The following is a 54,469-nucleotide window of genomic DNA, read 5'->3' as shown; positions in this document are numbered from 1 at the left end:
GCAGGGTGCGGGGGGCCGCGCCGGGGCCGGTGAGGTCCCGGCCGACGGGCAGGAAGTACAGGACGTCCGCGAAGGAGTCGGTGAACCAGGCGCCGCCGCAGCCGACGACGGCGTCGTTGACGAAGGCGGTGCCGGTCGCGGCCTGGTGGGTGGCCAGAACCCGCCCGTCCCCGGCGTCGATCACCCGGATCTGCCCGCTGGCGCCGCCCGCGACCAGCAGCCGGCCGTACGGGTCGAGCTTGAGGCCCACCGCCATCGGACCCTCGCCCCGGGTGACGATCCGCCCCGCGCCGGTGGTGAGGTCGAAGCGGTAGACCGAGCCGTCGAGCAGTGAGCCCGTGTAGGCCGTGCCGCGCGCGGAGACGGCGATCCCCTCGGGCTGGAAGCCCGCCGGGATCGCCACCGTGTCGGGCCACGGTGGCCGGGCCGCCTCCTGCGCGCGGGCGAGCGGCGCCCCGGCTCCGATGACCGCGGCGCCTCCCAGCGCCGCGGCCGCACCGATGAACCCTCGCCGTCCCCATCTTCCCGTCATGACTGACCCCTCTCAACTGCCGTGCGCAATAGGTGGGTTGACGCCCACACCCCACCACATCGATTGCGCTCCCCGGCAGTCCCCGGCGGCCCCGGTCAGGATCCTTCACAAGGGGACGGCGAAGCTCAGCCTGCCGAAACCGGGGCCTTGGCGCGCAGGACGGTCAGGAACTCCCGCATCCAGGCGGAGTGGTCGGGCCAGGCGCGGGCCGACACCAGCGTGCCGTCGACCACGGCCTCGGAGTCCTCGAACGTGGCGCCGGCCGCCTTCACGTCCAGCTCCAGCGCCGGATAGGCCGTGACCCGGCGGCCGTCGAGCGCACCCGCCGCGGCGGTGATCAGGGGGCCGTGGCAGATCTGCGCGATCGGCTTGTCGTCGCCGGCGAAGGCCGACAGGATCCGCCGCACCTCGGGGTCGTTGCGCAGGTACTCCGGGGCACGTCCGCCGGGCACGACCAGCGCCGCGTACTCGCCCGGGTCCACGTCGGCGAAGGCGATGTCGGCGGGCCAGGTGTAGCCGGGCTTCTCGGTGTAGGTGTCGAAGCCGTCCTCGAAGTCGTGTACGACGAACCGCAGCTTCTTCACCGCCGGCGCTGCGATGTGGACGTCGTACCCCTCCTCGATCAAGCGCTGGTAGGGGTAGAGGACTTCCAGAGATTCCGCCGCGTCGCCGGTCACGATGAGGATCTTCGGTGCCATGGGCTGCTCCTGGTAGGGCTGTTCACGGTGTGGCCCCCGCCACCGTGCCCGTACCGCCCGGTCCTGCATAGGGATTCTTGCGCCATTCACCCGCACGAATCCCCCGCATGACGCGCGTAGAAAATCCTGCCTCCGGACACGTGCTTTTTACCTGTAGGGCACATGACAATGTGAATCTCGCTCTGCCACCTGATGCCCCGCCAATTCCCCGGGCGGGGGCGGTGCGTGTGGAGAGGTACCCCCACGTGATGAGAATCTCGCGCCTTGCTCCCTGGGCAGCCGGCCTCGCGGCCGCGTCCCTCGTACTACTGCCGGCCTCTGCCTCGGCGGGCCAGCAGAACGAGGCCGCCCCCACGGCGGCTTCGGCCTCCGTCGCCGTCGACACCTACTACGCCGCCGCCGAGGGCAAGACCGGCGCCGCGCTGAAGACGGCGCTGCACAACATCATCAAGACCCAGTCCAAGGTGACGTACGACGGCGTGTGGAGCGCCCTGAAGGTCACCGACCAGGACCCCGCGAACTCCAACAACGTCATCCTGGTCTACTCGGGCCGCTCGCAGTCGAAGTCCACCAACGGCGGCGGCGTCAACGACTGGAACCGCGAGCACGTCTGGGCCAAGAGCCACGGCGACTTCGGCACCGCCACCGGCCCCGGGACCGACCTGCACCACCTCAGGCCCGAGGACGTCACCGTCAACAGCACCCGCGGGAACAAGGACTTCGACCTGGGCGGCGGCCCGGTCTCCGAGGCCCCCGGCAGCCTGACCGACTCCGACTCCTTCGAGCCGCGGAACGCGGTCAAGGGCGATGTCGCGCGCATGCTGCTCTACATGGCCGTGCGCTACGACGGCGGTGACGGTTTCGCCGACCTGGAGATGAACGACAAGGTCAACAACGGCAGCGCGCCCCTCTTCGGCAAGATCAGCGTCCTGAAGCAGTGGAACCTGCAGGACCCGCCGGACGCCTTCGAGCAGCGCCGCAACCAGGTCATATACGACACCTACCAGCACAACCGCAACCCGTTCATCGACCACCCGGAGTGGGTCAACTCCATCTGGTAGGCGCGCGCCGGGCCCCTCGGCGCCCTACTGCACGCCGAGGGCCATCCACTTCTCCGGTGCCGCGAGCGGCTCGAAGCCGACCTTCGCGTACACCTCGTGGGCGTCCGCGGTCGCCAGCAGGATCCTGCGCAGCCCGTACGGGGCGAGGTGGTCCCGTACCGCCCCCGCCAGGGCGGTGCCCAGCCCCTTGCCCCGTACGCCCCGGTCCACGTACACGTCGCAGAGCCAGGCGAAGGTGGCGCGGTCGGTGATGACGCGCGCGTAGGCCACCTGGAGGCCGGACACGACGTCGTAGACCCCGAAGTTGAGCGACCCCTCGATGGCGGCGTCCTGCTTCTCCCGGCTCCGGCCGAGTGCCCAGTAGGCGTCCTCGGACAGCCACCGGTGGATCAGCTCCCGGTCGAGGCGGCCGGGGTCGGTGGACATCTCGTATCCGGTGGCAATCCCACGGCCGGTGGAAACCTCATGACCCTCCGGCGAGGGCAGCGCGCTGTCGTCCATGCCCGCATCCAAGCAAAGCGGACGGGACCCGGCCAGCGGGTTTCGACAGCCGAGACGCCGAAACGCCGAGATGCCGCCGCACTACAGCCGGCCGGCCAGGGCCTTGAAGGTCGGCCAGTCAAGGGCCGGGGGGCGGGAGTCCCAGACCTTCTGGGACAGGGCGGCGAGTGGCAGCCGGATGCCGGCCGCGACCTGGGCCTGGGTCTGGGATCCGGCGAGATCGCACCAGACGGCGAAGCGCGCGCCCAGGATCTGCCCGGCGTACCGCGCGGGCACGGCCGTGGTGCCGCGCAGGACGAGCGGGGTCCACTGCTCGTAGATGCGCCGGCCGTCGGGGTACGTGAACTGGTTCGGCTCCCCCAGCACGTAGTAGAGGTACTCGTCGTTGAGGTTGACCACCTTGCGGCCCTCGCGCAGGTACTCCAGCGGCGGCCGGGCCCCGTTCTCCTTGCCCGTCCAGTACTCGACCTGGATGTCCCGGGCCGGTTGGGCGAGCCCGCCGGTGAAGAAGCCGTCGTTCCAGGCCGCCGGCGCCCGGCCCGCCGAACGGACCACCGCCGCGCGGTCGTTCAGCCAGCCCGTCGCCAGGTCCTGGACCCGCGCGGTGGGCCCGTACCGCTGCCGCGCGGCGGCCGTGAGCTTCGGGAAGGAGGTCTGCGGATCGCGGTAGACCAGGGCCTGGTACTCGTCGGCGCCCACGTTCCAGATCGCTCCGGGGAACAACGGCAGGTACTCGCGCAGGAGTTCGTCGACGAGTTTCGCCGCCGCCGGGTTCGCGATGTCGACCGCACCCTTGACCGCCCGGCCCTGGACGTCGCGCAGTTGCAGCCCGGGGTACGCGCGCAGCACCGCTCCGAGGTGCCCGGGCGAGTCGATCTCGGGGACGACCGCTATGTGCAGGCGGGCGGCGAGCCCCGTGATGCCGCGCACCTGCGCCTTGGTGAGGTGGGGGGTGGAGACGATCTCGGGGTGGGTGTCGGACTCGATCCGGAAGGCCTGGTCGTCGGAGAAGTGCAGGCCGAGCTGGTTCAGCTTCAGGTCGGCCATCTCGCGCAGCCGGTCCTCGATCCAGTCCGGGGTGAAGTGCTTGCGGGCTATGTCGAGGTTGAGCCCGCGCTGTGGCTTGGCCGGGGCGTCGCGCACGGTGCCTTCCGGGGCCGAACCGCCGCCGCTCACCTCCTGTTTGAGGGTGCGGGTGCCGTAGAACACCCCGGCCTGGTCGGGTCCGGTGATGCGGACCTGCCCGTTGCTCACGGTCAGGGTGTACGACTCGGGAGTGCCGGAGCCCTTCGACCCGAGGGCGAGTTCCACGTCCCCCTTGCGCGGGGTGGCCGATTCGGCGAATCCGATGCCCAGTTCCCCGGCGAGCAGCTTGCCCTCGTCCGCCAGGGCCGCGCTGTCGGCCGGCGGTACGACGACCCGCGCCTCGGGGGCGGGCCGCCAGCCGGGGCCGCGGGCGGGCACGTGTTCTCGTACGGCGGGGACGGTGCGCGGGGCCTTGGACAGCGGAAAGGCGGGCGTCGGCGAGGGCGCCGGGGCTTGCGGGGTGGCCGGGGTCGCGGCGGGTGTCGTCGCGCTCGGCTCGGTGCTCGGCGGGGTGCTCGGCGGGGTGCTCGCCGCTGCCGGGGCCCGGGCCTCCCCCGGGCCGGGCGCCCCGGACGCACAGCCGGGCACGGCGGCAAGGGTGACCAGCGCGGCGACGGTTGCCGTCGCGATGACGTGGCTCCGCCCGTACTGCTTCGTCTGCCGCATCACGCACCTTCCCCGTACCAACCTGGCACGGGGGACGGCGGTGCGCGACCGGAGGCAGAGGTCGGGCCGGGACGCAGGGGTCAGGCCAGGGCGCCGAGCGCGGACTCGGCGAATCCGTGGTCCTGGGCCGGGGCTCCGCCGCCGACGCCGATGGCTCCGACGAGCCGGCCGTCGCGGTGGACCGGCAGCCCGCCCGCGATGAACAGCAGCGGCCGGTCCAGGGCGGTGGGCAGCGTGTGGAAGGGGCCGCCGGGCTGGACGGCGTCGACGAGATCGGCGGTCGGGGCGTCGAGCTGCAGCGCCGTGAAGGCCTTGCGGGTACTGGTCTCGCCCGAGATCAGGACGGCCCGGTCGTCGCGCCGGAAGGCGAGCGGGTGGCCGCCCGCGTCGAGCACGGTGACGCTGACCGCGACCCCGGCGGCGCCGGCGGCGGCCGTGGCGGCGACGACGAGCGCCTCGGCGTCCGCGGTGGTCAGGGGGGCGACGGCGGTGCGGGTGGAGGTGGGGGTGGACATGCGGGTCTCCTATGACGTGGGGGGATGCGGGGCGGTACGAGGGGCGGTGGATCAGTGGTGGGCCGGGGCGGCGGCGGCCGCCGGGGCTCCGGCCGCAATGACCCGGCTGCCGCCTTCGCCGCCCGCGCGGGTCCCCGTACGGCGCTCCAGCGCGCCGGATACCAGGGCGAGGGCGAGCGCGGAGGCGGCCAGGGCCGCGCCGACCCAGTTCGGGGCGGTCCAGCCGAGTCCGGCGGCGATGACGAGCCCGCCGAGCCAGGCGGCGAGGGCGTTGCCGAGGTTGAAGGCGCCGATGTTGACGGCGGAGGCCAGGGTGGGGGCGCCGGCGGCCTGGTCGAGGACCCGCTTCTGCAGCGGCGGCACGGTGGCGAAGCCGAGGGCCCCGATGAGGAAGAGGGTGACGGCGGCGCCGGTCCGGGTGTGGGCGGTGAGGGTGAAGGCGGCCAGGACCACGGCGAGCGCGCCCAGGGAGGTGTACAGCATCGGCATCAGCGCGCGGTCGGCGAAGCGGCCGCCGACGAGGTTGCCCGCGACCATGCCGAGGCCGAGGAGGACGAGCAGCCAGGTGACGGAGGTGTCGGCGAAGCCGGCGACGTTGGTCATCATCGGGGTGATGTAGGTGATGGCGGCGAAGACCCCGCCGAAGCCGAGGACGGTCATCCCCATGGCCAGGAGCACCTGCACGTTGCGGAACGCGGCCAGCTCGTGGCGGATCCGTACCCCCTCGGGGCGGGGCAGGTCGGGGACGAGCCGCGCGATGCCGAGCAGTCCGAGGAGGCCGAGCGAGGCGACGATCAGGAAGGTGACGCGCCACCCGAGGTGCTGGCCGACCAGGGTGCCGAGCGGGACGCCGACGACGTTCGCGACGGTGAGGCCGGTGAACATCATGGCGATGGCTCCGGCCTTCTTCTCGGGGGCGACGAGCTCGGCGGCGACGACCGCACCGATGCCGAAGAAGGCGCCGTGGGCGAGGGATGCCACCACGCGCCCGGCGAGCATGACGCCGAAGGCGGGGGCCAGCGCGGAGACCACGTTGCCCACGATGAACAGGCCCATGAGCAGCATCAGCATGCGCTTGCGCGGGATGCGGGTGCCGAGCACGGTCATCAGCGGGGCACCGAGGACCACGCCGAGTGCGTAGCCGGTGACCAGGAAGCCGGCGGTGGGGATCGAGACGCCGTACGTGCCGGCGACCTCGGGGAGCAGGCCCATGATCACGAATTCGGTGGTGCCGATCCCGAAAGCGCCGATGGCGAGTGCGAGGAGTGCGAGAGGCATGAGGGGTGCCTTTCAGGAGCTACAGGAGCTAGCAGGGGCTTCAGGGGGGAGGAGGGAGGCACCGAGCCTGGCGATTGCCGCAGCGGGTTGCCTGCGTCCACATTAATTGCAGACGCGGGATATTTGCAAGCGCGGGCAATTGCAGACGTGCCCTATCCTGGAGCCACACGCCTTCGAGGAGGACGCCCATGACGGCCACGGACAGCGCACTCACCGCCCTCTCCCAGGGCTGGTGCGCCCTCTCCCTCCTGCACGGGCGCATCGAGACGCACATCGAGCGCGCTCTCCAGGCGGGACACGAACTGAGCGTGCGCGAGTACTCCCTGCTCGACGTCCTCAGCCGCCAGCACAGCGGCCCCGGCGGCCACCTGCGCATGCACCAGGTCGCGGACGCGGTGGTGCTCAGCCAGAGCGCGACGACCCGGCTGGTCAGCCGGCTGGAGGACCGCGGGCTACTGAGCCGCTACCTGTGCGACACGGACCGTCGGGGCATCTACACCGACGTCAGCCCGGCCGGCCTGGCGCTCCTGGCCGAGGCCCGCCCCACCAACGACACCGCCCTGCGCGAGGCCCTGGACGAGGCGGAGCGCACTCCGGAGCTCGCCCTGCTGGTTGCCGCGGTACGGAACACCCCGGCGTCCTGAACCCGCCCTCGGCAACTGCGGTTCCGACACCGCCTACTAGCCTGCCCCCATGGTCTTCAAACGTCTGTTGGGCAGGGGCGGGATACCGCTCGAAGTGGATACGGTGGTCGAATCCGGACCGGTACGACCGGGTTCGGTTCTTCGCGGGGAAGTGGTGGTCCGCGCCCCCGACCGATCTGTGGAAGTGGAATCCGTACGCCTCGAGCTCGTCGTCGGACGGAAGTCGGGCAACACGGAGTACGACGACCGGCCCAGCTTCGGTCATCCGAGCGTGTCCGGCTGGTTCACCCTGGAGAAGGGCGAGGAGAAGCGGCTGCCCTTCCGGCACCGGCTCCGGTGGGAATCCCCGGTGTCCGAGGTCAACGGGCAGGCCCTCGGCGTGTTCCTCGGCCTGAGCACCGAGGTGGAGATCAAGAACGGGTCCAAGGGACAGACCGACCACGACCTCGTGCACGTCGCCGCCCTGCCCCTGCACGAGGCCGTCATCGACGCCTTCGCCGTCGAGGGCTACCTGTGCGACACGGCCCGGATCGACGACTCCTCCATTCCCCGAACCGAGTCGCACCTCTACCTCCGACAGAGCTTCCTGCTCGTCGACCGCCTCGGCCGGGACGGCCGTCCGCGCGAGCTGGAACTCACCTTCTTCACCAACTCCGTCGGCTGCGAGATCTACCTCCGCAAGGCGGCCCTGGACACGGAGGACTGGCGGGACAAGCCTCCGGCACTGCGGTACGTGGCCGCCCACCACGACATCAGCCGGGTCGACTTCGCCGGCGAGGCCCGGCAGTGGATCGCCGATGTGTCCGTGTTGCGCAGCCACCACTCCGGCGAGGCCGACGAGGACGACTACTGACCGGCTCCCACGGGTTCTAGACCCGCTGGGCCAGTACCTGGCCCGGCCAGGTGCCGGAGAGGAACGGGTCGGTGCGGATGAAGCCGTTGCGCTCGTAGTACGCAACCAGTTCGCCCGTACCGCCCGCCCAGCAGTCGACCCGCAGCAGTTCCACGCCGGCCCGCCTGGTCTCCTCCACGGCCCGGGCCAGCAGTCCGGCACCGATGCCCTGGCCGGCGTACCGCCGGTCGGAGACCAGCAGCCGGACGTACCGCTCGGGTTCGCCGGCCGGTGCGATCATCGGCATCTTCGGGCTGGGCCCGGAGTCCAGCACCAGGGCGCCGACGGGCACCCCGCCCGACTCCGCGATGTACGGGGAGTTCTCGGTCATGTAGCCCTCGACCCGCTCCACCCCGCCGGGAATGCGCGAGTACGGGGTCGTGCCCCATTGCTCGGTGTTCCCACGGGCGTTCATCCAGGCCACTGCCCCGTCGAGCATGTCCAGTACGGCCTTCACGTCGGCCGGGCCGCCCGGCCTGATGCGTATGTCGTGTGTCGTGTCGTTCACGGCGGAAGCTTAGGACGTGCCCCCCGGTCGGACGCTAGGCGATTTCGCGGTGCGGACCTCCGAGTGCTCGATGAAGGTGTGGATCCGCCGCAGGAGGACCTCCGCCCGGGCTTCGGAGGGGATCCGGTCCTCGGCGTCCAGGTGCTGGGCCAGGCAGGCCGTGGCGAGGTCGACGGCGACCGCGCCGAGCCGGGCCCCGACGACACCACTGACCACATCCCGCGCCCCCCGTTCGCATGCTGCGGCAGGATCCAAGGATGCGGCCAACGGACCACCACCGGCGCATGGTTGCGGCCCGCGTGCCGCACCGAACGGACCGCTTCCCGCCCCGCTCCCTCAGCGGCGGCCCGGCGAAGCCGTCGGCGGCGGGGACGAAGCCGAGGCCGAGGGCTGCACTGCGGAAGCCGACGGGCCCGACCGAGCGGAGGGGACGGAACTCGGCTGTGGCGCAGCCGTACCGGTCTCCGGAGCCCGCGACGGGCTCACCGTGGGCACGTACGAGGTCGAGGGCGAAGGCGAAAGCGGCGACGGCGACGGCGACACGGAGGGGGAAACGGACGGGGACGGACCGCCCGGAACCGGCCCCGGAGCCGAGCCGGTCGGCGAGGCCGAAGGCGGCGCGGCGGGCGGCACGGGGACAGGGCCCGGGCGGACCGGAGCGTCCGGCGCCAGTACGGCGTACCCCACCACCACCGCGGCGGCCGCCGCCAGCCCCGCCAGGGGCAGCGTGAAAGCGCGCGGCCAGGCCCACGGCAGGCGCAGCACGCCCGGCCCGGGCGGCTGCGCCGGGCGCAGTTCGCGCACGGTGATCCCGCCCGCGCGGGCGTCGAGGGCCTGTCGCAGCCGGTACTCCACCGGCCGCTCGGCCGGCGTCCCGGAGGGCCGGTGCGCTCCGACGGGCCCGTACGCATCCGACGGCTCCCGGCCCGGCCCCGTGGGCGGCTCCTGTTCGCGCGTCATATCCGACCCTCCAGAATCCGTTCCAGCGCGTCCAGCCCACGGCTCGCGTTCGATTTGACGGCCCCTCGGCTGATCCCCAGCGTCTCGGCTATCTCCGCCTCGCTGAGGTCGGCCCAATAGCGCAGCACCAGGACCTGCCGCCGCCGCGGCGTCAGCCGCCCCAGCGCGGCGAGGACCTCGCGGTGCGCCTCGTCGAGGACCACGGACGCCTCGGCGGAGGGTACGTCGGCGGGTGCCTGCGGGGTCCACGCGCGGGCGGTCCGGCGGCGACGCAGCACGGAACGGGCCGTGTTGACGACGGCCGTGCGCAGGTAGCCCAGCGCGTTGTCCACCTCCGTGATCCGCTCGCCGTGGCGCCGGTACAACGCCGTGAAGGCGTCCTGCACCACGTCCTCGGCGGTCCCCAGATCGTCCACCAGCAGCACCGCCAGCCGGACCATCCGCAGCCGGTGGGCGTGGTAGAGCTCGGTCACGGTGGGCGGCGGGCCGCCCGCCTCGGATGGGTGGCCGTACGTGTACCCGTGCCGGTACGGCTCCGACGGCGCGGGCGGGGCCTGCGCGGAGGAGGAGCGCTCACGGCGCAACAGGAACGACCACAAGCCCCGCCGCGGCCGGTCGAAACCGGACGCGACGGGGCCCGCGGGGAATGCGAGGTGGAGCACGGGGGTCCTCAGCCGTTGGCGCGGCGCCGCACGGTGTACAGGGTCGCGGCCCCGGCGGTGATCAGCACGGCGGCCCCGGCGCCGAGTGCGGCCGTGGTGGCGGAGGAGCCAGTATGCGCGAGCTCGGGCTCGCCGGGCGAGGAGGGGGCGGCGCTCGGAGCCGCGCTGGGTACGGCGGTCGGGGTCCCGTTCGGTGCGGCGGTCGGCGACACGCTCGGGACGGCGCTGGGGGCCGCGGACGGCTTGGTGCCCGGGGGCAGGCTCACCGAAGGCGCGGGGGCGGAGGGGACCACGCTCGGTGCGGTGCTCGGCGTGGCCGTCGCCGGGGCGGGGGCGGGTGCGGTCGGCGAGGCGGACGCCCCCTGTGCGGCGGAGGCCGGCCCGGCCAGCGCGACGGCCACGCCGGCGGCGGCTACGGCGAGGCCCGCCGCCCTGCGGACGGACAGCGGGGCGCGCTTCAGGTTCTTCACGGTGGTTCTCCACGGTCGGCTGCGGGGGCGCGGGATCACGCCCTTCACCCCCGCACGACGCGCGAGTCCCCGGGAGGTTGCCGCCGTTCCCGAAAAACTTTTCGCAACACCGGCCGCCGCCCGCTCGGGCCCGGCGCGGACCAGGCCTGTGCGGCGCGGACCCGGCTACCCCCGTAGCCCTCGCAGAGCCGTGCCGATGACGGCCACGCCCTCCTCGATCTCCCCGACCGAGCCCGCGGCGTAGCCGAGGACCAGGCCCGCGGGGCCCGGGGTGACCCGGTGCCAGGACAGGGGGTGCGCCTTGACCCCGAGGTCGAGGGCTGCGGCGGCGAGGGCCGCGTCGTCCAAGCCGGCGCCCTGGCCGTCGGTGCCTTCACCGGCCCCCTCGAAGGTGACCATCAGGTGCAGCCCGGCCGCCGCCCCGTGCACCCGGGCGCCGGGCAGTTCGGCGGCGATCGCGCGGAGCATCGCGTCCCGGCGGGCCCGGTGGCGCCGGCGTACGAAGCGCAGGTGGCGCTCCAGCTCCCCCGATGCCATCAGCCGGGCCAGCACCAGTTGGGCGAGTACGGGATTGCCGAGGTCGGCGTAGCGCTTGGCCTCGATCACGGCGTCGAGCCGCCGCGGCGGGACCAGCAGCCAGCCCAGTCGCAGGGCGGGGGCGAGGAGTTTGGAGACGCTTCCGGTGTAGCAGACGGCCTCCGGGAGCAGGGCCCGCAGGGCGGGGACGGGGGCGCGGTCGTAGCGGTGTTCGGCGTCGTAGTCGTCCTCGATGACGACTCCCCCGGCCGCCGCCCAGCCGAGCAGCTCGCGACGGCGTTCCCCGTCGAGGACGACCCCGGTCGGGAACTGGTGCGCCGGTGTCAGCACCACCGCCTGGGCCGGGCCGGCCGCCAGGGCCGCGGTGTCGATGCCGCCCCCGTCCACCGGTACGGGCAGGATGCGCATGCCCCCGTGTTCCAGTTGCCGGCGCGTGCCGAGCGAGCCGGGGTCCTCGACCGCCACGCGCCGTACGCCTTCGGCGCGCAGCACCTGTGCCAGCAGTCCGAGCGCCTGCGCCACGCCCGCCACGACGACCACCTCGTCGGGGTCGGCACGGATCCCCCGGTTCAGGGCGAGCCAGCCGACGATCGCCTCGCGCAGCGCGGGGGTGCCCTGCGGGTTCCCGTAGCCGAAGTCGGCGGGGGTGAGCTCGGCGAGGACCCGGCGCTCGGCCTGGAGCCAGGCCGTACGCGGGAAGGCGGCCAGGTCGGGCGCCCCGGGCGAGAGGTCGATCCGGCCCGGGGCCGCGCGCAGCGCGTCGACGAGGGCGCCCCATTTCCTCGTCGAGAAGGGATCGGCCGGATCCGGGACCGCGGAGCGCGCGGGCCCGGACGGGGGGCGCCGCCCGGTCACCGGCGCGGCCACCACGACCGTCCCCGCACGGCCGCGGCCGTGCACCTGGCCGGTCTCCGCCAGCCGCTGGTACGCCTCGGTGACCAGCCCCCGGGAGACCCGCAGCTCGGCGGCGAGGACGCGGCTGGCGGGGAGCCTGCTGCCGACGGCGAGCGTGCCGTCGGCGATGGCCTCACGGAGCCGGTCGGCCAGCCAGTCGGTACGGCCGCCGGCCGGGGCACGGCCGATGTCCAGCTGGAGGAAGTCCGACCCCGCGGTCTCGGTTCCCACTGTTTCGGACCCCTCGTTGGCGCTCACTTTGGACCTGTCCACCAGTCCATTGTGGCGCCAGGCTCGAAGGCATGAGCACCTCACGCCCTTCACTCGCTTCGCGCCCTCCGCACTCCTCGCCCCGGCATCTGCGCGATCTCGCCCCCGGTATCGCCGGCATGGCACTCGTCGGCAGCAGCGTCACCGTCTCCCGCTCCCTCGTGGACGCCCCGCTCTTCGGTGTGCAGGCCGTCCGCTACGCGATGGCCGCGCTGCTCCTCTTCGGCCTGGCCCGCCTCGCCCGGGTGCGGATCACCGCGCCGCGCGGCCGTGAGTGGCTGTGGCTGGCCGGGGTCGCCGCTACCGGGCTGGTGCTGTTCAACGTGGCCGTCGTACGGGGCGTGGCGCACGCGGAACCGGCCGTGATCGCCGTCGCCGTGGCCTGCGTACCCGTCCTGTTCGCGGTGATCGGCCCGCTGATGGAGGGCCGTGCGCCCAGCCGCCGGGTGCTGCTTGCCGCGCCGGTGGTGGTCGCGGGAGCGGTGCTGGTGGAGGGAACGGGCCGGACGGACGCGGCCGGGGTCGGGTGGGCGGCACTGGCGCTGGGCTGTGAGGCGGGCTTCACCCTGCTGGCGGTACCGGTGCTGAGGCGCCACGGGGCGTGGGGGGTGTCGCTGCACGCGGTGTGGATGGGCGCGGTGATGCTGGCGGTGCTCACGGTGTGCGTCGAGGGGCCCGCGGAGCTCGTGTCCGTGAGCCCGCGCCAGTGGGCCGCCGTCGGCTACCTCGCCGTGATGGTGACGGCGGTGGCGTTCCTCCTCTGGTACCGCACGGTGGCCGCGGTGGGCTCCGGCCGGGCCGGACTGCTGACCGGGGTGGCCCCGCTCGCGGCGGCGGGCGCGGGAACCGTCACCGGGGGCGGGGTCCCGGGGCCGGCGGTGTGGCTGGGCCTGGCCGTGGTGGTCGCCGGGCTGGCGGCGGGTCTCCGGCCGGAGCGGGCCCCGGGCGGGCCGGCGGGCGCGCGGCCCGCGCCGGTCCCGGTGGCAGCCGTCGCGCCGGCGGCAGCGGTCCCACCGGTGGCACCCGTAGCACCGATCGCGCGAAAGCCCCGTAACGCCCAGGAGTCCGCGGCCCCTTGAGCACGCCCTGCCTTGTGGATCACAATCCGCAGATGGCAACGCCTCCGTACAGCAGTTGGATGCGGTACTTCTCGCCGACCGCCAACCACCGCCGGCTCGGTCTGGTGTGCCTCGGTGTGGGGGTGCAGCAGGGCGAGCTGCCGGTGGTCGGCCCGCGCGTGCTCGACCACCACGTCGCGGTGGTGGTCTGCTCCGGCCGGGGCTGGTTCAGCCACGGCGGGCGGGCCCCGCAGCCGGTGACGGCCCCGGCGCTGCTGTGGCTCGTGCCCGGGGTGGAGCACCACTACGGCCCCGATCCGCAGACGGGATGGGACGAGTGCTTCGTGGATTTCGCCGGCCACAGCGTGGAGGCGTACACCGACCTCGGCTACGTCACCCCCGACCGGCCGCTGGTCCCGCTCAGCGGCACGGCCGGGGTGCGGCACGTGGTCGACGGGATCGTCCGGGCGGCCCGCCTCGGCGGCCCCCTGCTGGAGGTGGAGGCCGCCGCGGCCGTGCACGGGCTGCTCGTCGCGCTGCGCTACGCCCGGGCCGGGGTGTCTCGGCACGGGGACACCGTGATGGACACCCTGGCCCGGGACGCGCTGCTGCCGATCTCGGTGGCCGAGCACGCCGCCCGGCTCGGGATGAGCCTCCCCGAACTGCGCGGGGCGGTGCGGGGCAGTACCGGGGAGGGGGTCAAGGAGTACCTCCTCGGTATCCGCCTGAGCCGGGCGAAGGAGCTGCTGGCCCGGACCGACCTGCCGGTCGCCGGGGTCGCCCGGCGGGTCGGTTACGAGGATGCCGCCTACTTCAGCAGGCTGTTCAGCCGCCGGGTGGGCGTGGCGCCCGTCCGGTTCCGCCAACAGCAGTCGGTGCAACAGCAGTCGGCGCGATGGCTCCTTTCGCCCCCGGAGCCGTCGCCCCCGGAGCCGTCGCCGTGGGAAGGACCCGTCACGGCAGGTAGCCGATGTTGAGTTCCGCGACCGCCGTCCACGGATTGCCCGAAACCTCCCTCGTGGCCTTGAGCTTGACGTAGCGCGCGGTGCGGGCCGTGAAGGCGACGTCCTGCTGGGCGGTGGTGTTGGCGAAGGTGCCGGAGGCGGCCGCCGTTCCCCAGGTGACGCCGTCGGCGGAGGTGAGGACCTGGTAGTCGGCGATGCGCCCGTTGCTCTGCGTCTGCCGGGGCAGGTAGTGCAGGGCGGAGACGTTGTACGAGGCGCCGAGGTCGAGGGTGATCTCGTGCGGCATCGGCGCGGTGGCCTGGTACCACTGGGTGTGCCAGATGGTGGCGCTGTCTCCGTCGAGCACGTTGGCCGCGGCGCCGTTCTCGCCGGCGGTCTCCTGGCTGTCGACCGCCTTGACGCTCATCTGTGCCTGCGGCACGAGGAGTTCGCCGCCGGTCCCGGATCCCAGGTCGTCGACGGCGAGGTCGTCGAGGATGAAGTCGGCCTCGTTGTGGGAGCCTTCGCCGGTGACCTTCCGTACGCCGATCCAGGCGTCGGTCCCCGCGGTGAAGGTCTTGGTGAAGGTGGTGGCCGTCCGGGCCTGGTCCAGCGCGGTGGCCGTCTCGGTGCTGCCGGAGCCGGTGATGAACTGGTAGTCGCCGCCGAAGCCGTTCTCGTAGCCGAAGGTGACCTTGTACGAGCGGCCGGGCGTCAGCCGCAGGGTCTGCGGGAGGGTGCGGTAGACCAGGCCCTGGCGCTCCTCGTGCGATTTCAGCGAGTTCTGCCCGCTGATCACGTCGTCGACCAGCTTTCCGCTCCAGCCCGCCTGGGTGTACGGGGCGTTGCGCTGGGCGATGTGGGTGCGCGGGTCGGTGGCCGAGCCGCCGGCGCCACCGAAGGCGAAGGGGCCCCAGCCCGCGTCGACGTTCTCGAAGTCCTCCGTGAACCAGTGGCCGTTCAGCGGGGTGCGGGCGGAGCGGACGACCCGTACGTCGTCCAGGTAGACGGTGCCGGAGCCGGAGGCCGCGGACAGCTTGAGGGTGGCCGCCGACTGCCCGGTGGGGACGTCGAAGAGCACCTTCATGCGCTGCATCTTGGTGCCGTTCTTCTCGCTGCCGCCGAGGTTGTTGGTCAGCGTCGAGGAGTCGGCGTAGACGGAGGCGGCCGTGCCTCCGGCCGGGGTCACGGTCAGGGTGGCGGCGCGTCCGGTCGGGGTGGAGACCCAGACGGAGGCGGCGTAGGTGCCGGGGGTGAGTCCGGTGAGCTGCTGGGAGACCGCGGGCGCGGTGCTCGCGGCCATCGTGAGCTCGTTCTGCCCTTGGGCGTTGCGGGTGACGGCGGCGCCGGAACCGGTGACGGTCCAGGCGTTCAGGTTGCCGGAGAAGAAGGAGGGGTCCTTGACGGGGGCGCCCTGGCCCCAGTTCGGGTCGGCCTGGGCGGGGGCGGCGCCGTTGGTGACGACGTAAGCCGTCTTCGCGGCGGCGTTGATGGTGACCTGCCCGCCGGTGACGGCCAGGTCTCCGACCAACTGGCGGCCGGTGTCGGTCAGTTTGTACAGCTTGGGCAAGGACCAGCCGGCCGGCAGGGTCCAGGTGGTGGAGGCGGCCTTGTCGTTCCAGTGGTAGAGCTTGCCGTCGCGCGGGAGCAGGTAGGCGGAGCCGTCGAGGACGGTCCGGCCGGCCGTGGTGATCTTGCGGGTGTTCCCGGAGGTGGTGACGGTGGTGCCGTTGGCGAGGGTGACCGTGTTGGCGGTCCACTTCACGATCGGGGATTCCTGGAGGTACTTGGTCGGCAGGTTGGTCGCGAAGGTGGTGGAGAGGAAGGAGGTGAAGTCCCGCTTGCCCTGCCAGCCCTCGTAGGCGGTGATCTCCGCGCCGCCGAGCAGCGGGTTGGCGGCGATCCAGTCGTCCTTGGTGTGGTTGGCGATGAAGCGGGCGATGTTCGAGTTGATGCCTTTGAGGTCGGTGCCGCCGTAGTTGACGTCGGTGGCCCAGTGGTGCCAGAGGGACTGTCCGGTCATGGAGGCGGGGAACTCGGTGGCGAGCTGGTAGCCGAGCCCGCCGATCTCGCGCTCGAGCTTGCGCGAGAGGTAGCCGTCGCCGTACCAGACGTCCACGTAGAGGAAGTCCAGGCCGGGGGCGGCCGCCTTGAGGTCCTGGAGCCGCTTCAGGCGCCCGCCGGACTGTCCGTCCTTGCGGGTGTCCACGTAGTACGACTGGTCGAGCCAGTCCCAGCCGAGGCCGCCGGTCTGGTGCGCCGGGTCGAAGGTGGCCGAGACCGGGTACTCCTCGGTGGCGTTGATGTGGACGCCGAAGTCGGCGTTGTAGGTGTGGCCGACGGTGGTGAGGGTGTTCAGGTCGGTGGCGCCGCCGAGCTTGGAGCCGATGTTCTTGTAGTCCATGTGGGCCGAGTCGTGGCCCTCGGAGGCGTACCCCTTGAGCAGGACGAACTGGCCGAGGCCGTCGGTGGCGAGGTTGACCCGCTTGGTTTCGTCGAGGGTCTCGGCGAAGGGGTGGGTGGCCGCGGAGGCGAAGTTGAAGGGGATGCGCTGCACGACCCGGTCGGCGGTCTGCTGCCAGCCGGTGGGAGCGGTCCAGATGTCGCGGTAGGCGACGGCCGCGTCCTGCCAGTCCACGGTGGAGTCGGCGTTGCGGTCGGCCGTGATCGCGACCCGGACGTAGGGCAGCGGCTCGGTGTCGCCGTCGGCTGCGCCCGAGGCCCGGTAGAGCCAGGATCCGCTCCACAGGCCGGCCCGGCGGTAGGTGCCCTTGTCGGTGACCTGCTTGCTGATCCGGCCGTTCTCGTTGGCGGTGCCGCCCGAGGGGGCGTCGTAGTACGAGTTGGAGTCGATGGCCGCGGCCAGTTTCCCGGTGTTGGCCAGCCCGTACATCACGGTCGTCGCGGAGGCGTCCACCGGGGTGCTCGCGGTGATCGGGGTGAAGGTGTCCCCGGTGCCGGTGGTGGCGGTGTGCATCTTCGCGGTGGAGAGCGCGGCGCCCGTCTGGTTGCTGCGGACGCTGACGAGGTTGTGGTTGGGGATGGCGAAGCTGCGGACGCGCAGGGCGGCCGTGTCCTCGACCGCCGTGACCTTGAACTCCACCACCGAACCGGTCACCGAGAGCCGGGACCTGATGGTCACTCCGGAGAAGGCCAGCGCGTAGTCCACGCCGGAGGCGGAGGGGGAGGCGGTGACGGTGGGGGTGTAGGTGGTGCCGTTGACGACGATCGCGCCGATGGTGTCCTCGTTGCCGTTCAGCACGTCCCCGGTGGCGGTGCGGGTGTAGCTGATGACGCGGGGGAAGGCGCTGTCCACGCTGACGGACAGCTCGGGCGAGGTGATCGTCACGGGGCCGGCCGCCGCGGCGGGGGCGGCGGGCACGGCCACGACCAAGGTGGCCACGAGACCGGCCACCGCGGCTGCGGCCGGCCAGAGGGGGGTTCGCATCGGACCTCCGGGAGTCGGCGCTTCCTGGGCGGAAGACCGCACACCGTGGAGGCCGGCGGTCCGCTCACTGACCTGACAGCCTGCGGACCCCGGCCCGGCAGGCCCATGGACAAAGCCGCACCCCGTCCTGGACTTATGTGACGGGTGGGTCGGGTGGGCGCACGCAACCGCGGCCCGGCCCGCACCGAAGGACACCGCTAGGGCCTGTCGTCAAACTCCCGTCGTCGCCCGAAGGGCGGCCTCGCGGCGGGAGTTTGACGACAGGCCCTAGACCGGCTCGACTCCCTCCACCTCCCGGGAGGTCGGGTACGAGGCTGCGGGCTCGCCGCGCCGGATCCACAGCAGGGCGCCCGCCAGGAGCAACGCGCCCCCCGTCAGCCAGGGCAGCGGGCCCCGCGGCAGCACGCCGACGAGCAGGCCCGTGAGCGCCCCGGTCAGTTGCAGGGCGAGGGACTGGACGGACAGGGCCGTGGCCCGTCCCGCGCTCGGCACCCGGCGGTGCAGGAGGTCGTTCTGGCTCGGGCCCGCCGCGCCGAGGCCGAGGTACACCAGCCCGTAGCCGAGGATCGCGAGGACCAGCGCGGCCGGGCCCGCCGCCACGGCGGTGGCGCCGAGCAGGAGCAGTCCGCTCGCGCCGGCTCCCAGACCCAGCAGCACCGCGCGCTCGCCGCTGCCCGCGAGCCGCGCGGTCAGCGGCGCGAGGTGGTTCCCGAGTCCGGAGCAGAGGAATCCGGCGCAGGCGAGCACGGCGAAGAGCATCGCGCCCGATTCCGGCGCCCCGGTGAACGACGCGGCGCGGCCCGGTGTCAGCAGTTCGAGCGCGGCGAGCGCGCCGCCCGCGGCGGCCGCGCTCAGGAGCACCCGGCGGATCAGCGGATCGCGGCCGCCCAGCCGTACTCCCTCGGCGATGGTGGCCGGGATGCCGTGGAGGACGGAGCGCAGGGTGCTCGGCGGGCGGGGCGGCTCGGGGAGCGCGGTGAGTACGTAGAGCACGAAGGCCGTTTCCACGACCGCGCCCAGCAGCGGTGGTGTGGAGAGCGGGAGCACGAGCCCGGACGTCGCCCGGCTCAGCCAGGTGGCGACTCCGTCGCCCCGGGCGAGCAGCCAGGGGAGCGCGCCCCCAAGCAGGGTGCCCGCCGCGAGCGCGGCGGAGACCGCGGAGCCGCCGCGGGCCAGTCCGGTGCGCAGTTCGGCGTCGGGGCCGGAGTGGGCCTGGACCGTGTCGACGTACCAGGCCTCGGCGGGCCCGCTGGACAGCGCGCGCCCCGCGCCCATGAGGGCCATCCCGAGGGCGAGGACCCAGGGCGCGGTGCCCAGGCCCTGGAGGGTGAAGGCCGTCAGGTTGAGCAGGCCTGCCGCGGCCAGCACGGCGCGGCGGCCCAGCACGTCGGAGAGTCCGCCGGTGGGCAGTTCCAGTGCGGCGGCGGTGACGGAGTGGGCGACGAAGAACGCGGCGACTGCGGTCAGGGACATTCCGCGCTCGGTGAAGAGCAGGATCAGCGGGCTGACGGCCAGGCCCACGGGGAACCAGTAGAGGACGCAGGCGGTCACGTAGCGGCGTCCTGCGGTGCGCGGGTCCAGGGGCCCGATCACGTCGCGGCCCCGGCGGCCGCGGAGCCGAGGTGGGCCGACGCGGGTTCGAGTGCGCGTTTGAATTCTTCGCAGATCATCACGGGAGGTTAGAGCCCGGTCGCGGTGATCGCCAAGAGCGGTTCGGCGGAACGCCCTTCGGCGTCCTAACACCGCGCATACCTGCGTCGCCGAGGGATCCGCTGCACCATCCCGGACAAGGTCGACCAGGCGACCGTCCTCATAGTGCTCTCACTCCACGGCAGCACTGAGGAGAATCTGCGCCAACTCGCGCGGCTGGGAGAACATCGGCCAATGGCCGGTGTCCATCTTGACCAGCCGCCAGCGCTTGCCGTTCAGCAGCTCAGCCACATCTTCGTCGGGCTCGGCGTCGTCAGGCTCGGCCCCTGGCATCACGCACAGGATGTATGTCGCCGGAAGTTCACCGAGCGGCCCCGACAGCACAGCGGGCTCGGTCAGCGTGGCACCTGGGTGAGGCGTCGAGCCACGCACGAGGCGTGCGATCTGCTCATCGGTGAGACCCTCGCCGTCGTAATGAGCAGCTGGCGCGACCGGCCAAAACCCTCCGCTCTCGGCGATCGATGCCTCCACTGCCGCCCCGCCGTCCGGCCAGGCGGAGACAAACGACTCGCCGTCAGTTGGAACGCTTGAGTCGACGAATACCACGCGGGCCAGTCGGTCACCGATCCGCTCCGCGGCCTGACCTACCGGGATGCCCGAGTAGCTGTGACCCACCAGGACTACGTCACGCAGACCCTGGCGTTCCACCTCGGCAACGATGTCCTGGACGTGAGTCGCTTGCCCCGCCGGTACACCCTGCTTGTCAGCAAGACCGGACAGCGTCAACGGATAGACGCCATGGCCAGCCGCGCGCAGATACGGCACCACCTCGCCCCACGCCCACGCCCCGAGCCGCGCACCTGCAACCAGCACGAAATTCGCCATGCCGGCACCGTAGCCGGGCAGCCTGACGATCTCCTGGAAAATATTTTCGATACACGCCCTAGGGGCCTAGGTGCTCGCCGGCACCAGGACGACGGCCGTCCCGTACGCGCACACCTCGGTGCCGACGTCGGCCGCGTCCGTCACGTCGAAGCGCATCATCAGCACGGCGTTCGCGCCGCGCGCCTTCGCCTGCTCGATGAGGCGTTCCATGGCCTGGTTGCGGGTCTCCACCAGGGTCTTGGTGAGGCCCTTCAGCTCGCCGCCGATCATCGATTTCAGGCCGGCGCCGATCTGGCTGCCCAGATGGCGGGAGCGGACGGTGAGGCCGAAGACCTCGCCGATGACCTGCTCGACCCGGTAGCCGGGGACGTCGTTCGTCGTCACGACCATCACACCGGTCTGCTGTGCGCCGGGGCCGCCGCCGTAATCCTCGATACCCATGGCATCCACTCTGGCGGCGCCGCGCGGTGCCCGCATCCGGAGGAGGGGGCCGGGGCTTCGGACCAGCCGGGTTGCGCCCCCGGGCGGACCCGCGTATTGGGCATATCGGGCGAAGTCACGGTGCGTCAGCGGGACCTTCCGGTCCTCCGTCGCCATAGTCGTCCCTGGCAACCGCCTGGTTGCCGCCCCGTGCCGCGTGCCGCGGCCGGGCGGACGTCTTCTCGGAGGAGCCGGCTCATGCTGAAGCCCACCAGGACCATCCTCGCCCTCACCGCCGGAAGCCTGGTGCTCGGCCTGGTCGGGGCGGGCACGGCCGTCGCGGCCGATCACTCGGTACCCCGCGGACCGGTCCTGGCGTCCCCCGTCGATGACGAGGAAGACGACTACGGCCGGGACGACGAGTACGACAACCGCAAGCACGCCCGCGGCGTCGTCATCTCGCGCGGCCCCCTGACCGTCCGCAACAGGCCGACCACCCACTCCCACAAGGTGGGCCGGGTGCACCCGCACGAGAAGCTCTCCATCGAGTGCAAGACGCGCGGCGAGCGGGTCGACGGGAACAACCTCTGGTACCTGCTGGAGGAGCGGGACGACCACGACTCCCTGGACGAGGACCGCAAGGGCGCGATGACCCCGAAGTCGGCGAAGGCCGCCAAGGACCGCGACGACCGCTGGGTCTCCGCCCGCTACGTCAAGAACCTGGGCGAGGTCCGCTACTGCCGCTCCTAGGCACCGCCCCGCGGCGGGCCTAGGGCCGCATCTCCGGGCGTACGGTTCGCGGTCCCACGCACCGCGCACCGTACGCCCGTACTCGTGTCCGCAGTTCCCGGTCCGCCGTGACGACGACGCACCCGCCGCGCTCCGCGCAGGCGGCCGCGAGCTCCACGATCCGGTCGTCGCCGCTGCCCGACGCCTCGTCCACCCGTACGCCGGGCACCGAGGCGACGCCCCGCGCGGCGCCTTCGACGACGAGGACGATCTCCTCGCCCTCGTCGCGCAGCGCCAGCCGGTCGCGCAGCCGCTCGGCGGCGCCGCGCCGGTCCCGCCACCAGCCGTCCGGCACGGACCCGACGACGTTGGCACCGTCCACGATCAGTACGTTCGTCTCGTCCACCTCCCCAGTATGGCGAGCCGGGCGGAAGCCGCCGTACCGGCGGCGGTGCCTGCCGTACCGGCCGTACTAGAAGTTGCCGTAGTTGACCTGCCAGGTCGCCAGACCCATCCGGCGCCAGATGGCCACCACGCGGTCGCGGTCGTCCAGGGAGACCCGGACCGCGTACCGGTCGCGTACGTGCGCGTTGAACAGCTCCGCCTTGACGATGTCGTCGCGGCGCGTGTCGCCCGCCGCCCGCATCCACAGTTCGTCGTACGGGACTTCGTGCTCCTGCAGCCAGGCCTCGGTCGGTTCCCGGTGCTCCTCCCCGCGCCCGGACAGCAGGACGATGATGTCGCCGTCGGCCCGCCGGAAGGAGTGCAGCGCGTCGCGCACCGGGGTGTTCAGCGTGTCGAGGCCGCAGCGCGTGAAGTCGTACGGATTGCGGTCACCGGTCATCGCGAGCGTGCCGTCGATATCGCACATGACCGCCGTGGGCAGGGCCGGGTCGGGGACGTACGGGGACACGTCCGGCTGGTCGTTGAGCCAGTCCGCGGTGAGCCTCCAGCCGCCCTTCTTGGCCTTCGCGTGCTTGTCCGCGAGTATCCGGATGATCTCCTCGCCGACCTGCCGTTCGCGCGCGGCGTCGCGCCGCAGGCACTCCTCCACGGGCACGTCGGTGTAGTCGTGCACCACGAAGGCGGCCCGTCCCGCGACGGCCGCCTTGAGCCGCTTGGGGATGTGCGAGGTCAGGTGGGTGTTGTCGACGACCACGTCGAAACCGCCCTCGACGGCCGCGCTGACGGCCGCGTCCTGGATGTCCAGCACGGTCTGCTCGTGCTTGTACGAGCGCGCGCGCTCGGGGTCCGGCACGTCGAGCATGGCCCGCAGGTCGTCGAGGTTGACGCGGCGCATCCGGCCGCCGGACTCCGCCTGGAGGGCGCGCGCGGCGGTGGTCTTCCCGGAGGCCGGCAGACCCGTCATGACGTGGACCACCGGAAGCGCGGGGGGCGCGGCCGGGGACGCGGGGGTCTCGGTTTCGGGTGCTTCGGACACGGGTTCAGTTCTCCTCGTCGTTCGTGAAGGGGTCGGACGCCTCGGGCCGCACCTGCCGCCAGGTGACGAGCTCGGTCGTCCTGCCGTCGAGGCGCTGGAACAGTGCGCCGCGGACCCCGCTGTCGCGGATCGTCGCCTTGGCGGCGCGCGCGAACGCGCCCCGGTCGCCCGCCAGGTGGGCCAGCGAGGCGTACGCCTCGTCGATGGCGCGCTCGCGGAGCGCGGCCTCGGCCTCCAGGCGTTCGATCACCGAGCGCACCCAGTGGTCGAACTCGTCGGGCACCTGCTCCAGCAGCGCGTCGAGCGGCTTGCCGCCCGAGGCCTCGATGTCGGCGACGGTGCAGTTCAGGCCCTGGGCGAGCTGCTTGACGGGCAGGCCGGCGAACCGCTGGATGCCGTGTCCGCGCCAGATGTCCCGCTCGGTCGCCCCGGTGAGCACCTTGTGGAGGCGTACGTACTCGGCGATCTTGGCCTTGGCCCGGATGCCGGAGGCGAAGCGCAGGACGAAGCCCTCCGCGTCCGTACCGGTCGCGGCAGCGCCGCCCGGCAGGGTGCTGGACCCGGTCAGCGCGAGCAGCTCGTCCAGCGGCATGGCGGGCCACACGGTGACCACGGAGCCGATGCCCTGCCAGTGACCGGCTGCTTCGGCGAGCGGCACTTCGGCGCCGTCCGCTCCGTACGCGGCGAGCAGGACCAGGTCGCGGCGGTCCCCGTAGTCCACGACGATGCGGTTCTGCGGGTACACGATCTCCGCGAGGTAGGTGGTGCCGGGGACCAGCGCCGAGGTGTCGCGTCCGTCGAGGCGGCGCTGCGCCCAGACGGCCTGCGTGCTGGTGAAGGAACCCCTGGAGGCGGCCCGCCATTTGCCGGCGTAGTGGAAGAGCACCCCGAGACTGCCGTCGACCTTGTCGTACACCTCGAACGGCTCGTCGTCCGGCAGGGCCGGCGCGTACGGACGGCCCGACTCGTGCTCGCCGACGTTGAAGAACTTGGGCAGCGGCAGCGCGACGACCTCGCCGGTGACGTCGTCGGCGACGAGTCCGCGGCAGCGCGTGGTGACCTGGTTCCAGACCTGCTCGTACTGGGCGGTCCGGGTGTAGCTGTAGAGGGACAGCGGCAGCTCGGGGTGGGCCTTGCGGGCCACGTATCCGGCGTCGATGGCCTCGGTCAGCGCCTGCGCGGGCATCAGGTCGTGCAGAGTCAGGCGGTCCTGGCTCATGGGGTTCCTCCCGGTTCGAGATGCCTCATTCTCGGGTGCGGGAGGCCCTGGCCGAAACCGAATATCGGCTCGTCAGCGCAGGTCCGACGTCCCGTTCGGGCCCGCGCCGCCCAACCGGTTGATGTCGCGCGGCCGCAGGATCCGCTGGGTGCCGGCGTCACCGGGCCCGGCCGCGGCGACGGCGATCATGGCGCGGCCGAGTGCCTCGGTGGTGGTCACGAGGTGGGGCGCGAAGCGGCGCAGGACCGGGAAGAGCGGCGCGGTGACGGCGTAACCGGCCCGGTAGAGGGGGGTCTTGGAGGGAATCCCACGGTCCGGCTGCACGATCCCCGGACGGAACATGTACGCCTCGAAGGGGAGCTTCAGCAGGTCGTTCTCGGTCTTCCCCTTGACCCGGGCCCACATGGAGCGGCCGCTCTCGGTGCTGTCGGTGCCCTCGCCGGAGACGTAGGCGAAGGTCAGCCGCGGGTTGGCGGCGGCGAGGGGGCGGGCGGCGGCGAGCGTCAGGTCGTAGGTGATCCGCCGGTATTCCTCCTCCTTCATGCGGAAGGAGGAGATGCCGAGGCAGAAGAAGCACGCGTCGTACGAGGACAGGTCCGGCCCGGGAACCGACAGGTCGGTCGGATCCGCCCGGACGAGCTCGCGCAGCTTGGGGTGGGTGACGGCGAGGGGGCTGCGGCCGACGGCGAGCACGCTTTCGACGGACTCGTCGCGCAGGCATTCGCGCAGCACGCCGCGTCCGATCATGCCGGTCGCGCCGAAGAGGATGACGTTCACGGGTCCAGCCTAGGGCCTGTCATCGAACTCCCGTCGTCGCCCGAAGGGCGGCCTCGGGAGTTTGACGACAGGCCCCAGGGCCGGGTCGCCGCGGTCAATGGGAGACGCACAGCTCGTTGCCCTCGGGGTCCGTGAGGGTGGTCCAGGTGAAGGGGCCCTGGTTGCCCTCGTGCAGGTGCTCGGCCCCCTTGGCGAGGAGCCGCTCGACCAGGGCCCGCGGATCTTCCTCGCCGGTGCGGACGTCGAGGTGGAGACGGTTCTTGACGGTCTTGGGCTCCTCGATGAACTGGAAGAGGATGCGGGGCGCCCGCTCGAGGCCCTCGGGGTGGCGGATCCCCTGGCCCGCCTTCCAGACGAGGACGCCCCGGTGGGTGGTGGTGTCCTCCTCGGTCGCCCGCCCTGCGGCGATCATCTTGCGGATGAACTCCTCGTCGCTGGGCTCGACTTCCCATCCGAGGGCCTCGGCCCACCAGTCGGCGAGGGCGTGCGGCGCGGCGGAGTCCATGGTGACCTGGAACGTGTAAGCCATGCGGCGACCCTACCCGGGGCGCTCCGTCGATCCGCGGCAGGAACGCCGTCGGGGCGGGACCCGAGGGGGAACTTCCCTGCCGGGGCGCCCGGTTCGACGGCCGCCCGGCGGACCGCCCGCCGGCCCGCGTCACGTCCCGTCCCCGCCCGTCCCCGCCCGTCCCCGCCCGGCCGTGACGACCGAGGGCCGAGGGCCGAGGGCCGACCGGGAGCCTGCGGGTCGCTCCTCCTCGCGTGCGCCCGGCATCGCTAGCATTTCCGGGGACGACGTCCCCTCCCGCTCCCCCGTCCCGGGTGTCCCAAGCCGCCCCTCGCGGACCGGCCCGCGCAATGACCAGAGGCACCCCATGACCTCCACCCCACCCCGGCGGCACGGGATCCTGCACCCCCTGGCCGCGCGGCTGTTCCCGCCGGAGGCGGACGGCGCCGAGTCTCCCCACGGGGTGCTGCCCCCGCTGCTGATCGCCCTCACCTTCGTCAGCGGCGTGGTCGACGCGGTGAGCTACCTGGGCCTCGGCCACGTCTTCGTGGCCAATATGACGGGCAACGTGGTCTTCCTCGGCTTCGCGCTCGCCGGGGACCGGTCCCTGTCCGCCCCGGACTCCCTGCTCGCCGTCGGTGCCTTCCTGGCCGGGGCGGCGGCCGCCGGACGGCTGCGGCGGACCACCGAGGCGCCCAGGATGTTCGCACCGCTGGTGGCGGTCCAGACGGTCCTGGTGGGCGGGGCGCTCGCCCTGACCGCGCTCGGCGCCGGACCGCCTGGCGTCATCGCCCTGCTCGCGCTCGGCATGGGCCTGCAGAACGCCGTCGTGCACCGGCTCGCCGTCCCCGATCTCACCACCACCGTCGTCACCAGGGCCCTGACCGGACTGGCGGCCGACCCGTGGGGGCCGGGTCCGCTCCGCCGCCTCGTGACGGTCGTGGCCCTGCTCCTCGGAGCCTTCACCGGCGGTGTGCTGACGCTCCGTCATGGTGCTTTGTGGGCACTGGCCTTGGCCGTGGGTCTGCTGGGCTGCGTAGCCCTCGCCCCTCGGTGGGACGGCACCGGGCGACGGCCGTAGGGCCGGACTGCCTCCGGGGCGCGCGCCGACCGCCGGGCACGTCGGCTCGACAAGCACCCTCCACGGTGCGCGTGTTCAGCCGTCCGCCATGCCCGCACGCCTTTTCCGGCCGCACGCACCGGTATTCCGGGTGACTGCGCCACAAAGACGGCCTTTCGTGGCGGCACTTCGCCTCCGACACTTCACCTCCGGCGCTTCGACTTTGACCTCCAGCCCTTTACCTCCGGCGTTTCGGCGGCGGCCTTTCGGCGCGGCGTTTGCAGCCGGCGTTTCCAGGCCGCCCTTTCCGCGGTGCCGTTCCGCTCGGGCATTTCGATCCGCCCCCGCTCACTTCAGCGGACGATCACGTCCGCGTTCCACGAGGAACGCCACGAAGGTCAGCACCCACGCCCCGACCGCCACCCAGAGCAGCACCGTACCGAGGGGCCGCAGCCACGCCACCCCGGTCGGGGCGGCCGCCGAGAGGCAGGCGGTCGCCGTCATGCCGAGCGGGAAGACGCTCGACCAGCGCCGGATGTCGTAGCGGGGCCTGGGCCGGACCGCCTCGGCGGCGAGGAGCACGGCGTACCAGGCCAGGGAGAGGCCGAGCGCGGCCAGGGTGACGGTACGCAGCCCCGCGTGGGCCCATCCCGTCCACAGCGGTGACGCCGTGAGCCCGGATCCGGCGAGGGCGGTGATGGAGAGCGCCCCGCCGGCCACCCAGTGGTCGCCCGCGCCCGAGACGATCTGGCGGAAGTCGAAGCGCACGAGCGCCTCGGCGTAGAGCAGCAGCCCCAGGCAGAAGGCGGCCAGCGCGGCCCGGCCGAGCCAGTCGTGGCCGGTGGGGGCGGCCAGGGTGCCCGCCAGGACGGCGAGCCCCTGGGTGGCCACGCAGACGAGGAACGCCGCACCGGGCATCCGGTAGCCCCAGTGCCGCAGTACGGCGACCAGCAGTTCCGGCCAGAGCGCGGCGGCCAGCACCAGCAGCCCGAGTGCCACGGACTGCCACCCGAGGAGGGAGAGCCGGGCGCCGAGAACGGTCGTGGCGGCCACGGCGGTGAGGGCCGCCGGGGTGTCGGCCTCGGCGCGGAACCGCCGGCGATCACCCAGGAGCCGGGCGGTGAAGTCGGCGGCGAGTACGAGCCACAGCGCGGCGGAGACGACCAGTGCGGCGATCGACAGCGCGTCCCGGCCGATCAGGTGCAGGCCGGCCGAGATGATCCCGGCCGCCATGACCGCGGCGCCGGCGGCCGGCGACAGCTCCGCCCACCACCGGGCACCCACAAGGACTCGCACCCCGCCAAGGGACACCACCGCAGCGGGTCGGGCCGCTGCGGCGCGCCATCGCGGCGGCGGCGATGACCCTTCCGGGCGCGGGGAAGGGCCCCTCCCCCACCATTCGATATTCCGATTATTCCCGTCCCAGGAATGGGAATGACGAACACATTTATGACAACCCGCCGCATTCTCCCGATCGCCCCGACACGCCCACGCCCAGGCGGAATTGCCCCGATTCACCGGTACTGTCATCGTCAACGCACCGCCGATTCACTGGCCCTTCAGAGGGCCTCTCTTTTTGCACATGGGAGAATGAAATGCAGGCCTTGGCAACGGAGCCCGCACGCCAGGCTCCTCCCGCCCAACCCGCGAGCTTCATCCAGGAAGTCCTGCGCGGTGTCGCCCAGGTCGATTTCATGCCGAGCGCGATCACGGGCATCTTCTTTCTCGCCGCCCTTGCCGCCGCCGGCTGGCAGTACGCCCTCTACGGACTTCTCGGCGCGGTCGTCGGCACCGCCACCGCCTACGCGTTCGGCATCGACCGCGAGATCGTCTCGGCCGGCCTGCGCGGTTTCAACGGCACCCTCGTCTCACTCGGGTTCGCCGTCTTCCTCGGGTGGGACCACCTGTCCACGCTGCTGCTCGCGATCGGCGGCAGCGTCACCGTGGTGGTCGTCACCTCGGCGCTGGCCACCATCCTCGGCACCTGGAACATCCCCACGTTCACCGCGCCGTTCTGCATCATCGCGAGCGTCATGACCATCGCGGCGCCCAGCTTCTCCCGGGTGTGGCACACCGGCCCCGATCTGGCGGCGCTGCCCGCGGCCGCCGGCGGCACCACGGAGCTGGACTGGGGCCAGCTCTGGCGCGCCTTCTTCGCCAACGTCGGTCAGATCTTCTTCATGCCGCAGTGGTACGTCGGCCTGATCTTCCTCGCCGGCATCTTCTTGGCCAGCCGGGTGGCCGGGGTGATGGCCTGCGTCGGCAGCGTCACGGCCATCTTCGTCGCCTGGGCGATGGGTTCACCTTCCGAAGGCGTCTCGCAGGGGCTCATGGGCTACAGCAGCGTGCTCGTTGCGATGGCCCTGTGCGGGGTCTTCCTCGTCCCGTCCAACTGGAGCTTCGCGTTCGCCGTCCTGGGCGCCGCCGCGGCGACCGGACTCACGGCCTCAATGACCGCCTTCTTCGCGCCGTTCGGCGGCCACACCTTCACCTGGCCGTTCGTCCTGACCACGGTCGTCTTCGTCGCCGCCGTCCCCCAGATCCCCCGGCTGCAACGGGCCTGACGCCACCCCGGCCGGAGCCGCCGCAGCAAGGGCAGCAGCGCCGGCAGTACCTGAACCACCTTGAGAGCCGAAAGTGAGTGACCGATGAATCTCGCTCCCCGTGAGATGGACAAGCTCTGGATCTACGTCGTGGCCGACCTGGCGCGCAAGCGGCGGGACCGGGGCGTCAAGCTCAACTACAGCGAGGCCTGCGCCCTGATCAGCGAGGGCATCCTCGAGGGCGCCCGCGACGGCAGGACCGTCGCCGAGTGCATGGAGCTCGGAAAGCAGATCGTCTCCGCCGCCGACGTCATGAAGGGCGTACGGGAGATGCTTCCGCTGCTCCAGGTCGAGGCCGCCTTCGTGGACGGCACCAAGCTCGTCTCCTGCCACGACCCCGTCGGCGCCTGAACGGTGGCGGCCATCGCACCCGAACGGCCCGGCCGCGCACCGGAGTCGGCGGCTCGCGTCATCCTGGCCGGCGGTCACGAGGGCGGCGCCGCGGCAGGTGCCGTGCACCCCGGCCGGCCGCTGGCCGAAGCCGTGCGCGCGGCGCTCGCCGCCTCGGCCGAGCCGGTGTGCGTGGTCCCGATGACGCTGGGGCGCGACCCCGGGCTGATCGCCGACTGCGCCCGCGCGCTGCGCTGGCTGAGCCGGGAGGAGGAGCCCGGGCGGCTCGTGCTGGCGCCCCCCTTCGCCACTGTGGACCACCTGACCGCGTGGCTCCGTACCGCCGCCCTCAAGGCGGTGCGCGAGGCTCCCGACACCTCCGCCGTTCTGGTCACGGCACCCGCCGCGGGTCCCTTCGAGGACGCCGATCTGTTCCGGGTGGCCCGGCTGGTGCGCCAGTACGGGCACCACCGCTGGGTCGAGGTCGCCTTCGACGGCGGCGACCCGGACCTGGCGGAGGGCGCGGAGCGGTGCCGCCGGCTCGGCGCCGGCCACGTTTCCCTGGTCCGGGCCGCGTTCGCCCCGCCCACCGAGCTCCCGGCGTGGGTCCTGGACACCGGTCCGCTGCTTTCCGACGCGGCGATCGCCCAGGTCGTACGGACCCGCTCGCAGGAGGCGCTGCATCGGCTGGCCCACGGTCAGGACGGCGTGGCGCAGGGCCTGGACGCCGAACACGGGCACGGGTACGCGCACTCCCACGGCCCGGGCGGCGACCACCACCACGCGGACCCGGACGCCCACGACACGGACGCACACCACACGCACGCGCACGCCCACGGCGAGGGCCACCGGCACGCGCACGGCCAGGGTCACGGCCACCCGCACGGCCATTCCCCCCACTGATCCGAAGGAAGGGAAGTACCACCATGTCAGGTGGCGCCACATACCTTTACGGCGAAGGCACCGTAGAGATCAACGCCGGCCGCCGCAAGGCCAAGGTCACCGTCTCCAACACCGGTGACCGTGCCGTCCAGGTCGGCTCGCACTACCACTTCTTCGAGGTCAACCGAGCCCTCGACTTCGACCGCAACGCCGCCTACGGCATGCACCTCGACCTCCCCGCCGGCACCGGCGTCCGCTTCGAGCCGGGCGACACCCGCGAGGTCGAGCTCACCGCGTACAGCGGCCACGGCCGGCTGATCGGTTTCAGCTCCCTCGTCAACGGCGGTCTCGGTTCCACCGACACCCGCGTCCGCGCGATGAACCGGGCGGTCGAGCTCGGATTCCTGGGAGCCCGGACGGAGACGGCCCAGCAGGCCGCGGCAGCGCAGGCCGCCGCGCCGGCCGTGGAGGCCCCCTCGAAGCCCGCGTCGAAGCCCGCTTCGAAGCCCGCCTCCAAGCCGGCCGCCAAGCCCGCCGCCAAGGCACCCGCGAAGACCGCGGCCGCCAAGAAGGCCAAGACCTCCAAGAAGGGCGACAAGTAGCGATGGCTGTCCTGAGCCGCAAGCAGTACACCGACCTGTTCGGGCCGACCGTCGGCGACCGCTTCCACCTGGCGGACACCAACCTGGTCGTCGAGGTCGAGAAGGACCACAACGAGGGCCACTACGGCGACGAGGCCGTCTACGGCGGCGGCAAGGGCATCCGCGACGGCATGGCGCAGGACCCGCAGGCCACGAACCTGCAGGGGGCCCTGGACCTGGTCATCACGAACGTGGTGGTCATGGACGCGATCCTGGGTGTGGTCAAGGGCGACCTCGGCGTCAAGGACGGTTTCATCGCGGGTCTCGGCAAGGCCGGCAACCCGCACACCCAGTCCGGGGTCCACCCCAAGCTGGTCATCGGGCCCGGCACCGAGGTCATCTCCGGCGAGCACATGATCGCCACGGCCGGCGGCATCGACACCCACATCCACTTCATCGCCCCGCAGCAGGCCGAGCACGGCCTGTCCAACGGCATCACCACCCTCATCGGCGGCGGCACCGGCCCCTCCGACGGCACCAACGGCACCACCTGCACCCCGGGTCCGTGGAACATCGGCCGCATGTACCAGGCGTCCGAGGACCTGCCGGTCAACGTCGGCCTGCTGGGCAAGGGCAACGGTTCGCTGCCGGAAGCGCTGATCGAGCAGGTCGAGGCGGGCGTCTGCGGCCTCAAGGTGCACGAGGACTGGGGCACCACCCCGGCCGCACTGAGCAAGGCCCTGGACGTCGCCGACGCCTACGACGTGCAGGTCGCGGTGCACACGGACACCCTGAACGAGTCCGGTTTCTTCGAGGACACCCGCTCCGCCATCGACGGGCGCACCATCCACACCTTCCACACCGAGGGCGCGGGCGGCGGCCACGCCCCCGACATCATGCGGGTGGCCGGCGAGCCCAACGTCCTGCCGTCCTCGACCAACCCGACGCTGCCGTACACCGTGAACTCGGTCGACGAGCTCCTCGACATGGTGATGGTCTGTCACCACCTGTCGCACGACATCCCGGAGGACGTGTCCTTCGCGGACTCGCGCGTGCGTGCCGAGACGATCGCTGCCGAGACCGTGCTGCACGACGAGGGGGTCATCTCGATCTTCTCCTCCGACTCCCAGGCCATGGGCCGCATCGGCGAGTCCTGGACCCGTGCCTTCCAGACCGCGCACCACTGCAAGGACCAGCGCGGCAAGCTCGACGGCGACACCGAGCGCAACGACAACTTCCGTGCGCTGCGGTACCTCGCCAAGATCACGATCAACCCGGCGATCGCCTCGGGCACCGCCGAGCACATCGGCTCCCTGGAGACGGGCAAGCTCGCCGACATCGTGCTGTGGCCGATCGGCTCCTTCGCCGCCAAGCCGAAGATGGTCATCAAGGGCGGACTGATCAACTGGGCGCTGATGGGCGACCCGAACGCCTCGCTCCCGACCCCGCAACCGGTCTACTACCGGCCGATGTTCGGCGCCTACGGCAAGGCCAAGCAGGCCACACGGGTCTCCTTCATGTCGCAGGCCGCGATCGATCTCGGCGTACCGCAGAAGCTGGGCCTGGACAGCAAGGTCCTGCCGGTCAGGCACTGCCGCACCGTCGGCAAGCAGCACATGGTCCGCAACGACGCCCTCCCGGTCATCACCGTCGACCCGGAGACCTACAAGGTCACCCTCGACGGGGTGCCGGCCACCATCGAGCCGGCCCGCGAGCTGCCCCTGAACCACCTGTTCTACCTGGCATGAGCACTGCCGCCAATGCCCCCGTGGTCAGCCCCGCGGCGGTGACGCCGGTACAGGCCCTGCTGGTCAGCCTCCAGCTCACCGACTCGGCCTTCCCCAGCGGCTTCTACACCCTCTCCCACGGCCTGGAGGGCTACGCCCAGGCCAAGGCCGTGACCCCCGAGGGCGTACCCGGACTGCTGGCCGACCTGCTGCGGCATTCGGTCGGGCCTTCCGACGCCACCGCGCTGGCGCTGGCCCACCGGGCCGCGCTGGCCGGTGACTGGGAGGCCCTGGCCGAGACCGACCGGCGGCTGAACGCGGCCAAGCTGAACGAGGGGCTGCGCCGCGCCGCCACCCGGACCGGCCGCCAGCTGCTGGACCTCGCCCGCGAGTGCGTCGGCGGGGAGCCGCTGGAGCAGTACGCGGAGCTCGTGGCGGCCAAGCGGGCCCCCGGTTCGCAGGCCGTGGCCGCCGGGGTCGCGTACGCGGCCGCCGGCGTCCCGGCCGAACAGGCCGTCGTGAGCGATCTGTTCGCCTACTCGGCCAGCTTCACCGGGGCCGCGCTGCGGCTGCGGCTCACGGACCACCGCAAGGCACAGGTGGTGCTGCGCGGTATCGCACCCGTCATCGAGGAGGTGGCGGGGGCGGCCCTGCGCCGTGAACTCGCGGACCTCGGCGGGTGCGTTCCGATGGCCGACGTGATGTCGGGCCGTCACGAGCGGGCCGAGGCGCGGCTGTTCGCCACCTGATTCGCCGTTCCCCCTTCTTCCTTGATCCCTTCGCCAGGCTGTCTTTCCCCTAAGGTGTGTGACTTTGATGACCGAGGACAACGTCCTGCGCGTCGGCATCGGCGGCCCCGTCGGCTCCGGCAAGACCGCGCTGATCGAGGCCCTGGTACCGGTGCTGATCGCGCGAGGCCACCGGCCCGCCGTGATCACGAACGACATCTACACCCAGGAGGACGCCCGCCAGGTCCGCCGCACGCTGGCCGGGGTGCTCGACCCCGAGCGCGTCGTGGGCGTGGAGACCGGCGCGTGCCCGCACACCGCCGTGCGCGACGACCCGACGATGAACCTGGCCGCGGGCGCCGAGATGCTCGAGCGGTTTCCCGATGTCGACACCCTGCTCTACGAGTCGGGCGGCGACAACCTCACCCTCACCTTCAGCCCGGTCCTGGTCGACTTGTTCCTCTTCGTCCTGGACACCGCCGAGGGCGAGAAGATGCCCCGCAAGCGCGGTCCGGGCATCACCGAGTCCGACATGCTCGTGATCAACAAGATCGACATCGCCCAGTACGTCCGCTGCGACATCGGCGTCATGGAGTCCGACGCGCACCGCGTGCGCGAGGGGCGCCCCGTGGTCCTGACCAACTGCCTCACCGGGCAGGGCCTGGAGGACGTGGCCAACTTCATCGAGTCCTTCCGCCGGGTGCCGGCGTGAGCGTCGTGGCAGATCCGCCCCACACGCCGCCCCGCACTCCGCCCCGCGCCCTCTTGCCGCCCGGGCGCCTGGAGGCCGCGCACTACGAACCGCCGCGCGTCCCCCTGGAGGTGCTGCGGCACTCCTCGGTGCCCGACACCCTCGGTGTCGGGCGCCCCGGCAAGGTGGGGCTACTGGAGCTGGGCTTCGAGCGGGTCGGCGGGCGCACGGAGCTGGTGCGGCACTACCAGAAGTCCCCGCTCCAGATCATGCGGCCGCTCTACTTCGACCCGTACCGCCCCGACCTGCCCATCACCTTCCTGATGTCCACGGGCGGCGGTGTCATCCAGGCCGACCGGCTGCGCACGGATCTGTCCTTCGGCCCCGGCACCTCGGCGCACGTCACCACGCAGGCGGCCACCAAGGTCTACCGGATGGAGCACGACTACGCCGTCGCGCAGACCTTCCTGACCGCCGGCCCGGACGCGTACGTCGAATACCTGCCGGATCCGGTCATCCCCTACGTCGACTCCCGCTTCTACCAGCGCACGGTGATCACCGCCGACCCCACGGCCACCGTGCTGGCGAGCGAGACCGTCCTGGCCGGCCGGCTGGCGCACGGCGAGCGCAACGCCTACCAGGTCTTCGCCTCCGACCTCGAACTACGCCGACTCGGCGGGGAGTTGGTCGCGCTGGACACCGTACGACTGGAACCGGGCGGGGCCGGGGAGTCCGGCGGATGCTCCGTCGACGGACCCGCCGTACTGGCCGGCCGTTCCGTAATGGCCTGCTTCTTCGCGGTCAGCCCGCTCGCCCCCGCCCGCGAACTCGCCGACCTGCTGCACACGACCCTGGCCGACCGCGGACTCCCGTACGGGGTCAGCGTGCTGCCGCAGGACTGCGGGGCCTGGGTGCGGGTGCTCGGGGAGCACACCGAGGCCGTGACCCGGGCGCTCGAGGCCGCCTGGGACGCTGTGCGGCGCAGGTTGATCGGCGTACCCGCACCCGACCTGCGCAAGACCTGAACTCCCCGCCGCCTTCCGCCTGTTCACGACCAGAGAGAGTTCCACCAGATGCCCAGTGGCTACGATACGGGTAATACCGCCTGGATGATGGCGAGCACCGCCATGGTGCTGCTGATGACCCCGGGCCTCGCCTTCTTCTACGGGGGCATGGTCCAAACCAAGCACGTGCTGGTGATGCTCAAGATGAGCTTCGCCTGCCTGTCGCTGGTGACCATCCTGTGGGTCACGGTCGGCTACTCCCTCGCCTTCGGCAAGGACTCCGGCGGCGGCATGATCGGCAATCTCGACTACGCCTTCTTCCGGGGCATCGGGATGGACTCCCTGCACGGCTCCATCCCGACGGTGATCTTCGCCTGCTTCCAGATGTCCTTCGCGATCATCACGGTGGCGCTGATCAGCGGCTCGATCGCGGGCCGCGCCACCATGAAGGGCTGGCTCGTCTTCGTCGTCGCCTGGACCATGCTGGTCTACGTGCCCACCGCGCACTGGGTGTTCGCCGCCGACGGCTGGATCAACAAGTCCCTGGGCGCGCTCGACTACGCCGGCGGCCTGCCGGTCGAGCTCAGCTCGGGGGCCTCGGGCCTCGCGGTGGCCATCGTGCTGCGCAAGCGCAAGGACTTCGAGCGCGAAACGATCCGCCCGCACAACCTGCCCCTGGTCATCATCGGGCTGGCGCTGCTGTGGTTCGGCTGGTTCGGCTTCAACGCGGGCTCCGCGCTCCAGGTCGAGGGCAGCGCACCGACCACCTTCCTTAACACCCAACTGGCCGCAGCGGGCGCGATGATCGGCTGGCCGATCATCGAGAAGTGGCGCCTGGGCCACGTGGAGATGCTGGGCGTGGCCTCGGCGGCGGTCGCCGGCATGGTGGCCATCACCCCCGCCTGCGGCGAGGTCTCCCCGCTCGGCGCGCTGATCATCGGCTTCACCGCCGGTGTGGTGTGCTGCTTCGCCATCAACATGAAGTTCAAGATCGGCGTCGACGACACCCTCGACGTGGTCGGCGTGCACGGCTGGGGCGGCATCGTCGGCGTCCTCTCCATCGGCTTCTTCGCGACGGCCGCGATGAGCGGCAAGAAGGGCCTCTTCTACGGGGGCGGCCTGGACCAGTTGTGGCGTCAGGCCGTCGGCGTCCTGGCGGTCGGCTCCTTCGCCTTCGTCATGACCTGGCTCATCGCCAAGGCGATCGACAAGGCCGTCGGCTTCCGCACCTCGGAGGAGTACGAGAACGTACCCGGCCGGGACGAGGAGGTCGCCTACGACAACGAGACCCTGGACGAGATCCGCGACCGGATCGGCGGAGCCGCGGCCGCGCCCCGCGAGCCCGCCGCGGTGGGCGCCGCCAAGGGCGCGTCGGAGCAGCAGGACGCCGCGCTGCTCGCCGAAATCGTATCCGTACTGGACCGACGAGAGCGTGACAAGTGACCGCGCACACGATTGCCGCCGCCGTATCGGCGGTCTCCGCCGCACCCGCCGTCGCCGACTCCGGAAACGCGTCCTGGCTGATGATGGCCACGGCCCTGGTGCTGCTGATGGCTCCCGGAGTGGCCTTCTTCTACGGCGGCATGGTCCGCACCGGCCAGATCGTCGCCATGCTGAAGATGATCTTCTTCTGCATGGTGATCGTCACCGTGCTCTGGTTCGCGATCGGGTACTCCCTGGCCTTCGGCCCGGATGCCGGCGGGCTCGGCGTCATCGGCACGCTCGACCACGCCTTCCTGCGCGGGATCGATGCCCGGTCGCTGACCGGCTCCGTTCCCACGGTCACCTTCGTGGTCTTCCACCTGTCCTTCGCGGTCGTCACCGTGGCCCTGATCGCCGGCTCCATCGCGGGCCGCGCGAAGATGGGCGGCTGGATCGCCTTCGTCATCGCGTGGACCCTTCTGGTCTACATCCCCATGGCCCACTGGGTGTTCGACCCGGCCGGCTGGGTCGCCAAGCAGCTCGGCGCCGTCGACTTCTCCGGCGGCACGGTCGTGGAGATCGGATCGGGGGCCGCCGGACTCGCCCTCGCCATCGTCGCGGGCAAGCGGGCGGACTTCGACCGCCAGGGCATCCGGCCGCACAACCTGCCGCTCGTGGTCATCGGACTGTCCCTCATGTGGTTCGGCTGGTTCGGCTTCAACACCGGTTCCTCCCTGGAGACCCCGGGCGGCGCGGCGATGGCCTTCCTCAACAGCCAGCTCGCGGCGGGTGCGGCGATGGCTGGCTGGGCGGTGACCAGTTGGTGGCGCACCCGGCAGGTCGGCCTGCTCGACATGTGCATGGGCGCCGTCACCGGACTGGTCGCCATGACCCCGCTGGCCGGCGGGGTGAGCCCGGTATGGGCCACCGTCATCGGCTTCCTCGCCGGGCTTACCTGCGCGTTCGCGATCAGCTGGAAGTACCGGCTGGGCGTGGACGACACCCTGGACGTGGTGGGCATCCACGGCTGGGGCGGCATCGTCGGCATGGTCATGGCCGGCCTCTGCGCGACCGGGACGCTGACGGGCCACAAGGGCCTCTTCTACGGCGGCTCCTGGGACCTGCTGAGCAAGCAGCTCACCGCCACGGTCGTGCTCGGGCTGTTCTCGTTCGTGATGACCGCACTGATCGGCAAGGCCATCGAGGTCACCATCGGACTGCGCCAGCCCGGCGGAATGGTGGAGAAGGAGCAGGCCTACGCCGACGTCCTCTCCGACGGCCTCGAGCAGCTGTCGGGCGCGGCCCCCCGCGCCGAGGGGGCCGGTGAAGAGCCGGAGAGCGCCTCCGCGCTGGTCGCCCGGCTGCGCGAGGTCCTGCTGACCGCCCCGCAGGGCGGCGACGGCCGGCAGGGCGGCGACGGCCGCAGCTGAGCAGGGCCGCACACGGGCCCCGGGCCCGGTCGCGTCACGCGGCCGGAGCCGGGGCCGGGTCACGCCGCCCACCGGACCAGGTCCCCCGCGTCCAAGGTCCGCCGCCACACGATGCGGCGGCGTACGGCGTCCAGGTCGGCCCGCAGGGGACCGGGCGGCACGGCCAGTACCGGACAGGGGGCGCGCCTCAGGCAGTACCGGGACACCGAGGGCCGCAGTGCGCGCAGCAGCGGGCCGCGCGGACCCGTACCCACCACGAGCAGGTCGCCGGAGTCCCGGACGGTGCCCACCAGGGCCGCGCCCGGGGTGCCCCGGACCGCCAGCCCGGCCAGGGTCACGCCCGCCGGTGCGCCCCCGAAGGCGGTGTCGAGGACCTCCCGCAAGCGCTCGACCGCCGCCTCCCGCGAGGCGGTGAGCAGCGCGGTCCCTCCCCCGCCGCGCCGGGCGCCCGGTCCGCCGAGCGGCGGCTGCCAGGCCAGTACGACCCACAGTTCCGCCTCGCGCGCCCGGGCCTCGGCGTGCGCCGCGTGCAATGCCGCAATGCTCCCGAGGGATCCGTACACCCCCACCACGACTCGTCCCCGCACTGCGCCGTCCTCCCCGTCCGCTGGCTCCGACTCCTCCATGGAACGGCGGCGAAGGGGCTTTCGACCCTCCCCCCGACGGACTCCTGACGGGCCCCTGACGCGGAACGCGCAAGCCCTGACGGCTCCCTGACGCAGGGGCCCGGCGCACCTGCGGTCAGCCGGTGAAGCCGAGGCCGCCCAACGCCTGCTCGATGCGCGCGCGGTGCTGCTCCTCCCAGGCGTCCAGGGATTCCCCCGCCTCCTTCGCCAGCTTGTCCTGGGCGGCCCGGAGGATCTCGTCCTGCCGGGCGGCCGGGGTGACGACGACGCCCTCCTCGTCGGCGACCACGATGTCACCGGGGTGCACGGTCACTCCGCCGACCCGCACGGCTTCGCCGAGGGCGCCGAGCTTCTTCTTGCCGCCCGGGATGGGGATGACACCGCGGGCGAAGACCGGGAAGCCCGCTTCGCGCACCTCCGCGAGGTCGCGCAGGAGCCCGTCGAGCACGAACGCGGCGATGCCGCGGCGCTGGGCGACGGCGCACACGTTGCCGCCGGCGAGCGCGTGGTCCAAGTCACCCGATTCGACGACGATGACCGAGCCGGGCTCGGCGCGGTAGATGGCCGCGTGCAGCATCAGGTTGTCCCCGGGCTCGCACCGCACCGTGTACGCGGGTCCCGCGACGCGCGGCGCGTCCCACAGCGGTCGGATGCCGATGTCCATGACCTGCTCGCGGCCCAGGAAGTCGGCCAGGGTGGTGGGCGGGACGCCCTTGAAACCGTATGGCATGTCAGTCCTTGCTCTCAGTGCCGCCGGCCGTGCGGCGGGCCCGCCGGGGGCAGCAAGATCGTAGGTCACCGCGCCCCGGGAAGCCGCGAAGGGGCCGCGGGGCGGACGGGCGGCGGAGAGAAGAAGCCCTCCGCTGTCGGCGAACCGGCCTCGGCATCCGGCGCGGATGGTGTTTGGCTGGCGCCATGGAGATCCTCATTCTGGGCGGAACGGCATGGCTGGGCCGGGAGTTGTCCCTGCAGGCGATCGAGCGGGGCCACCGGGTGACGTGCCTGGCGCGCGGCGAGAGCGGCCTCGTCGCGGACGGGGCCAGGCTCGTGGTGGCAGACCGGCACGATCCTTCGGCGTACGAACCCCTCCTGGACCGCGCGTGGGACGCGGTCGTCGAGGTGTCCTGGCAGCCGGGGTTCGTCCGCGGGGCGCTGGCCGCGCTCGCGGACCGGGCCGGGCACTGGACCTACGTCTCCTCCATCAGCGCCTACGCCTCCCACGCGGCCCCGGACGCCGACGAGTCCGCGACCCTGCTGGCCCCGACCGAGGCGAGCGAGGCCGACCGCTCGGCGTACGGCGAGGCCAAGGTCGCCTGCGAGCAGGCCTCCACGGCCGTCGTCGGCGATCGGCTCCTGATCGCCCGCGCCGGCCTGATCGGCGGCCCGGGCGATCACAGCGACCGCTCCGGTTACTGGGCAGCCCGCGCCGCGGCCGATCCGGTGGGGCCGATGCTGGTCCCCGACGAACCGGACCTCGCCACCCAGGCCGTCGACGTACGGGACCTCGCCGGCTGGCTCCTCGACTGCGCGGCGAACGGAACCACCGGCACCTACGACGCGGTCGGCCCGGTGGTTCCGCTCGCGCGGTGGATCGAACTGTCCCGCGCGGCCGGGGGACACACCGGTCCGGTGGTCCCCGCCGGCTCCGAGTGGCTGCTCGCCCACGACGTGGCCGAGTACATGGGTCCCGGTTCGCTGCCGATGTGGGTCGTCGAGAAGGGCTGGGAAGGCTGGGCGGCGCGGAGCGGGGCGGCCGCGCGCGCGGCGGGCCTGCGCCACCGGCCGCGGGCCGAGCTACTGGCCGACACCCTGCGCTGGGAGCGCGCACGAGGCCTGGACCGGACCAGGCGCGCGGGCCTCGGCCCCGGACGCGAACGCGAACTGCTCGACGCACTCGCGGCCGAGGCCGGCTGAGAGCCGGCCTCGGGCCCGGCGCCCGGGGCCTGCGCCCGGGGCCGGCGGAGCGCGGAGTCCTGGGCCGGTGCAGTGCCGGTCGCCCAGGTCGGCCCGCTCCGCCGTTATTGTGTGGCCATGGAGATCCGCACCACCCCACGGACGAAGCCCGCCGGCATCCACGGCGACCGTGCCTGAGGCCGCGGCCCCGGCCCCGGCCGTGGACGCACCCCGTCGCGGCGCCTGGCTCCGCACCGGCATCAGCCGGGACGGCGGCCCGCTGCGGGAAACCGAGCACGTCGTGTGGCTCCAGACCGGCAGCCTGTACGCGGACAACCGCGGGTTCGCGGGAACCACCTCGTACGACGGCCGGCAGATCACCTTCCACCACCACGTCGGCACCCCCGGCCACGACGTCGGGGTCCTGCGCCCCGACGGCGAGCGCCTGATCGAGACGGGCACCAACCTCGACGGCAGCACCTTCCTGGAGGTGTGGTCCCCGTTGCCCCACGCCCAGGGTCCCACCGGCTGCTGGCTCGCCGCGGGCACCCAGACCGTGCGGGTGGGCAGCCACGTGGTGCACGTCGACGCCGCCGGGCACGGCACGCACCACGTCCTGCCGCCCGCCGACTCCGCGCCGCCGACGCCGCCGGATCAGCCGGGCTGACCCGCTCCGGTGTCCGCGGTCCCGGCCGTACGGGCCTGCCCGCGGCCGAGCAGTTCCGCCAGGCCGCGCCGGGTGGCGGCCATGACCACGCGGTCCTCGGGCCGCAGGACGTAGCCGGGGCGCAGGTCCCACACCAGGGCGGGCCGCCTGGCCGTGTCGTAGCCCGGTTCCGTGGCGAGGCCGGGACGGCGGTTCGCCGGGGCGGCGGTGTCCAGGGCGACGACCCGCCAGGCGCCGGGCCGGAACGATTCCGCGACGGTGCGGCCCTCCAGCTGGGGATGGCCGGCCACCTCCAGCACCGCGAACACCAGCACCCTGCGCTCCACCGGGATCGCGCCGAGCACCTGGCGGCCCATCATGGCTCCGGCGAACGCGGGCGCGGCCAGGTGGGAGACGCTGCGGCTCCGGGTGAGGGCCGCCGGGTGGGCCTCGCGCAGGGTGCGGTAGACGGCGGTGGCGAACTCGTTGTCGTACAGCCGCATCACCACCCGTACGTCGGGTTTCACGGAGCGGGCGTAGAGCGCGGCCTCCAGATTGGTGGTGTCCGAACTGGTCACCGCGAGCAGGGCGGCTGCACGGTGGATCCGGGCGGCCTCCAGGACCCCCTCGTCGGTGACGTCGCCGACCACGACGGGCACGTGCAGGCGGCGTGCGAGGGCGATCCCGCGGGCCCCGGGGTCGGACTCCACGCACACCACGGGGATCCCCAGCTCCCGCAGCCGGGCGAGCACCCGGGCGCCGACCTTGCCGAGGCCGAGCAGCACGACGTGCCCGGAGAGCCCGCGCGGCGGCCTGCGCAGGGCCGTGGCGGTACGGAAGGCGCCCAGTGCTTCGAGCGCGGCCGCGACCAGGACGGGCAGCAGGAGCAGCCCGACGAAGCCGGCCAGGATCTGCAGGAGTTGCTGCTCGGTGGGCTGGTCGAGCGCGGGGTCGTTGATCGCGAAGACGTCGAGCAGGGTCAGGTAGACGGCGTGCAGCGGGGTGTCGCCCGTGACCAGGGAGGAGGCCACGGCCAGGGCGCCGACGGCGGCCGTGATCCCGGCCAGCGACCAGCGGAGCCTGCGGGAGAACAGCGAACCCACCGGGAGGGAGACCTGGTTGAGCCGCCGCCCTTCCGGTGCGGCCGTCGCGTGGGAGACCGCTTCCAGTGCGACGATCCCGCGCCCGGTCGCGGCCGCCACGGACCGGGCGTCCGGGAGGAGTTGCGGGCCCCGGTCGCCGCCGAGCTCGGATCCGTCGGCGCCGGCCGGGTCCACGGCGGTGGCGGAGAGCAGGGCCAGGGTGCACAGGCCCGGGTCGGCCACCTCGCCGGGGCCGGGAGGTGTGCGTTCCACTGCGCGCAGGAGCAGACCGTCGGCCTGGATCACCTTGCTGGTGCCGGCGACGGCGGAGGCGACGAGTGCGGGGGCGGCCGTATCGGCGTCGGAGAGCACGGTCGTGGCGGAGTCGAGCCCCTGCCGGTCGATCCCGGGTTCCGCGATGAGCGCCGCCTGGTCGAGCAACTCCTCGAGGTGCTGGCCCAGTTTGCGGTTGTAGAGGCGGATGACGAGCCGCAGCCTGGGGTTCAGCCGCCGGGCCATCAGGGCGGCCCGTACGTTCGTTTCGTCGTCCTCGTAGACGAGCGCCAGCGCCGCCGCCCCGGCCACCCCGGCGGCGGAGAGGGCCTCTTCGTCGGGGGCGGGAGCCTCCAGCACCCGCAGTTCCGGTACGGGCACCTCCCCCGCGCCGGCCCGGTCCGCGGCGGCCGTGCGGAGCCGTGCGGCCGGGAACCGCCCCAGCAACGCGCGCCCGGCCCCGACCCGGGCGCGGGTCCGGCCCTGTCCGCCGCCCGCCCCGGGGCGCACCTCTCGGGCGGCCGGTACGACCAGTGTCACCCGCTCCTCGTACACGTCGCGGAGCTCCGCGGCCAGCCGGTGGGCGAGCCCGTCGTCCCCGCACACGACCATCAGGTCGGCGGATTCGGTCTGTTGAGGATGCGTGGAAGGAGAGGACACCGCCCCAGCATGCCGTGTCGGCCGGTTCGGCCGGGCGGCGGCCGCACCGCGAGGGTGGGCGCGAGGAGCGGGTGGCGCGACGAGCGGGCGTCAGTGGATGACGGTGAAGCTGCGCCAGGGCAGGGCTTCGGGGGCCGTGACGTTCGAGAGGGTCGTGGCCACGTAGGTGCCGTCGCCCCGGTCGAGCTTGCGGCAGTCCTCCGTCTGGTACAGGACGACGTCCACGACGGTGTTGTTCTCCACGTGGGTCGCCCCCTTCGGCAGGGCGATCTTGTGGCAGCCCTTGACGGAGGTGTTGCTGTAGCTCACCTCGACCGGCGAGTCGTGGCCGCGGAACTCGAGCATTCCGACGGTGCTCCGGCCCAGGCCCGAGCAGGCGGTGGCCGTCAGCAGCAGCGCTGCCGTTCCCGCGATGATGCTGATACGCCTGCTGTGGGACATGGCGCGGTCCTCGTCTGTGCGGTGGTGGCGGTCCTACGCACAGACTGCCCCGGCACGGCGCGCGCGGCCCCCGCTGCTCCGCCGTCCGGGTGAACGCGGCCCCGCGGCCGCCGGCGGTGTGCCGGTGCCGCGGGCGGAGCCCACGGGCGCCGCCGGGCTCCGGGCCGGCCGCCGGTCACGACGGGCCGACCCGGACGCCGGGATCAGACGAGGTCGAACCGGTCCAGGTTCATCACCTTGTCCCAGGCGGCGACGAAGTCCTTGACGAACTTCTCCTTCGCGTCGTCGCTCGCGTAGACCTCCGCGAGCGCGCGCAGCTCGGAATTCGACCCGAAGACCAGGTCGACCCGGCTGCCGGTCCACTTGACCTTGCCCGTGGCGTCGTCGCGGGCCTCGAAGGTGTTCGCGTCCTCGGCGGTCGGCTTCCAGGTCGTCCCCAGGTCGAGCAGGTTGACGAAGAAGTCGTTGGTGAGCGACCCGGGGGTCGTCGTGAGGACGCCGAGCGGCGACTGCTGGTGGTTCGCCCCGAGCACCCGCAGGCCGCCGACGAGGACGGTCGTCTCGGGGGCGCTGAGGTTCAGCAGGTTCGCCTTGTCGAGCAGCAGGTACTCGGCCGGCAGGCGGTTGCCCTTCCCGAGGTAGTTGCGGAACCCGTCGGCGGCCGGTTCCAGCGCGGCGAAGGACTCCACGTCGGTCTGTTCCTGCGAGGCGTCCACGCGTCCCGGCGCGAAGGGCACCCGGATCTCCACGCCGGCGTCCTTGGCGGCCTGCTCGACGCCCGCGCCGCCCGCGAGGACGATCAGGTCGGCCAGCGAGACCTGCTTGCCGCCGGTCTGCGCCGAGTTGAAGGACTCCCGGATGCCGTCCAGCGTGCGCAGTACGCCTCCCAGCTCGTCGGGGTTGTTCACCTCCCAGCCGCTCTGCGGCTGGAGGCGGATGCGCGCGCCGTTGGCGCCGCCGCGCTTGTCGCTGCCGCGGAAGGAGGAGGCCGCCGCCCAGGCGGTGGAGACGAGCTGGGACACCGTGAGGTCCGAGGCGAGGACCTTGGCCTTGAGCGCGGCGACGTCCGCGTCGTCGACGAGCGAGTGGGTCACGGCGGGGAGCGGGTCCTGCCACAGCAGGACCTCGGAGGGGACCTCGGGGCCGAGGTAGCGGACGATCGGGCCCATGTCGCGGTGGGTGAGCTTGTACCAGGCGCGGGCGAAGGCGTCGGCGAACGCGGCCGGGTTCTCGTGGAAGCGCCGCGAGATCTGCTCGTAGGCCGGGTCGATGCGCAGCGAGAGGTCGGTCGTGAGCATCGTCGGGGCGTGGGTCTTCGACGGGTCGTGCGCGTCGGGTACGGTGCCCGCCCCGGCGCCGCCCTTCGGCCGCCACTGGTGGGCGCCGGCGGGGCTCTTGAACAGCTCCCACTCGTAACCGAAGAGGATGTCGAAGAAGGTGTTGTCCCAGCTGATCGGGGTGTTCGTCCAGATCCCCTCGAGACCGCTGGTGATGGCGTCGCCGCCCTTGCCGGTACCGAAGGAGTTGGCCCAGCCCAGGCCCTGTGCCTCGATCGGGGCGGCCTCGGGGTCGTCGCCGACGCTCTCCGCCGGGCCCGCGCCGTGGGTCTTGCCGAAGGTGTGGCCGCCCGCGATCAGGGCGACGGTCTCTTCGTCGTTCATCGCCATCCGGCGGAACGTTTCGCGGATGTCGCGCGCCGCGGCGAGCGGGTCCGGAGTGCCGTTCGGGCCTTCCGGGTTGACGTAGATGAGACCCATCTGGACCGCGCCGAGGGGGTTCTCCAGCTCACGGTCGCCGGTGTAGCGCTCGTCGTCGAGCCAGGTGGTCTCGGGACCCCAGTAGACGTCCTCGTCCGGCTCCCAGACGTCGGCCCGGCCGCCGCCGAAGCCGAAGGTCTCGAAGCCCATCGTCTCCAGGGCGACATTGCCGGTGAGGATCATGAGGTCGGCCCAGGAGAGGCTCTGGCCGTACTTCTTCTTGACCGGCCACAGCAGGCGGCGGGCCTTGTCGAGGTTGCCGTTGTCGGGCCAGCTGTTGAGGGGGGCGAAGCGCTGCTGGCCGGCTCCGGCGCCGCCGCGGCCGTCGCTGATCCGGTAGGTGCCGGCGCTGTGCCACGCCATGCGGATCATGAAGGGGCCGTAGTGGCCGAAGTCTGCGGGCCACCAGTCCTTCGAGGTGGTCAGCACCTCGGCGATGTCCTGCTTGACCGCCGGGAGGTCGAGCGTGCCGAACGCCGCGGCGTAGTCGAACTCCTCGCCGAGGGGGTTGGCCACGGCGGGGTTCTTGGCGAGGATCTTCAGGTTGAGCCGTTCCGGCCACCACTGGCGGTTTCCACCGCCCTGGGTCGGGTGCGCTGCCCGCTCGTGCGCGACCGGGCAGCCACCGCCGCCCTCCGCCTTCGCGTCGGTGACGATTGCATCATGGTTCTCAGACATGGGAATCCTTCCGGACCGGACCGGGGGTCACGGTGATCAGGAACTGCATGCAATGGAACATTTTTGGGGCACGGGGACCCGGCAGCGGGCCCCGGTTTCACGGTCGTCCTGACGCCGGGGCGGTCACCGTCGCGGACGGTCTCACGTCCGGTCTCGCGCTGCTCCGGACCGTTCCTGTCCCTTGGCTATCAACACGACCGATCCTACGATGGACTCAATCCAAGTCAAGAACGACACCAAGCCCGCATCGAGTCGGATCCCGGACCGTAGACGGTAAGTTGCCGGGCATCCCGCCAAACCTGCACCGCCGAACATGCCCCCACCGAATGTGAAAGTGGTGAGCCGATATGAGTGACCTGCTGGAGCGGCTGCGCGAGCGCGGCTGGCGCATGACCTCCCAGCGGCGTGTGGTCGCGGAGGTTCTCGACGGTGACCACGTGCACCTCACGGCCGACGAGGTGCACGCCCGCGCGGTGGAGCGGTTGCCCGAGATCTCCCGGGCGACCGTCTACAACGCCCTGGGCGAGCTGGTCTCCCTCGGCGAGGTCATGGAGGTCACCACCGACGGCCGGGCCAAGCGGTACGACCCCAACGCGCACCACCCGCACCAGCACCTGGTGTGCTCCGGCTGCGGCCTGATCCGCGACGTCCACCCCACCGGCGACCCGCTGGCCGGCCTCCCGACCGAGGAGCGGTTCGGTTTCGCGGTGTCCGGGGTCGAGGTCACCTACCGGGGGCTCTGCGCCTCCTGCGCATGACGGACGGGCCGACCCGGCCGGACGCCGCGACGCGGCCGGGGTCAGCCCGGCCGGAGGCCGACCCGGCCGGGGTCAGCCCAGCTGGACGTCGGAGTCGGGCTGGGCGACCTTGAACAGCGCGCGGGCGATCACCGCGGCGTCCTCGTCGGTGAGGTGCGCGGAGAAGTGCTTCTGGATGCTGCGCATGTAGACCGGGGCGGTCGCCCGATGGGCCTCGGCCCCCTCCGGGGTGATGACGGCCCAGGAGGCCCGCTTGTCGTGGGGGTCGGGCAGTTTGTCCACGAGGCCGGCGCGCACCATCTCGTCGATCAGGCGGCTGACCCGGGTACGGCTGAGGACCACCCGGTTGGCCACTTCCTGCATGCGTAGCCCGTGCTTCCCGGCCGCCTTGAGTTCGAGCAGTACGTCGTACCACGTCAAAGGGATCCGGCCGTCGCGCTGCACATCGTTCTCGATGGCGCGCACGGCGGTGTTGTGCGCGAGGAGCATCGCCCGCCACGCCTCGAGTCGATCATCCTGTCCGGTCACACCGTGATCCTACTCCCATTGCGTGCGCCCGCACATACTTGTTAAGGTGCGTGCGTACGCACTTATTGATCCTTGATTTTCGGAGGCTGGCTACATGGCGGTTCAGAACCTCTCCCGCGACGAGGTCAAGCAGAAGCTCGACAGTGGCAAGGCCGCGGTCGTCGAGGCCCTGCCCGAGCAGTACTACAAGGAGGCGCACCTGCCGGGGGCGCTTCTCCTCCCCGTCGACGACGTCGACGCGCTGGCCCCCGGCCTGCTGCCCGACAAGGACGCCGAGGTCATCGTCTACTGCACCGGCACGACCTGCTCCAACTCGGGGATCGCGGCCGAGCGTCTCGCGGAGCTCGGCTACTCGAAGGTCTTCACCTACAAGGACGGCAAGGAGGACTGGATCGGGGGCGGCCTCCCGACCGAGTCCGGCGTCTGAGCGCAGCGTCCACACACGAGCAGGAGGCACGGACGATGACCAGTAGCGCGACATCCCCGACCCGCACCGTCGACGGGGTCGAACTCCCCGCCGTGGGTGACTGGAAGGTCGACCCGGGGCACGCCGAGGTCGGCTTCCTCGGCCGGCACTTCATGCTCACGAAGGTGCGCGGCCGGTTCACCGGCGTCGACGCGACCGTCTACATCGGCGAGCGGCCCGAGGACAGCAAGGTCACCGCGGTGATCGACATGGCCAGCGTCAACAGCGGGGACACCGCCCGGGACGACCACCTGCGGTCCGCCGAGTTCTTCGACGTGGCCGAGCACCCCCGGGCGACGTTCACCTCGACGTCGGTGAGCTGGAACGGCACGAGCGGCACGCTCGCCGGCGATCTCACGATCAAGGGCTTCACCCGGCGCGTCGAGCTCGACGTCGACTACCTGGGCCACGCCAAGGACCCGTGGGGCAACGACCGTACGGTCTTCTCGGCGCGCGGCAAGATCAACCGCGAGGACTGGGGCCTGACCTGGAACATGGCCCTGGAAACCGGCGGGTTCCTGGTCTCCAAGGAGATCGAGCTCTCGCTGGAGATCGAGGCGGTCAGGGAGGTCTGACGCCCTGCGCGTCGCCCTGTCGGTCCCGGTACGGCCCCCGCCGTGCCGGGACCACCCCTGCCCGTGTCCGGACCACCTCCGCAAACGGCGTGCCGGTCAGGCCTCCAGGACCCGCCGCACCATCTCACCGAGGGCTCCCCGGATCCGACCGGGGGTGAATTCGCTGCTGCGCAGGGCCTGTTGGAGGTCCGCGTCGACCATGGCGAGGAGCAGGTGCGAGGTGCCCTGGGCATCCAGCTCCGGCCGCGCCTCGGCCAGCAGGTCGGCCAGGTGGCGCTGCCACAGGCAGTAGGAGCCGATCTGGTACCGGACCCCGGGCGCGGTGGTCTCCGAGAGCCTGACCAGCTCCAGGTTCGTGTCGAGCAGATCGAGATAGGTGTCGAAGAAGGCGGCGATTCGCATGCCCGCATCACCACCGGGCCCCAGGGGCGGCGGCCCGTGGAGCATCTTGTCCTGCAGCTCGCTCTCCTGTGCGTCGAGCAGGGCCACGGCCAGCCCGGACTTGCTGCCGAACCGGCGGTACAGCGTGCCCTTGCCGACGCCCGCGCGCGCCGCGATGGCGTCGAGCGAGACGTTGTCGACGCCTTGTTCCCTGAACAGTTCCGCCGCGACCACGAGGATGCGGCTGCGGTTGCGCGCCGCATCCGCCCGCTCGCGAGCCGGCCGCTGGATGAGTTCGGCCACTTCAGGTGACCCCGCGCTCATGCTGTGCCTTCGTTCGTGACCTCGTAGGTGTGGGTGGTCGTGAGTGTACTCAGCACGGACGCAAGCCGTGCCGGAGCGGGTCGCAATGGCATCTAACCCCTCCCCCGATCTTCGCCGTTCGTTTGCTTGCTCCCGAGAACGCGATGTGCCAGGGTCATCCTAACCGGACCGCAGTCCGCTTACGGGGGATCACCATGACACACGTCGAGGGCGACCGCACCTCCTCGGCACCGGCTTCATCGGGGTCATCGGGTTCCGCGACCGTGACGCACCCGCACTGCGCGCACTCCCCCGTGGCACGCCCGTTCCCGATCGGAGGAAGCATGACCACGCACACCAGCCCGACCAGCCCGGACAACCAGCTCCTTGACCTGACCCAGCACGAGATCCAGGCGCTGCGCACCAGGTTCAACCTCGCCGACGCCCACACCCACCAGCAGCAGTCGGAAAGCCAGCGCGAGATCGTCGCCCGGCTGCCCGAGCTCTGGTACGAGGCGGAGCGCGGGCTGCAGGCGACGGCCGAGGAGCGCTTCATCGAGGCCTTCTTCACCCTGCACCGCCAGGACACCGCCCTGGCCAAGAAGAAGACCCTGCTCTCCTACGCCGCCTCGATCTCGACGATGGTCGCCGGCATGTACCTCAAGCAGCAGCGCAAGTCGGTCACGCTGGTCGAACCCTGTTTCGACAACCTCTACGACGTCCTGAACAACATGGGCGTACCGATGTACCCGATCGAGGAGTCGGCGCTCCACGATCCGGACCGGATCTACTCCGAGCTCAAGCGCCTGGTCCGCACCGACGCCCTGTTCCTCGTCGACCCGAACAACCCCACCGGCTTCACGCTGCTCCAGCACGGCCGCAAGGGCTTCGAAGAGGTGGTCCGCTTCTGCAAGGACCACAACAAGCTGCTGGTCATCGACTTCTGCTTCGCCTCGTTCACGCTCTACGACGAGAAGCTCGCCCGCTTCGACATCTACGAGCTCCTCGAAAGCTCCGGCATCTCGTACCTGGCCATCGAGGACACGGGCAAGACCTGGCCCGTCCAGGACGCCAAGGCGGCCATGATCACGGCCAGCGACGACATCCGCGAGGACGTCTACAACCTGCACACCAGCGTGCTGCTCAACGTCTCGCCCTTCGTGCTCAACATGCTGACCCAGTACGTCCAGGACTCCACCCGCGACCAGCTCGCCTCCGTCCGCGAGGTCCTCACGCAGAACCGCGAGGCGATACGCAAGGCGATCGACGGCACGATCCTGGAGTACCAGGAGCCCGTCGCCGGAGTGAGCGTCGCCTGGGCGCGCATCAACCACCCGGAGCTGACGGCGACCGAACTGCAGCGCGTCCTGGCCGAGGCCGAGGTGTACGTCCTGCCCGGCCGGTTCTTCTACTGGAGCCAGCCCGACCGCGGCGAGGCCTTCGTCCGCTTCGCCCTCGCGCGCGACCCGCAGGTGTTCTCCGACGCCATGGCCCGGATGCGCGAGGTGCTCGACCGCCATGCCGTCTGACACGCACGTCCGTGACGAGTACGCCGACGCCGCGCTCTTCCTCGGCATGAACAGCGAGGACGAGGACGTACGCCGCGCCTGCAAGGCCTTCTTCGTGGACCGGCTCGACGGCAGCATCGTCATGAGCCTGGAGCAGGTGGGCCGCTGTGACGACATCATCTGGGGCTTCTCCCGCGAACTCCAGGACGCCTACTACCCGTTCATGGACAACCTGCACACCGTCATGGACATCCGGCGGCTCGGCTACGAGGAGGCCGACGTCCTGGGCGCCACCGACACGGAGCTGCCCAGCTCCCTTCCGGTGCACGAGCGACTGCTCCTCGGCATGGTCCAGGGCCGCAAGGGGCTGCTGCACACGGCCAGCCCGCGCCTCGCGGCCACGACCGGGTTCGCGCTGCGCGCCGTGGCCGGCGCCGACGGGCCGGAAGCCGTCTTCCCCGAGCCGCTGGAAAGCCTCTACCAGCAGTCCCTCGCCCTGCGCGTGCCGGCCGAAGCCCTGTGACGGAGGACCGATGATCACCGGAATGACCACCGCGCTCGTCACCCCGGTCGACGCGGCGGGAGAGATCGACGAGAAGAGCATGGCCCGCCTGATCGCGAGCGTACGGCCGTACGCGGACGCCCTGTTGCCGGCGCTGAGCACCGGCGAGGGGGGCTCCCTGTCGGACCGGCAGTGGCGGGACACGCTGACCGCCGCCGTCCGGTACGCCGACGGCTTACCGGTCCTCGCCGGCATCCTGCGGCCCACCACGGCCGCGGCCCTCGCCCTCGCCCGCAGCGCGGGCGGACTCGGCGCCGCCGCGGTCGTGGTCACCACCCCGTACGGGGCGGAGGTGACCCAGGAGGAGATGTACCGCCACTTCGAGGCCGTGGCCGGAGCCGGACTGCCCGTGATCGTTTACCACGAGTCCGCCGTCTCCGGGAACAGCCTCGAACTCGGCACCCTGCTGCGCATCTGCGCGCTGCCGGGAGTGGTCGGGGTCAAGGATTCCGCCGGGGAGCCCGAGTTCACCCGGGCGCTGATCGCCGCCGGACCAGGCGTACCCGTGGTCCAGGGGCTCGAACACCTCCTGCTGGAGTCCGGACCCGTCGACGGCTGGGTCGTCGCACTGGGCAACGTCGAACCGGAGCTCTGCCGGGCCCTGTTGACCGACCGCGGCGCGGAGCGGGCGGCGCAACTGCACACCGCGTACGCACGGTACGGCCTGGACCGGGACGACTGGTACCGCTCGCTGAAGACCGAACTGCTGCGGCGCGCCGTGATCGAGACCGACCGGGAGGTCCCGTGCTGAACGTGACACCGAAGCCCGACGACAGCCCGCACAAGCGGCTGTTCATCCACAACCGCACCCTCCAGAACTCCACGGTCCTCGCCCGGATCGAGGACCTGGAGGCGACCTGGATCGAGCCCCTCGTCGAGGACCTCGCCGACCGCACGCCGCCGATCGCCAACCGCGCGGAGTGGAAGGAACGCCTCGACGGACTGCTGGCACTCGAACGCGAGGGCAGCCCGGCCGGAAGCTATCTCGCCGAGAAGGCCACCAGGGAGCAGTTCGCCCACGTCGTCAGGGAGTTCGCCCTCGACGGATTGACCGAGGCGCAGAACTTCTTCCCGGCGGTACCCCGGCTCCCGATCCGCGCGCAGATGGCCGTGATGCGGGTGCTCATCGACGAGTTCGGCTGCGGCAACCTCCAGCAGACCCACTCCAAGCTCTACCTCGACCTGCTCGCCGAACTGGGGCTCCCCCAGGATCTGGAGAGCTTCCTCGACACCACCGGCGACGAGACGTACGCCTTCCTCAACGTCTTCTACTGGCTCACCCAACGCGCCGCGCACGTCGAGTACTTCCTCGGCGCACTCGCCTACCTGGAGGCGAGCATCCCCGACGCCTTCACCGTGCAGGCCCGCGCCTGCGCCCGGCTCGGGATCGCGCAGGGCCGGTACTACACCGAGCACCTGCACATCGACACCTTCCACATGCGGGAGATGCAGACCGCGATCAAGGAGTACGAGGCGGCGCGCGGACTCGACGCCACGAAGCTCTGGGTCGGGGCGCAGCTGCTGTCCGGGCTGATCGGGGGCGCCTTCGACGCCGCCGTCGAGCGTGCGCGGGAGGCGGCATGAGCGACGCCGTACTGGAAGAGCTGCCGGGCGACCGGGTGCGGGTCCGCGTCGCGGGCCGGGAGTTCGTGATCGACGCCGCCTGTACGCACCGGCTCGGCCGGCTCGTGCACGGGCAGGTCAATCCGCGCACCCTGCGCATCACCTGCCCGCTGCACGGCACCGGCTTCGACCTCACCACCGGCTGCCCGGTGGCCGGCGCGGCGGCGGAGCCGCTGACGGTGCACCATGCGGGCGTCCTCGGGCAGCTGTACGCGCCGCAGGACGTCTGGCTGCCGGCCTCCGAGCGGCTCCTCGACTGGGACGACGGCTTCCACGACCTCATGCTGGGCGACCGGCTGCGCATGGCCGCGTACAGGGCGGCCGTCACCGAGGCGGTGCGGCCCGGCGCCACGGTCCTCGACCTGGGCACCGGTACCGGCATCCTGGCCCAGTGGGCGCTGGAGGCGGGAGCGGCCCGGGTCTACGGCATCGACCTCAACGAGAAGATCCTTCAGACCGCGACGCGGCGGCTCACCGAGGCCGGGTTCGGAGACCGTTTCCATCCGCTGCGCGGGTTCTCCTTCGACATCGAGCTGCCCGAGCGGGTGGACCTGATCATCTCCGAGATCATGGGCAACCTCGCCGACAACGAGAACTGCGTCGCGATCCTCGACGACGCCCGCAGCCGTTTCCTGCGGCCGGGCGGCGCGATGCTCCCGGTGGCCGTGGAGAGCTATCTCGTACCGGTCACCGCGGAGGCGGCACACGGCGCGGTGCGCGACGGATCACCGCAGGACGCCGGGAGCCCGGCCGAGTTCGCCGAGCTGCTGAAGGGGCGCGGGGCGCGGGACGCCTTCGACCTCTACTACGACGCGATCATCCCGGTCGGCGGCCAGCTCTCGGCGCCGCGGCTCCTGCGCCGGTACGCCTTCGAGGGGACGCACGGCGCGCACGAGACCTCGTACGAGGTGCCGCTCGTGTACACCGTCCAGCGGGCGGGGCTGTTCACCGGCTTCAAGGGCTACTTCGTGGCCACCCTCTCGGACACCGTGGCCCTGGACATCTCCGGCGACGAAGTCGCGGCGGACGATCCGCAGGCCCGTACGACCTCGGACAGCTGGAAGCACGCCTACCTGCCGGTCCGGGACGCCGTGCCGGTGCGGCCCGGCGACCGGATCGCGCTCACCTTCTCCCGGCGGCACCCGGCGGACACCGGATCCGGATCCTTCGGACAGGTCTACGGCTGGGAGGGCTCGGTCGTCTCCGGGGACGTCACCGTGGCCCGCTTCTCGCACAGCACCCGGCCCGACCAGGAAGGCTGGACCCCGTGACCACGACGACCACAACGACTGCGACGACTGCGATCGGCTCGACGAGCAGCGGGCTCGCGGACCCGCGGCTGCCGGCGACGCCCGACACGATCAGCGTCTACACCGATCTGAACTGCTCCTTCGCCCACGTGGCCGTGCACCGACTGCACGAGACCCGGCGCACGTTGGGTCTGGAGGGCCGGCTCTGGTTCGACTTCCGGGCCTTCCCCCTGGAGCTGTTCAACCGGGAGGTCAACGCCCGGCCCGGCGTCGACTCCGAGATCTCGGTGCTCGGCGCGCTCGAACCGGAGGCCGGCTGGCGGCTGTGGCAAGGGCCCGACTGGACCTACCCGGTCACCACCCTGCCCGCGCTCGAAGCGGTGCACGCGGCCAAGTCCCAGTCCCTGGAGGCCAGTGAGCGGCTCGACCGCGCGCTGCGCCGTGCCTTCTGGGCGGAGGGCCGCTGCATCTCGATGCGCCACGTCATCCTGGACGTGGCCGCCGCGACGGGCGCCGTCGCGGTGGACGAGCTCGCGAACGCCCTGGACACGGGCTCGGCGCGGGCCGCCATGACGGCCCAGTACGAGTCGGCGCGCGAGGGACGGGTCAACTGCAGCCCCCACGTGTTCCTCCACGACGGCACCGACATGGCCAACCCCGGCATCGAGGCCCACTGGGTGAACGGCGACTTCGGAGAGGGCTTCCCCGTGATCGACCGGGACCGCCCCGAGGTCTACGAGGAACTCCT

Annotated in this window: 57 protein-coding genes (1 of these 57 cut by a window edge); 28 read left to right on the top strand and 29 right to left on the bottom strand. The window is 72.2% G+C overall.

Annotated features, from left to right (window positions below; genetic code table 11):
• Together ACFVX6_RS26705 and ACFVX6_RS26700 are read right to left on the bottom strand one after the other, a co-directional pair.
• Nucleotides 1-532: the 5' portion of an SMP-30/gluconolactonase/LRE family protein gene (locus ACFVX6_RS26705; RefSeq protein WP_389695550.1), read on the bottom strand. It extends 434 nt beyond the left edge of the window; 532 of the gene's 966 nt are visible here — the first part of the coding sequence; its start codon is at nucleotides 530-532; its stop codon lies off the left edge, out of view.
• Nucleotides 533-657: 125 nt separating this feature from the next.
• A complete protein-coding gene (locus ACFVX6_RS26700; protein ID WP_389695548.1) occupies nucleotides 658-1,230 on the bottom strand; it encodes a DJ-1/PfpI family protein in 573 nt (190 codons plus the stop codon).
• 248 nt (nucleotides 1,231-1,478) lie between these two features.
• On the opposite strand from ACFVX6_RS26700, the gene ACFVX6_RS26695 reads away from it, so the two are divergent.
• Nucleotides 1,479-2,291, top strand: coding sequence for an endonuclease I family protein (locus ACFVX6_RS26695; RefSeq protein ID WP_389695546.1), 813 nt, complete (start codon nucleotides 1,479-1,481; stop codon nucleotides 2,289-2,291).
• A 24-nt stretch (nucleotides 2,292-2,315) separates the two neighbouring features.
• Here ACFVX6_RS26695 and ACFVX6_RS26690 read toward each other — a convergent pair whose 3' ends face one another.
• The 4 genes from ACFVX6_RS26690 to ACFVX6_RS26675 all read right to left on the bottom strand — a co-directional run bounded on the left by ACFVX6_RS26690 (nucleotide 2,316) and on the right by ACFVX6_RS26675 (nucleotide 6,337).
• Nucleotides 2,316-2,717 carry a GNAT family N-acetyltransferase gene (locus ACFVX6_RS26690; RefSeq protein WP_389695562.1) on the bottom strand — a complete coding sequence of 134 codons (402 nt, stop codon included), beginning with the start codon at nucleotides 2,715-2,717 and terminating at the stop codon, nucleotides 2,316-2,318.
• 156 nt (nucleotides 2,718-2,873) lie between these two features.
• Entirely contained in the window at nucleotides 2,874-4,544 is a 1,671-nt protein-coding gene (locus ACFVX6_RS26685) for a glycoside hydrolase family 20 protein (protein WP_389695544.1), read from the bottom strand.
• Nucleotides 4,545-4,624: 80 nt separating this feature from the next.
• Nucleotides 4,625-5,059 carry a heme-binding protein gene (locus ACFVX6_RS26680; protein WP_389695542.1) on the bottom strand — a complete coding sequence of 145 codons (435 nt, stop codon included), beginning with the start codon at nucleotides 5,057-5,059 and terminating at the stop codon, nucleotides 4,625-4,627.
• A gap of 51 nt (nucleotides 5,060-5,110) precedes the next feature.
• The gene (locus tag ACFVX6_RS26675; protein WP_389695540.1) at nucleotides 5,111-6,337 is read right to left on the bottom strand and encodes an MFS transporter; all 1,227 of its coding nucleotides are present in this window, start codon (nucleotides 6,335-6,337) and stop codon (nucleotides 5,111-5,113) included.
• A 188-nt stretch (nucleotides 6,338-6,525) separates the two neighbouring features.
• Here ACFVX6_RS26675 and ACFVX6_RS26670 point away from each other — a divergent pair, with 188 nt between their 5' ends.
• Nucleotides 6,526-6,981 (top strand): MarR family winged helix-turn-helix transcriptional regulator, encoded by a 456-nt coding sequence (locus ACFVX6_RS26670; protein WP_389695538.1) that lies wholly within the window; start codon nucleotides 6,526-6,528, stop codon nucleotides 6,979-6,981.
• Nucleotides 6,982-7,030: 49 nt separating this feature from the next.
• Nucleotides 7,031-7,834, top strand: a complete 804-nt coding sequence (locus ACFVX6_RS26665) for a sporulation protein (RefSeq protein ID WP_389695536.1) — start codon at nucleotides 7,031-7,033, stop codon at nucleotides 7,832-7,834.
• Nucleotides 7,835-7,850: 16 nt separating this feature from the next.
• Here ACFVX6_RS26665 and ACFVX6_RS26660 read toward each other — a convergent pair whose 3' ends face one another.
• The 6 genes from ACFVX6_RS26660 to ACFVX6_RS26635 form a co-directional block, all read right to left on the bottom strand.
• The gene (locus ACFVX6_RS26660) at nucleotides 7,851-8,381 is read right to left on the bottom strand and encodes a GNAT family N-acetyltransferase (RefSeq protein ID WP_389695534.1); all 531 of its coding nucleotides are present in this window, start codon (nucleotides 8,379-8,381) and stop codon (nucleotides 7,851-7,853) included.
• Nucleotides 8,382-8,390: 9 nt separating this feature from the next.
• Complete coding sequence (locus tag ACFVX6_RS26655) at nucleotides 8,391-8,597, bottom strand: hypothetical protein (RefSeq protein ID WP_389695532.1); 207 nt, start codon at nucleotides 8,595-8,597, stop codon at nucleotides 8,391-8,393.
• A 120-nt stretch (nucleotides 8,598-8,717) separates the two neighbouring features.
• The gene (locus ACFVX6_RS26650; protein WP_389695530.1) at nucleotides 8,718-9,341 is read right to left on the bottom strand and encodes a hypothetical protein; all 624 of its coding nucleotides are present in this window, start codon (nucleotides 9,339-9,341) and stop codon (nucleotides 8,718-8,720) included.
• Nucleotides 9,338-10,003 carry a SigE family RNA polymerase sigma factor gene (locus tag ACFVX6_RS26645; RefSeq protein WP_389695528.1) on the bottom strand — a complete coding sequence of 222 codons (666 nt, stop codon included), beginning with the start codon at nucleotides 10,001-10,003 and terminating at the stop codon, nucleotides 9,338-9,340. Before ACFVX6_RS26645 ends, ACFVX6_RS26650 begins: the two co-directional genes overlap by 4 nt.
• Before the next feature lie 8 nt (nucleotides 10,004-10,011).
• Nucleotides 10,012-10,473: an LPXTG cell wall anchor domain-containing protein gene (locus tag ACFVX6_RS26640; protein WP_389695526.1), complete on the bottom strand. Its 462-nt coding sequence runs from the start codon at nucleotides 10,471-10,473 to the stop codon at nucleotides 10,012-10,014.
• A 165-nt stretch (nucleotides 10,474-10,638) separates the two neighbouring features.
• Nucleotides 10,639-12,177 (bottom strand): PLP-dependent aminotransferase family protein, encoded by a 1,539-nt coding sequence (locus ACFVX6_RS26635; RefSeq protein ID WP_389695524.1) that lies wholly within the window; start codon nucleotides 12,175-12,177, stop codon nucleotides 10,639-10,641.
• Nucleotides 12,178-12,206: 29 nt separating this feature from the next.
• Between ACFVX6_RS26635 and ACFVX6_RS26630 the strand changes: the two genes are divergently transcribed.
• Together ACFVX6_RS26630 and ACFVX6_RS26625 are read left to right on the top strand one after the other, a co-directional pair.
• Entirely contained in the window at nucleotides 12,207-13,253 is a 1,047-nt protein-coding gene (locus ACFVX6_RS26630; protein WP_389695522.1) for a DMT family transporter, read from the top strand.
• Nucleotides 13,254-13,285: 32 nt separating this feature from the next.
• Nucleotides 13,286-14,209 (top strand): helix-turn-helix domain-containing protein, encoded by a 924-nt coding sequence (locus ACFVX6_RS26625; RefSeq protein ID WP_389695520.1) that lies wholly within the window; start codon nucleotides 13,286-13,288, stop codon nucleotides 14,207-14,209.
• Here the strand turns inward: ACFVX6_RS26625 and ACFVX6_RS26620 are convergent.
• The 4 genes from ACFVX6_RS26620 to ACFVX6_RS26605 form a co-directional block, all read right to left on the bottom strand.
• A complete protein-coding gene (locus tag ACFVX6_RS26620) occupies nucleotides 14,187-17,624 on the bottom strand; it encodes an endo-alpha-N-acetylgalactosaminidase family protein (RefSeq protein ID WP_389695518.1) in 3,438 nt (1,145 codons plus the stop codon). The two genes, ACFVX6_RS26625 and ACFVX6_RS26620, sit on opposite strands and share 23 nt — an antisense overlap.
• A gap of 267 nt (nucleotides 17,625-17,891) precedes the next feature.
• Nucleotides 17,892-19,217 (bottom strand): MFS transporter, encoded by a 1,326-nt coding sequence (locus tag ACFVX6_RS26615; RefSeq protein ID WP_389695516.1) that lies wholly within the window; start codon nucleotides 19,215-19,217, stop codon nucleotides 17,892-17,894.
• A 228-nt stretch (nucleotides 19,218-19,445) separates the two neighbouring features.
• Nucleotides 19,446-20,159, bottom strand: a complete 714-nt coding sequence (locus ACFVX6_RS26610) for an alpha/beta fold hydrolase (RefSeq protein WP_389695514.1) — start codon at nucleotides 20,157-20,159, stop codon at nucleotides 19,446-19,448.
• 66 nt (nucleotides 20,160-20,225) lie between these two features.
• On the bottom strand, nucleotides 20,226-20,600 hold the full coding sequence (locus ACFVX6_RS26605; RefSeq protein WP_112451056.1) for a YbjQ family protein: 375 nt from the start codon (nucleotides 20,598-20,600) through the stop codon (nucleotides 20,226-20,228).
• Nucleotides 20,601-20,837: 237 nt separating this feature from the next.
• Between ACFVX6_RS26605 and ACFVX6_RS26600 the strand changes: the two genes are divergently transcribed.
• On the top strand, nucleotides 20,838-21,329 hold the full coding sequence (locus ACFVX6_RS26600; protein ID WP_389695512.1) for a hypothetical protein: 492 nt from the start codon (nucleotides 20,838-20,840) through the stop codon (nucleotides 21,327-21,329).
• Between the two features lie 19 nt (nucleotides 21,330-21,348).
• Here the strand turns inward: ACFVX6_RS26600 and ACFVX6_RS26595 are convergent, their stop codons facing one another.
• The 5 genes from ACFVX6_RS26595 to ACFVX6_RS26575 form a co-directional block, all read right to left on the bottom strand.
• The gene (locus ACFVX6_RS26595) at nucleotides 21,349-21,714 is read right to left on the bottom strand and encodes an NTP pyrophosphohydrolase (protein WP_389695510.1); all 366 of its coding nucleotides are present in this window, start codon (nucleotides 21,712-21,714) and stop codon (nucleotides 21,349-21,351) included.
• A 66-nt stretch (nucleotides 21,715-21,780) separates the two neighbouring features.
• On the bottom strand, nucleotides 21,781-22,749 hold the full coding sequence (locus ACFVX6_RS26590) for an AAA family ATPase (RefSeq protein WP_389695508.1): 969 nt from the start codon (nucleotides 22,747-22,749) through the stop codon (nucleotides 21,781-21,783).
• 4 nt (nucleotides 22,750-22,753) lie between these two features.
• Nucleotides 22,754-23,968 carry an RNA ligase gene (locus ACFVX6_RS26585; RefSeq protein ID WP_389695506.1) on the bottom strand — a complete coding sequence of 405 codons (1,215 nt, stop codon included), beginning with the start codon at nucleotides 23,966-23,968 and terminating at the stop codon, nucleotides 22,754-22,756.
• Nucleotides 23,969-24,040: 72 nt separating this feature from the next.
• A complete protein-coding gene (locus tag ACFVX6_RS26580) occupies nucleotides 24,041-24,745 on the bottom strand; it encodes an epimerase (protein ID WP_389695504.1) in 705 nt (234 codons plus the stop codon).
• Between the two features lie 94 nt (nucleotides 24,746-24,839).
• Complete coding sequence (locus ACFVX6_RS26575; protein ID WP_389695502.1) at nucleotides 24,840-25,274, bottom strand: VOC family protein; 435 nt, start codon at nucleotides 25,272-25,274, stop codon at nucleotides 24,840-24,842.
• Nucleotides 25,275-25,620: 346 nt separating this feature from the next.
• On the opposite strand from ACFVX6_RS26575, the gene ACFVX6_RS26570 reads away from it, so the two are divergent.
• A complete protein-coding gene (locus ACFVX6_RS26570) occupies nucleotides 25,621-26,334 on the top strand; it encodes a YoaK family protein (RefSeq protein WP_389695500.1) in 714 nt (237 codons plus the stop codon).
• Nucleotides 26,335-26,661: 327 nt separating this feature from the next.
• Here ACFVX6_RS26570 and ACFVX6_RS26565 read toward each other — a convergent pair whose 3' ends face one another.
• On the bottom strand, nucleotides 26,662-27,609 hold the full coding sequence (locus ACFVX6_RS26565) for a tellurite resistance/C4-dicarboxylate transporter family protein (protein WP_389695498.1): 948 nt from the start codon (nucleotides 27,607-27,609) through the stop codon (nucleotides 26,662-26,664).
• 299 nt (nucleotides 27,610-27,908) lie between these two features.
• On the opposite strand from ACFVX6_RS26565, the gene ACFVX6_RS26560 reads away from it, so the two are divergent.
• The 10 genes from ACFVX6_RS26560 (at nucleotide 27,909) to ACFVX6_RS26515 (ending at nucleotide 37,711) form a co-directional block, all read left to right on the top strand.
• Entirely contained in the window at nucleotides 27,909-28,877 is a 969-nt protein-coding gene (locus tag ACFVX6_RS26560) for an urea transporter (RefSeq protein ID WP_389695496.1), read from the top strand.
• An 84-nt stretch (nucleotides 28,878-28,961) separates the two neighbouring features.
• Complete coding sequence (locus ACFVX6_RS26555) at nucleotides 28,962-29,267, top strand: urease subunit gamma (RefSeq protein WP_243332378.1); 306 nt, start codon at nucleotides 28,962-28,964, stop codon at nucleotides 29,265-29,267.
• 3 nt (nucleotides 29,268-29,270) lie between these two features.
• Entirely contained in the window at nucleotides 29,271-30,149 is an 879-nt protein-coding gene (locus tag ACFVX6_RS26550) for a sirohydrochlorin chelatase (protein ID WP_389695494.1), read from the top strand.
• Nucleotides 30,150-30,172: 23 nt separating this feature from the next.
• Nucleotides 30,173-30,730 carry an urease subunit beta gene (locus ACFVX6_RS26545; RefSeq protein WP_389695492.1) on the top strand — a complete coding sequence of 186 codons (558 nt, stop codon included), beginning with the start codon at nucleotides 30,173-30,175 and terminating at the stop codon, nucleotides 30,728-30,730.
• Between the two features lie 2 nt (nucleotides 30,731-30,732).
• Nucleotides 30,733-32,457 carry an urease subunit alpha gene (gene ureC / locus ACFVX6_RS26540; RefSeq protein ID WP_389695490.1) on the top strand — a complete coding sequence of 575 codons (1,725 nt, stop codon included), beginning with the start codon at nucleotides 30,733-30,735 and terminating at the stop codon, nucleotides 32,455-32,457.
• Nucleotides 32,454-33,185: an urease accessory protein UreF gene (locus ACFVX6_RS26535; protein WP_389695488.1), complete on the top strand. Its 732-nt coding sequence runs from the start codon at nucleotides 32,454-32,456 to the stop codon at nucleotides 33,183-33,185. Before ureC ends, ACFVX6_RS26535 begins: the two co-directional genes overlap by 4 nt.
• A gap of 67 nt (nucleotides 33,186-33,252) precedes the next feature.
• A complete protein-coding gene (ureG, locus tag ACFVX6_RS26530) occupies nucleotides 33,253-33,876 on the top strand; it encodes an urease accessory protein UreG (RefSeq protein WP_389695486.1) in 624 nt (207 codons plus the stop codon).
• A 5-nt stretch (nucleotides 33,877-33,881) separates the two neighbouring features.
• Nucleotides 33,882-34,880: an urease accessory protein UreD gene (locus tag ACFVX6_RS26525; RefSeq protein ID WP_389695560.1), complete on the top strand. Its 999-nt coding sequence runs from the start codon at nucleotides 33,882-33,884 to the stop codon at nucleotides 34,878-34,880.
• A gap of 84 nt (nucleotides 34,881-34,964) precedes the next feature.
• On the top strand, nucleotides 34,965-36,302 hold the full coding sequence (locus ACFVX6_RS26520) for an ammonium transporter (RefSeq protein ID WP_389695484.1): 1,338 nt from the start codon (nucleotides 34,965-34,967) through the stop codon (nucleotides 36,300-36,302).
• Nucleotides 36,299-37,711, top strand: a complete 1,413-nt coding sequence (locus tag ACFVX6_RS26515; protein ID WP_389695482.1) for an ammonium transporter — start codon at nucleotides 36,299-36,301, stop codon at nucleotides 37,709-37,711. The genes ACFVX6_RS26520 and ACFVX6_RS26515 overlap by 4 nt, the downstream gene beginning before the upstream one ends.
• Nucleotides 37,712-37,770: 59 nt before the next feature.
• On the opposite strand, the gene ACFVX6_RS26510 is transcribed toward ACFVX6_RS26515, so the two are convergent.
• Nucleotides 37,771-38,337, bottom strand: coding sequence for a universal stress protein (locus ACFVX6_RS26510; protein ID WP_389695480.1), 567 nt, complete (start codon nucleotides 38,335-38,337; stop codon nucleotides 37,771-37,773).
• A 115-nt stretch (nucleotides 38,338-38,452) separates the two neighbouring features.
• Nucleotides 38,453-39,067: an RraA family protein gene (locus ACFVX6_RS26505; protein WP_389695478.1), complete on the bottom strand. Its 615-nt coding sequence runs from the start codon at nucleotides 39,065-39,067 to the stop codon at nucleotides 38,453-38,455.
• Between the two features lie 185 nt (nucleotides 39,068-39,252).
• Here ACFVX6_RS26505 and ACFVX6_RS26500 point away from each other — a divergent pair, with 185 nt between their 5' ends.
• A complete protein-coding gene (locus tag ACFVX6_RS26500; protein ID WP_389695476.1) occupies nucleotides 39,253-40,251 on the top strand; it encodes an NAD-dependent epimerase/dehydratase family protein in 999 nt (332 codons plus the stop codon).
• Between the two features lie 169 nt (nucleotides 40,252-40,420).
• Nucleotides 40,421-40,897, top strand: a complete 477-nt coding sequence (locus ACFVX6_RS26495) for a hypothetical protein (RefSeq protein ID WP_389695474.1) — start codon at nucleotides 40,421-40,423, stop codon at nucleotides 40,895-40,897.
• Here the strand turns inward: ACFVX6_RS26495 and ACFVX6_RS26490 are convergent.
• From ACFVX6_RS26490 to katG, 3 genes are all read right to left on the bottom strand, one after another.
• Nucleotides 40,885-42,843, bottom strand: coding sequence for a potassium channel family protein (locus ACFVX6_RS26490; protein WP_389695558.1), 1,959 nt, complete (start codon nucleotides 42,841-42,843; stop codon nucleotides 40,885-40,887). The two genes, ACFVX6_RS26495 and ACFVX6_RS26490, sit on opposite strands and share 13 nt — an antisense overlap.
• Nucleotides 42,844-42,981: 138 nt before the next feature.
• On the bottom strand, nucleotides 42,982-43,332 hold the full coding sequence (locus tag ACFVX6_RS26485; protein ID WP_389695472.1) for a hypothetical protein: 351 nt from the start codon (nucleotides 43,330-43,332) through the stop codon (nucleotides 42,982-42,984).
• Between the two features lie 203 nt (nucleotides 43,333-43,535).
• Nucleotides 43,536-45,767 carry a catalase/peroxidase HPI gene (katG, locus tag ACFVX6_RS26480; RefSeq protein ID WP_389695470.1) on the bottom strand — a complete coding sequence of 744 codons (2,232 nt, stop codon included), beginning with the start codon at nucleotides 45,765-45,767 and terminating at the stop codon, nucleotides 43,536-43,538.
• 347 nt (nucleotides 45,768-46,114) lie between these two features.
• Between katG and ACFVX6_RS26475 the strand changes: the two genes are divergently transcribed.
• Nucleotides 46,115-46,525 (top strand): Fur family transcriptional regulator, encoded by a 411-nt coding sequence (locus ACFVX6_RS26475; protein ID WP_389695468.1) that lies wholly within the window; start codon nucleotides 46,115-46,117, stop codon nucleotides 46,523-46,525.
• Nucleotides 46,526-46,597: 72 nt separating this feature from the next.
• Here the strand turns inward: ACFVX6_RS26475 and ACFVX6_RS26470 are convergent, their stop codons facing one another.
• On the bottom strand, nucleotides 46,598-47,053 hold the full coding sequence (locus tag ACFVX6_RS26470; RefSeq protein ID WP_389695466.1) for a MarR family winged helix-turn-helix transcriptional regulator: 456 nt from the start codon (nucleotides 47,051-47,053) through the stop codon (nucleotides 46,598-46,600).
• Between the two features lie 94 nt (nucleotides 47,054-47,147).
• Between ACFVX6_RS26470 and ACFVX6_RS26465 the strand changes: the two genes are divergently transcribed.
• Complete coding sequence (locus ACFVX6_RS26465; protein ID WP_389695464.1) at nucleotides 47,148-47,480, top strand: rhodanese-like domain-containing protein; 333 nt, start codon at nucleotides 47,148-47,150, stop codon at nucleotides 47,478-47,480.
• A gap of 35 nt (nucleotides 47,481-47,515) precedes the next feature.
• Nucleotides 47,516-48,094 (top strand): YceI family protein, encoded by a 579-nt coding sequence (locus tag ACFVX6_RS26460; RefSeq protein WP_274550934.1) that lies wholly within the window; start codon nucleotides 47,516-47,518, stop codon nucleotides 48,092-48,094.
• 96 nt (nucleotides 48,095-48,190) lie between these two features.
• On the opposite strand, the gene ACFVX6_RS26455 is transcribed toward ACFVX6_RS26460, so the two are convergent.
• Nucleotides 48,191-48,799 (bottom strand): TetR/AcrR family transcriptional regulator, encoded by a 609-nt coding sequence (locus ACFVX6_RS26455; RefSeq protein WP_389695462.1) that lies wholly within the window; start codon nucleotides 48,797-48,799, stop codon nucleotides 48,191-48,193.
• 323 nt (nucleotides 48,800-49,122) lie between these two features.
• Here ACFVX6_RS26455 and ACFVX6_RS26450 point away from each other — a divergent pair, with 323 nt between their 5' ends.
• The 6 genes from ACFVX6_RS26450 to ACFVX6_RS26425 form a co-directional block, all read left to right on the top strand.
• Complete coding sequence (locus ACFVX6_RS26450) at nucleotides 49,123-50,307, top strand: aminotransferase class I/II-fold pyridoxal phosphate-dependent enzyme (RefSeq protein WP_389695460.1); 1,185 nt, start codon at nucleotides 49,123-49,125, stop codon at nucleotides 50,305-50,307.
• Nucleotides 50,297-50,809, top strand: a complete 513-nt coding sequence (locus ACFVX6_RS26445; RefSeq protein ID WP_389695458.1) for a DUF6190 family protein — start codon at nucleotides 50,297-50,299, stop codon at nucleotides 50,807-50,809. The genes ACFVX6_RS26450 and ACFVX6_RS26445 overlap by 11 nt, the downstream gene beginning before the upstream one ends.
• Before the next feature lie 10 nt (nucleotides 50,810-50,819).
• Entirely contained in the window at nucleotides 50,820-51,599 is a 780-nt protein-coding gene (locus ACFVX6_RS26440) for a dihydrodipicolinate synthase family protein (protein ID WP_389695456.1), read from the top strand.
• Nucleotides 51,593-52,432 carry an iron-containing redox enzyme family protein gene (locus ACFVX6_RS26435; RefSeq protein WP_389695454.1) on the top strand — a complete coding sequence of 280 codons (840 nt, stop codon included), beginning with the start codon at nucleotides 51,593-51,595 and terminating at the stop codon, nucleotides 52,430-52,432. The genes ACFVX6_RS26440 and ACFVX6_RS26435 overlap by 7 nt, the downstream gene beginning before the upstream one ends.
• Nucleotides 52,429-53,742: a methyltransferase domain-containing protein gene (locus ACFVX6_RS26430; RefSeq protein ID WP_389695452.1), complete on the top strand. Its 1,314-nt coding sequence runs from the start codon at nucleotides 52,429-52,431 to the stop codon at nucleotides 53,740-53,742. Before ACFVX6_RS26435 ends, ACFVX6_RS26430 begins: the two co-directional genes overlap by 4 nt.
• On the top strand, nucleotides 53,739-54,469 hold a 731-nt coding region (locus tag ACFVX6_RS26425), incomplete at its 3' end, for a DsbA family protein (RefSeq protein ID WP_389695450.1). The genes ACFVX6_RS26430 and ACFVX6_RS26425, both read left to right, overlap by 4 nt.

The sequence above is a fragment of the Streptomyces sp. NPDC058289 genome, from assembly GCF_042880975.1.
GTDB lineage: Bacteria > Actinomycetota > Actinomycetes > Streptomycetales > Streptomycetaceae > Streptomyces > Streptomyces stoeckheimensis.
The sequence above is the reverse complement of the archived record's forward strand: the minus strand, read 5'-3'. Positions and strand labels throughout refer to the sequence as shown.

What these genes read in the sequence shown, in the direction of transcription:
- ACFVX6_RS26700 (WP_389695548.1), bottom strand. Translation starts at nt 1,230, where the DNA reads ATGGCACCGAAGATCCTCATCGTGACCGGCGACGCGGCGGAATCTCTG.
- ACFVX6_RS26695 (WP_389695546.1), top strand. Translation starts at nt 1,479, where the DNA reads ATGAGAATCTCGCGCCTTGCTCCCTGGGCAGCCGGCCTCGCGGCCGCG.
- ACFVX6_RS26690 (WP_389695562.1), bottom strand. Translation starts at nt 2,717, where the DNA reads ATGTCCACCGACCCCGGCCGCCTCGACCGGGAGCTGATCCACCGGTGG.
- ACFVX6_RS26685 (WP_389695544.1), bottom strand. Translation starts at nt 4,544, where the DNA reads ATGCGGCAGACGAAGCAGTACGGGCGGAGCCACGTCATCGCGACGGCA.
- ACFVX6_RS26680 (WP_389695542.1), bottom strand. Translation starts at nt 5,059, where the DNA reads ATGTCCACCCCCACCTCCACCCGCACCGCCGTCGCCCCCCTGACCACC.
- ACFVX6_RS26675 (WP_389695540.1), bottom strand. Translation starts at nt 6,337, where the DNA reads ATGCCTCTCGCACTCCTCGCACTCGCCATCGGCGCTTTCGGGATCGGC.
- ACFVX6_RS26670 (WP_389695538.1), top strand. Translation starts at nt 6,526, where the DNA reads ATGACGGCCACGGACAGCGCACTCACCGCCCTCTCCCAGGGCTGGTGC.
- ACFVX6_RS26665 (WP_389695536.1), top strand. Translation starts at nt 7,031, where the DNA reads ATGGTCTTCAAACGTCTGTTGGGCAGGGGCGGGATACCGCTCGAAGTG.
- ACFVX6_RS26650 (WP_389695530.1), bottom strand. Translation starts at nt 9,341, where the DNA reads ATGACGCGCGAACAGGAGCCGCCCACGGGGCCGGGCCGGGAGCCGTCG.
- ACFVX6_RS26630 (WP_389695522.1), top strand. Translation starts at nt 12,207, where the DNA reads ATGAGCACCTCACGCCCTTCACTCGCTTCGCGCCCTCCGCACTCCTCG.
- ACFVX6_RS26625 (WP_389695520.1), top strand. Translation starts at nt 13,286, where the DNA reads ATGGCAACGCCTCCGTACAGCAGTTGGATGCGGTACTTCTCGCCGACC.
- ACFVX6_RS26620 (WP_389695518.1), bottom strand. Translation starts at nt 17,624, where the DNA reads ATGCGAACCCCCCTCTGGCCGGCCGCAGCCGCGGTGGCCGGTCTCGTG.
- ACFVX6_RS26610 (WP_389695514.1), bottom strand. Translation starts at nt 20,159, where the DNA reads ATGGCGAATTTCGTGCTGGTTGCAGGTGCGCGGCTCGGGGCGTGGGCG.
- ACFVX6_RS26605 (WP_112451056.1), bottom strand. Translation starts at nt 20,600, where the DNA reads ATGGGTATCGAGGATTACGGCGGCGGCCCCGGCGCACAGCAGACCGGT.
- ACFVX6_RS26600 (WP_389695512.1), top strand. Translation starts at nt 20,838, where the DNA reads ATGCTGAAGCCCACCAGGACCATCCTCGCCCTCACCGCCGGAAGCCTG.
- ACFVX6_RS26585 (WP_389695506.1), bottom strand. Translation starts at nt 23,968, where the DNA reads ATGAGCCAGGACCGCCTGACTCTGCACGACCTGATGCCCGCGCAGGCG.
- ACFVX6_RS26575 (WP_389695502.1), bottom strand. Translation starts at nt 25,274, where the DNA reads ATGGCTTACACGTTCCAGGTCACCATGGACTCCGCCGCGCCGCACGCC.
- ACFVX6_RS26570 (WP_389695500.1), top strand. Translation starts at nt 25,621, where the DNA reads ATGACCTCCACCCCACCCCGGCGGCACGGGATCCTGCACCCCCTGGCC.
- ACFVX6_RS26560 (WP_389695496.1), top strand. Translation starts at nt 27,909, where the DNA reads ATGCAGGCCTTGGCAACGGAGCCCGCACGCCAGGCTCCTCCCGCCCAA.
- ACFVX6_RS26555 (WP_243332378.1), top strand. Translation starts at nt 28,962, where the DNA reads ATGAATCTCGCTCCCCGTGAGATGGACAAGCTCTGGATCTACGTCGTG.
- ACFVX6_RS26545 (WP_389695492.1), top strand. Translation starts at nt 30,173, where the DNA reads ATGTCAGGTGGCGCCACATACCTTTACGGCGAAGGCACCGTAGAGATC.
- ureC (WP_389695490.1), top strand. Translation starts at nt 30,733, where the DNA reads ATGGCTGTCCTGAGCCGCAAGCAGTACACCGACCTGTTCGGGCCGACC.
- ACFVX6_RS26535 (WP_389695488.1), top strand. Translation starts at nt 32,454, where the DNA reads ATGAGCACTGCCGCCAATGCCCCCGTGGTCAGCCCCGCGGCGGTGACG.
- ureG (WP_389695486.1), top strand. Translation starts at nt 33,253, where the DNA reads ATGACCGAGGACAACGTCCTGCGCGTCGGCATCGGCGGCCCCGTCGGC.
- ACFVX6_RS26520 (WP_389695484.1), top strand. Translation starts at nt 34,965, where the DNA reads ATGATGGCGAGCACCGCCATGGTGCTGCTGATGACCCCGGGCCTCGCC.
- ACFVX6_RS26510 (WP_389695480.1), bottom strand. Translation starts at nt 38,337, where the DNA reads ATGGAGGAGTCGGAGCCAGCGGACGGGGAGGACGGCGCAGTGCGGGGA.
- ACFVX6_RS26505 (WP_389695478.1), bottom strand. Translation starts at nt 39,067, where the DNA reads ATGCCATACGGTTTCAAGGGCGTCCCGCCCACCACCCTGGCCGACTTC.
- ACFVX6_RS26500 (WP_389695476.1), top strand. Translation starts at nt 39,253, where the DNA reads ATGGAGATCCTCATTCTGGGCGGAACGGCATGGCTGGGCCGGGAGTTG.
- ACFVX6_RS26490 (WP_389695558.1), bottom strand. Translation starts at nt 42,843, where the DNA reads ATGGTCGTGTGCGGGGACGACGGGCTCGCCCACCGGCTGGCCGCGGAG.
- ACFVX6_RS26485 (WP_389695472.1), bottom strand. Translation starts at nt 43,332, where the DNA reads ATGTCCCACAGCAGGCGTATCAGCATCATCGCGGGAACGGCAGCGCTG.
- katG (WP_389695470.1), bottom strand. Translation starts at nt 45,767, where the DNA reads ATGTCTGAGAACCATGATGCAATCGTCACCGACGCGAAGGCGGAGGGC.
- ACFVX6_RS26475 (WP_389695468.1), top strand. Translation starts at nt 46,115, where the DNA reads ATGAGTGACCTGCTGGAGCGGCTGCGCGAGCGCGGCTGGCGCATGACC.
- ACFVX6_RS26465 (WP_389695464.1), top strand. Translation starts at nt 47,148, where the DNA reads ATGGCGGTTCAGAACCTCTCCCGCGACGAGGTCAAGCAGAAGCTCGAC.
- ACFVX6_RS26460 (WP_274550934.1), top strand. Translation starts at nt 47,516, where the DNA reads ATGACCAGTAGCGCGACATCCCCGACCCGCACCGTCGACGGGGTCGAA.
- ACFVX6_RS26455 (WP_389695462.1), bottom strand. Translation starts at nt 48,799, where the DNA reads ATGAGCGCGGGGTCACCTGAAGTGGCCGAACTCATCCAGCGGCCGGCT.
- ACFVX6_RS26450 (WP_389695460.1), top strand. Translation starts at nt 49,123, where the DNA reads ATGACCACGCACACCAGCCCGACCAGCCCGGACAACCAGCTCCTTGAC.
- ACFVX6_RS26445 (WP_389695458.1), top strand. Translation starts at nt 50,297, where the DNA reads ATGCCGTCTGACACGCACGTCCGTGACGAGTACGCCGACGCCGCGCTC.
- ACFVX6_RS26440 (WP_389695456.1), top strand. Translation starts at nt 50,820, where the DNA reads ATGATCACCGGAATGACCACCGCGCTCGTCACCCCGGTCGACGCGGCG.
- ACFVX6_RS26430 (WP_389695452.1), top strand. Translation starts at nt 52,429, where the DNA reads ATGAGCGACGCCGTACTGGAAGAGCTGCCGGGCGACCGGGTGCGGGTC.